This is a genomic window from Reticulibacter mediterranei (genome assembly GCF_016587455.1).
The window spans coordinates 4,724,190-4,781,860 of sequence record NZ_BNJK01000001.1; the positions used below are offsets into that span (position 1 = coordinate 4,724,190).

General features: G+C 52.0%; 47 protein-coding genes and 1 tRNA gene (2 of these 48 cut by a window edge). 24 read left to right on the forward strand and 24 right to left on the reverse strand.

Annotation, left to right across the window (positions count from 1 at the left end):
- From K3T83_RS20350 to K3T83_RS20360, 3 genes are all read left to right on the forward strand, one after another.
- Window positions 1–240, forward strand: partial view of a response regulator transcription factor gene (locus K3T83_RS20350; protein WP_220204776.1) — the 3' portion only. The gene continues 561 nt to the left of window position 1, outside the view; only the last 240 of its 801 coding nucleotides appear in the window; the start codon falls outside the window, past its left edge; the stop codon is at window positions 238–240.
- Window positions 241–516: 276 nt separating this feature from the next.
- Window positions 517–1,164, forward strand: coding sequence for a PadR family transcriptional regulator (locus tag K3T83_RS20355; RefSeq protein WP_220204777.1), 648 nt, complete (start codon window positions 517–519; stop codon window positions 1,162–1,164).
- Between the two features lie 24 nt (window positions 1,165–1,188).
- A complete protein-coding gene (locus tag K3T83_RS20360) occupies window positions 1,189–1,926 on the forward strand; it encodes an N-acyl homoserine lactonase family protein (protein ID WP_220204778.1) in 738 nt (245 codons plus the stop codon).
- 106 nt (window positions 1,927–2,032) lie between these two features.
- On the opposite strand, the gene K3T83_RS20365 is transcribed toward K3T83_RS20360, so the two are convergent.
- Window positions 2,033–3,268, reverse strand: a complete 1,236-nt coding sequence (locus K3T83_RS20365; RefSeq protein WP_220204779.1) for an acyl-CoA dehydrogenase family protein — start codon at window positions 3,266–3,268, stop codon at window positions 2,033–2,035.
- Window positions 3,269–3,387: 119 nt separating this feature from the next.
- Here K3T83_RS20365 and K3T83_RS20370 point away from each other — a divergent pair, with 119 nt between their 5' ends.
- Complete coding sequence (locus K3T83_RS20370) at window positions 3,388–4,335, forward strand: LysR family transcriptional regulator (RefSeq protein WP_220204780.1); 948 nt, start codon at window positions 3,388–3,390, stop codon at window positions 4,333–4,335.
- A 140-nt stretch (window positions 4,336–4,475) separates the two neighbouring features.
- On the opposite strand, the gene K3T83_RS20375 is transcribed toward K3T83_RS20370, so the two are convergent.
- Together K3T83_RS20375 and K3T83_RS20380 are read right to left on the reverse strand one after the other, a co-directional pair.
- A complete protein-coding gene (locus K3T83_RS20375; RefSeq protein WP_220204781.1) occupies window positions 4,476–5,963 on the reverse strand; it encodes a pyridoxal phosphate-dependent decarboxylase family protein in 1,488 nt (495 codons plus the stop codon).
- Window positions 5,964–6,169: 206 nt separating this feature from the next.
- Complete coding sequence (locus tag K3T83_RS20380; RefSeq protein ID WP_220204782.1) at window positions 6,170–6,445, reverse strand: hypothetical protein; 276 nt, start codon at window positions 6,443–6,445, stop codon at window positions 6,170–6,172.
- Window positions 6,446–6,994: 549 nt separating this feature from the next.
- Between K3T83_RS20380 and K3T83_RS20385 the strand changes: the two genes are divergently transcribed.
- Window positions 6,995–9,403: an ATP-dependent helicase gene (locus tag K3T83_RS20385; RefSeq protein WP_220204783.1), complete on the forward strand. Its 2,409-nt coding sequence runs from the start codon at window positions 6,995–6,997 to the stop codon at window positions 9,401–9,403.
- Between the two features lie 62 nt (window positions 9,404–9,465).
- Here the strand turns inward: K3T83_RS20385 and K3T83_RS20390 are convergent, their stop codons facing one another.
- Genes K3T83_RS20390 through K3T83_RS20405 form a run of 4 tightly spaced genes read right to left on the reverse strand, consistent with a single transcriptional unit; the run spans window position 9,466 to window position 12,600 of the window.
- Window positions 9,466–10,323, reverse strand: a complete 858-nt coding sequence (locus K3T83_RS20390) for a class I SAM-dependent methyltransferase (RefSeq protein WP_220204784.1) — start codon at window positions 10,321–10,323, stop codon at window positions 9,466–9,468.
- 29 nt (window positions 10,324–10,352) lie between these two features.
- Entirely contained in the window at window positions 10,353–10,556 is a 204-nt protein-coding gene (locus tag K3T83_RS20395; protein ID WP_220204785.1) for a hypothetical protein, read from the reverse strand.
- Window positions 10,556–11,818 carry an MFS transporter gene (locus K3T83_RS20400; RefSeq protein ID WP_220204786.1) on the reverse strand — a complete coding sequence of 421 codons (1,263 nt, stop codon included), beginning with the start codon at window positions 11,816–11,818 and terminating at the stop codon, window positions 10,556–10,558. The genes K3T83_RS20395 and K3T83_RS20400 overlap by 1 nt, the downstream gene beginning before the upstream one ends.
- A 20-nt stretch (window positions 11,819–11,838) precedes the next feature.
- Window positions 11,839–12,600: an SIR2 family NAD-dependent protein deacylase gene (locus K3T83_RS20405; protein WP_236064942.1), complete on the reverse strand. Its 762-nt coding sequence runs from the start codon at window positions 12,598–12,600 to the stop codon at window positions 11,839–11,841.
- 547 nt (window positions 12,601–13,147) lie between these two features.
- On the opposite strand from K3T83_RS20405, the gene K3T83_RS20410 reads away from it, so the two are divergent.
- Window positions 13,148–17,221, forward strand: a complete 4,074-nt coding sequence (locus tag K3T83_RS20410) for a glycosyltransferase (protein ID WP_220204787.1) — start codon at window positions 13,148–13,150, stop codon at window positions 17,219–17,221.
- Between the two features lie 155 nt (window positions 17,222–17,376).
- Window positions 17,377–18,909 (forward strand): glycosyltransferase family 39 protein, encoded by a 1,533-nt coding sequence (locus K3T83_RS20415; protein ID WP_220204788.1) that lies wholly within the window; start codon window positions 17,377–17,379, stop codon window positions 18,907–18,909.
- Here K3T83_RS20415 and K3T83_RS20420 read toward each other — a convergent pair whose 3' ends face one another.
- Window positions 18,910–20,205: an NCS2 family permease gene (locus K3T83_RS20420; protein ID WP_220204789.1), complete on the reverse strand. Its 1,296-nt coding sequence runs from the start codon at window positions 20,203–20,205 to the stop codon at window positions 18,910–18,912. It abuts the gene before it with no gap.
- Window positions 20,206–20,846: 641 nt separating this feature from the next.
- On the opposite strand from K3T83_RS20420, the gene K3T83_RS20425 reads away from it, so the two are divergent.
- Window positions 20,847–21,629 (forward strand): hypothetical protein, encoded by a 783-nt coding sequence (locus K3T83_RS20425; RefSeq protein ID WP_220204790.1) that lies wholly within the window; start codon window positions 20,847–20,849, stop codon window positions 21,627–21,629.
- A gap of 86 nt (window positions 21,630–21,715) precedes the next feature.
- On the opposite strand, the gene K3T83_RS20430 is transcribed toward K3T83_RS20425, so the two are convergent.
- The 3 genes from K3T83_RS20430 to K3T83_RS20440 all read right to left on the reverse strand — a co-directional run bounded on the left by K3T83_RS20430 (window position 21,716) and on the right by K3T83_RS20440 (window position 25,758).
- The gene (locus tag K3T83_RS20430) at window positions 21,716–23,311 is read right to left on the reverse strand and encodes an ABC transporter ATP-binding protein (RefSeq protein WP_220204791.1); all 1,596 of its coding nucleotides are present in this window, start codon (window positions 23,309–23,311) and stop codon (window positions 21,716–21,718) included.
- A gap of 120 nt (window positions 23,312–23,431) precedes the next feature.
- A complete protein-coding gene (locus tag K3T83_RS20435) occupies window positions 23,432–24,379 on the reverse strand; it encodes an ABC transporter permease (protein WP_236064943.1) in 948 nt (315 codons plus the stop codon).
- Between the two features lie 2 nt (window positions 24,380–24,381).
- Window positions 24,382–25,758 (reverse strand): ABC transporter permease, encoded by a 1,377-nt coding sequence (locus K3T83_RS20440; RefSeq protein ID WP_220204792.1) that lies wholly within the window; start codon window positions 25,756–25,758, stop codon window positions 24,382–24,384.
- A gap of 253 nt (window positions 25,759–26,011) precedes the next feature.
- Between K3T83_RS20440 and K3T83_RS57935 the strand changes: the two genes are divergently transcribed.
- Together K3T83_RS57935 and K3T83_RS20450 are read left to right on the forward strand one after the other, a co-directional pair.
- On the forward strand, window positions 26,012–26,221 hold the full coding sequence (locus tag K3T83_RS57935) for a type II toxin-antitoxin system HicA family toxin (protein WP_220204793.1): 210 nt from the start codon (window positions 26,012–26,014) through the stop codon (window positions 26,219–26,221).
- Window positions 26,218–26,424: a type II toxin-antitoxin system HicB family antitoxin gene (locus tag K3T83_RS20450; RefSeq protein WP_220204794.1), complete on the forward strand. Its 207-nt coding sequence runs from the start codon at window positions 26,218–26,220 to the stop codon at window positions 26,422–26,424. Before K3T83_RS57935 ends, K3T83_RS20450 begins: the two co-directional genes overlap by 4 nt.
- Before the next feature lie 73 nt (window positions 26,425–26,497).
- On the opposite strand, the gene K3T83_RS20455 is transcribed toward K3T83_RS20450, so the two are convergent.
- On the reverse strand, window positions 26,498–27,472 hold the full coding sequence (locus K3T83_RS20455; RefSeq protein WP_220204795.1) for a YncE family protein: 975 nt from the start codon (window positions 27,470–27,472) through the stop codon (window positions 26,498–26,500).
- 121 nt (window positions 27,473–27,593) lie between these two features.
- Window positions 27,594–27,905: a hypothetical protein gene (locus tag K3T83_RS20460; RefSeq protein WP_220204796.1), complete on the reverse strand. Its 312-nt coding sequence runs from the start codon at window positions 27,903–27,905 to the stop codon at window positions 27,594–27,596.
- Window positions 27,906–28,108: 203 nt separating this feature from the next.
- On the opposite strand from K3T83_RS20460, the gene K3T83_RS20465 reads away from it, so the two are divergent.
- The 7 genes from K3T83_RS20465 (at window position 28,109) to K3T83_RS20495 (ending at window position 34,771) form a co-directional block, all read left to right on the forward strand.
- Complete coding sequence (locus K3T83_RS20465; RefSeq protein ID WP_220204797.1) at window positions 28,109–29,437, forward strand: GAF domain-containing sensor histidine kinase; 1,329 nt, start codon at window positions 28,109–28,111, stop codon at window positions 29,435–29,437.
- Window positions 29,352–30,035 carry a response regulator gene (locus K3T83_RS20470; RefSeq protein WP_220204798.1) on the forward strand — a complete coding sequence of 228 codons (684 nt, stop codon included), beginning with the start codon at window positions 29,352–29,354 and terminating at the stop codon, window positions 30,033–30,035. Before K3T83_RS20465 ends, K3T83_RS20470 begins: the two co-directional genes overlap by 86 nt.
- Window positions 30,036–30,399: 364 nt before the next feature.
- A complete protein-coding gene (locus tag K3T83_RS20475; RefSeq protein ID WP_220204799.1) occupies window positions 30,400–30,732 on the forward strand; it encodes a hypothetical protein in 333 nt (110 codons plus the stop codon).
- Window positions 30,733–30,866: 134 nt separating this feature from the next.
- Window positions 30,867–32,873, forward strand: a complete 2,007-nt coding sequence (locus tag K3T83_RS20480) for an NAD(P)/FAD-dependent oxidoreductase (protein ID WP_220204800.1) — start codon at window positions 30,867–30,869, stop codon at window positions 32,871–32,873.
- Complete coding sequence (locus K3T83_RS20485; RefSeq protein WP_220204801.1) at window positions 32,874–33,164, forward strand: 4Fe-4S dicluster domain-containing protein; 291 nt, start codon at window positions 32,874–32,876, stop codon at window positions 33,162–33,164. It abuts the gene before it with no gap.
- A 14-nt stretch (window positions 33,165–33,178) separates the two neighbouring features.
- Complete coding sequence (locus tag K3T83_RS20490) at window positions 33,179–34,144, forward strand: YrzE family protein (RefSeq protein WP_220204802.1); 966 nt, start codon at window positions 33,179–33,181, stop codon at window positions 34,142–34,144.
- A gap of 252 nt (window positions 34,145–34,396) precedes the next feature.
- Entirely contained in the window at window positions 34,397–34,771 is a 375-nt protein-coding gene (locus K3T83_RS20495) for a hypothetical protein (RefSeq protein WP_220204803.1), read from the forward strand.
- Window positions 34,772–34,837: 66 nt separating this feature from the next.
- On the opposite strand, the gene K3T83_RS20500 is transcribed toward K3T83_RS20495, so the two are convergent.
- Both K3T83_RS20500 and K3T83_RS20505 read right to left on the reverse strand, forming a co-directional pair.
- Entirely contained in the window at window positions 34,838–35,629 is a 792-nt protein-coding gene (locus tag K3T83_RS20500; RefSeq protein WP_220204804.1) for a hypothetical protein, read from the reverse strand.
- A gap of 315 nt (window positions 35,630–35,944) precedes the next feature.
- Window positions 35,945–36,703 (reverse strand): RNA polymerase sigma factor, encoded by a 759-nt coding sequence (locus K3T83_RS20505; protein WP_220204805.1) that lies wholly within the window; start codon window positions 36,701–36,703, stop codon window positions 35,945–35,947.
- 321 nt (window positions 36,704–37,024) lie between these two features.
- Here K3T83_RS20505 and K3T83_RS20510 point away from each other — a divergent pair, with 321 nt between their 5' ends.
- From K3T83_RS20510 to K3T83_RS20520, 3 genes are all read left to right on the forward strand, one after another.
- Window positions 37,025–40,717 carry an ATP-binding protein gene (locus K3T83_RS20510; protein WP_220204806.1) on the forward strand — a complete coding sequence of 1,231 codons (3,693 nt, stop codon included), beginning with the start codon at window positions 37,025–37,027 and terminating at the stop codon, window positions 40,715–40,717.
- Window positions 40,718–40,792: 75 nt separating this feature from the next.
- Window positions 40,793–41,449, forward strand: coding sequence for a sensor histidine kinase (locus tag K3T83_RS20515; RefSeq protein WP_220204807.1), 657 nt, complete (start codon window positions 40,793–40,795; stop codon window positions 41,447–41,449).
- Window positions 41,450–41,543: 94 nt separating this feature from the next.
- Window positions 41,544–42,407: a PHP domain-containing protein gene (locus K3T83_RS20520; protein ID WP_236064944.1), complete on the forward strand. Its 864-nt coding sequence runs from the start codon at window positions 41,544–41,546 to the stop codon at window positions 42,405–42,407.
- An 86-nt stretch (window positions 42,408–42,493) separates the two neighbouring features.
- On the opposite strand, the gene K3T83_RS20525 is transcribed toward K3T83_RS20520, so the two are convergent.
- The 4 genes from K3T83_RS20525 to K3T83_RS20540 all read right to left on the reverse strand — a co-directional run bounded on the left by K3T83_RS20525 (window position 42,494) and on the right by K3T83_RS20540 (window position 48,129).
- On the reverse strand, window positions 42,494–44,800 hold the full coding sequence (locus K3T83_RS20525) for a transglycosylase domain-containing protein (protein WP_220204808.1): 2,307 nt from the start codon (window positions 44,798–44,800) through the stop codon (window positions 42,494–42,496).
- A gap of 394 nt (window positions 44,801–45,194) precedes the next feature.
- Window positions 45,195–45,926 (reverse strand): bifunctional 2-polyprenyl-6-hydroxyphenol methylase/3-demethylubiquinol 3-O-methyltransferase UbiG, encoded by a 732-nt coding sequence (gene ubiG, locus K3T83_RS20530; RefSeq protein WP_220204809.1) that lies wholly within the window; start codon window positions 45,924–45,926, stop codon window positions 45,195–45,197.
- Window positions 45,927–46,115: 189 nt separating this feature from the next.
- Window positions 46,116–47,123: an LLM class flavin-dependent oxidoreductase gene (locus K3T83_RS20535; protein ID WP_220204810.1), complete on the reverse strand. Its 1,008-nt coding sequence runs from the start codon at window positions 47,121–47,123 to the stop codon at window positions 46,116–46,118.
- Window positions 47,124–47,202: 79 nt separating this feature from the next.
- Window positions 47,203–48,129, reverse strand: a complete 927-nt coding sequence (locus K3T83_RS20540) for a helix-turn-helix transcriptional regulator (protein WP_220204811.1) — start codon at window positions 48,127–48,129, stop codon at window positions 47,203–47,205.
- A 267-nt stretch (window positions 48,130–48,396) separates the two neighbouring features.
- On the opposite strand from K3T83_RS20540, the gene ffh reads away from it, so the two are divergent.
- The 3 genes from ffh to K3T83_RS20555 all read left to right on the forward strand — a co-directional run bounded on the left by ffh (window position 48,397) and on the right by K3T83_RS20555 (window position 52,444).
- The gene (ffh, locus tag K3T83_RS20545) at window positions 48,397–49,863 is read left to right on the forward strand and encodes a signal recognition particle protein (RefSeq protein ID WP_373324604.1); all 1,467 of its coding nucleotides are present in this window, start codon (window positions 48,397–48,399) and stop codon (window positions 49,861–49,863) included.
- Window positions 49,864–50,051: 188 nt separating this feature from the next.
- Window positions 50,052–51,119 (forward strand): DUF6585 family protein, encoded by a 1,068-nt coding sequence (locus tag K3T83_RS20550; protein WP_220204813.1) that lies wholly within the window; start codon window positions 50,052–50,054, stop codon window positions 51,117–51,119.
- A 380-nt stretch (window positions 51,120–51,499) separates the two neighbouring features.
- On the forward strand, window positions 51,500–52,444 hold the full coding sequence (locus K3T83_RS20555; protein WP_220204814.1) for a DUF6585 family protein: 945 nt from the start codon (window positions 51,500–51,502) through the stop codon (window positions 52,442–52,444).
- Between the two features lie 54 nt (window positions 52,445–52,498).
- Here the strand turns inward: K3T83_RS20555 and K3T83_RS20560 are convergent, their stop codons facing one another.
- The 4 genes from K3T83_RS20560 to K3T83_RS20575 form a co-directional block, all read right to left on the reverse strand.
- Window positions 52,499–53,974, reverse strand: a complete 1,476-nt coding sequence (locus K3T83_RS20560; RefSeq protein ID WP_220204815.1) for a DUF3536 domain-containing protein — start codon at window positions 53,972–53,974, stop codon at window positions 52,499–52,501.
- 310 nt (window positions 53,975–54,284) lie between these two features.
- Entirely contained in the window at window positions 54,285–54,830 is a 546-nt protein-coding gene (locus K3T83_RS20565; RefSeq protein WP_220204816.1) for an HNH endonuclease, read from the reverse strand.
- Window positions 54,831–54,937: 107 nt separating this feature from the next.
- Complete coding sequence (locus tag K3T83_RS20570; protein ID WP_220204817.1) at window positions 54,938–55,126, reverse strand: hypothetical protein; 189 nt, start codon at window positions 55,124–55,126, stop codon at window positions 54,938–54,940.
- A 99-nt stretch (window positions 55,127–55,225) separates the two neighbouring features.
- Window positions 55,226–55,302: transfer RNA gene (locus tag K3T83_RS20575), tRNA-Pro, on the reverse strand.
- A 523-nt stretch (window positions 55,303–55,825) separates the two neighbouring features.
- Between K3T83_RS20575 and K3T83_RS20580 the strand changes: the two genes are divergently transcribed.
- The gene (locus tag K3T83_RS20580) at window positions 55,826–56,989 is read left to right on the forward strand and encodes a multicopper oxidase family protein (RefSeq protein ID WP_220204818.1); all 1,164 of its coding nucleotides are present in this window, start codon (window positions 55,826–55,828) and stop codon (window positions 56,987–56,989) included.
- Window positions 56,990–57,093: 104 nt separating this feature from the next.
- On the opposite strand, the gene K3T83_RS20585 is transcribed toward K3T83_RS20580, so the two are convergent.
- Window positions 57,094–57,671: the 3' portion of an NAD(P)/FAD-dependent oxidoreductase gene (locus K3T83_RS20585; protein WP_220204819.1), read on the reverse strand. Its footprint extends 694 nt past the window's final position; 578 of the gene's 1,272 nt are visible here — the last part of the coding sequence; its start codon lies beyond the right edge, outside the window; the stop codon is at window positions 57,094–57,096.

The window sequence follows — 57,671 nt, forward strand, 5'->3', positions numbered from 1 at the left end:
CTCTCTCATGTGGCCGGTGAACATGTAACCGATCTTCTTTCGGAAAAAGAGATTGAAATTATTCGCTATCTGTCTGTCGGTATGAGCAATAAAGAAATTGCCGAAAAACTCGCCTATTCTGAAAAAACTGTCAAAAATTATCTTACCGTTATTTTTCAGAAGCTCCATCTGCGCGACCGCACCCAGGTTGCCATCTTTGCCTTGCGTCATGGCCTGTTGCTTGACGAAGAATTCTGCTAGATTGTTTCTCTCCTCCTTACTGCACTGTGACACAGCTTTCCTTCCCATTCAGGGGGAAGCTGTGCCTTTTTTGTGTGGCTTTCTTCTTGACAAATATATCAAACTGATATAATAATAGTTATATCAGTTTGATATAAAAATTGAGAGAGATAGGAAGAATAACGACCAGCTACAGTGCTATGAGCAACCATGCCTTTTCGTCTGCCTGCTTTTTGCTTGCCTATGTTGTGGGTTTGATATAATGGCAGGGAATGTCAGTACAGATGGAGGCATGCGATGTCTAGAGAGCGCATTGAGAACGAAGTGACCGGGAATGGTGGAGTGAGAGTTGCCGAAGGAGGAGCGCGCAAGCAGCAGACGTATCAATTGTTTGTGTTGGGCCAGTTGATGGATAAGTCGCTGCATGGGTATATGCTGCGCGATTTCCTCTGCAATGTCCTGGGGCCGTTCCGTCAGATCAGTTGGGGGGCGCTCTATCCACTCATTCGTCAGTTGGAGCGTGATGGGTTGATCGCATTGGATATAGAGGGTGATGCGAGGCAGTGCAATACGGAGGCGAGTGGTCGGCAGCGCAAACGCTATCGCATCACTGACGCGGGGAGAGAGCGTTTTCTCGCAATGATGCTTGAGCCTGATGAGTATACGGTCGATACTCCTGAACTCTTTCTGATCAAGTTGATCCATTTTAAATATGTTTCATCCGAGCAACAGCTCGCCATTTTGCAACATTACCTCGGCTATTTGCGCATGGTCGAAAACTATACGCAAATGCAGCAGAGGCGCAAAGAGAACCACCAGGAGAGCTACAAAGATATAGATTTCACGCATATCTTGCGAGGTATATCCTTGCGTCTGCATGGTGTTCAGGCGGAGCTGCAATGGGTGGAGCAGGAAATTGCTCGCGTGGCTGATGATGCCGGGTGAGCCTCTTGAGAAAAGGAGAACGTGATGACGACGACAAATCAAGGACCGAAGCGTCTCTATTTAATGCAACTGGCGACGATGGGGCCGGGAGTACCTGTCCCTGCCTACCTGATTCAAACCGGCGATGGCATCAACGTCCTGGTGGATACCGGTTTCCCGGCTAGCATGATTGGCACAACTAGCGGACCTGGCGGGAGAACGATTGTTATGAACGAGAGCGATTATCTCGTCAACCAACTTGCCGCGCTTGGTCTCAAACCGGGTGATATCAATTACCTGATTTGCACGCATTTTGATATGGATCATGCGAGCAGCCACAACCTCTTTCCTGATGCCGAACTAATAGTGCAACGACAGCATTACGAAGTGGCGAAGGGCGGCCACGAACGCTTTGCACGTAATCGCGAGTATTGGGATGCGCCCAACCTGCACTATCGTCTGGTGGATGGCGATACGGAGCTGTTGCCGGGCATAGAATTGATCGAGACCAGTGGACACGTCCCAGGCCATCAATCGGTCCTGGTGCGCCTTCCAGAAACCGGCCCCGTCCTGCTCGCCATTGATGCCGCCCCTGTTCAAGAAAATCTAGATGTGGAGAAGCGGAAGAAGGGTCCAATGGATATGGACGAAGCAGGGGTTATTGCCAGCACCCGTAAACTTGTCGATCTGGCGAAGCGCGAGGGCGTTACCCTGATTGTTCATGGACACGACGCGAACCAGTGGCAGAACGGAATCAAAAAAGCTCCTGAATTTTACGCTTAAATAACCCCTATATTCGTAGTTGCGCGATTTACCGCGCTGAGTCGCTTTCACCTGAATTGTGAGACACCAGCGCGGTAAATCGCGCAACTACGAATATGGGTGTATATTACGCCTCTTTTTCTAGATTTTTGGGCGATGGATAAGCCGGACCTTTACTCTGAGGGGGGACCGGCATGGTGAACTCGCCAGTGAGGTCGTAGTCACCAATCGTAGTCAGCTTGGCCATGATCGGGTCATGCAGCGAAAATGTGCGAGCATTGCGCCAGAAACGATCGAGCCTATAGGTATTTGAGGTGCTGCGTGCGCCCGTCAGCTCAAACAACTCGCTCGTCGTTTTGACTGCGGCATCGATACATGTAGCTTGAACACGCATACTGCCTATGAGTAGTGGAGTAAAATCGGCACCTTCTTCCATCTGTTCCAGTTGTCGGCTCACTTCGCGCTGGAGTGCGTGGGCGGCCGCAAGGCGGCTTGAAAATTCTCCGATACGCAAACGGATAATGGGATCAGTTTTGGGATCTTCCCATCCAGGAGTGATGGAACGTTTGGAGGTGCGCACATAATCGAGTATGGCATCGTAGCCGCCTTCCCCGTTGCCCAGCGTAATACTGGCATACATCAAAAACATCAATGTCAAAAACAAAGGAGTAAAACCTGTAATAGGCATATGCCAGCCATCAGGGACAAACACATCTTTATAGGTAATCGTCTGGCTGACCGTCGCGCGTTGTCCCATATTATCCCAATCATGATGCAGCGTCACTCCGGGAGCATCCAGACGTACCAGCCCTGCATATAGACCTTGCTCTCCTTCAAGAGTATGCATGACATGAGCATAGTGCGCTCTACCACTCCCTGTATTGAAAGTTTTGGTTCCGTTGATGATGATGCCACCATCTACCTTGCGTGAGATGACGGAACTACCAGTTCCGGTATCAGCATGAGAGCCGATAAAGCGGATATCCTCTTCAAGAGCTTCTCGTGCCAGTTGTTGTTGTGTCTCTTTGGGTAGGGCGCTGTGCTCGTGAAACAGCAGGCGCAACCCGGCTATTTGGGTTACAAAAATCATGCCAGTACTACCTTCGCCTGCACAAAGATGAGTAGCAATTTCGACAAGGGCTTCACTATTGGAGTTCATCTTTCTGTCCCAGAGACCACCATATTCCACAGGAATGCTCAGCCGGTACAATCCTGCTTGCCATATCTGTTGAAGATTCTCTGTAGGGTCTTCTCCTCGTGCATCAATCTCTGCCGACGTTTGTGCAAACTTCTTGCGCAGTGCTTGCGCACGCTGAATCATCTCCTGAATTCCTGTTGTTTGTATAGCATGATGTGTTATCATCAGTAAATCCTTTCTATTCTATGAAGAGAAGTAATTCTTCTTGTTGTTGCCGCTTCTTGACTATAGCAGTATACTGATGCCATGTCCAATATATGTTGTTTATCCTGGTAAGAAGTTTGATGTATAACCAGAAGATAGAGTTGCGTCACTTACGCTATTTCGCGGCAGTTGCTCAGGAGCTTCATTTCAGCCGTGCCGCTGAAAAATTGCTGATTGCGCAGCCGGCGTTAAGCCAGCAAATACGGCAATTGGAGCGGATAGTGGGGGCGCGTCTCTTCGAGCGCAATCGTCATAGCGTGACATTGACGAATGCAGGGCAGGTGTTTCTGAAAGAGATTCTCCCGATTTTGGAGCAGGTGGAGAATGCCATCAAGTCCGCGCAAGAAGCGCATCAAGGATTGGTGGGGAAGCTCTCTGTTGGCTATTTTCGTCACGCGCCAGGGGCGGATACCTTTCTGCCTGATGTTATGGCGCTCTACCGCCAGCGCTTTCCTGCCGTCGATATCGGTCTGAAAGAGATGCATCTGCAAGAACAACACAATGCACTTGATGCTCAGCTAATCCAGATCGCATATACGATAGGCATAAAGGATCAGGATATGGCAACGGAATTTGACATAGAGGTTATTCAGCAACTTCCAATTGTGGTTGTATGTACGTCACAACATCGCTTTGCATCACAGCCATTTGTTCTGCTTCGTGATCTTGTTGATGAACCTTTTATCTGTTCCTCGCATTCGAGCGCGGGTGTTCTCTATGAACAGATGATTCGGCTTTGTGGCTTCAAGCCTCATATTGTCCAGGAAGTCGCTGATATTCCGATGATCCTCGGACTGGTAGCTGCTAATGTTGGTATTGGCTTGTTTCCTATTTCGCCGATGCTTCTGCACCGTCAAGACGTTGTGATCTGTCCTCTTGCCGATATTGATATCACCTTTGAAGCATTCCTGATGTGGAGAAAGCAGGAGACCTCTCCTCTGGTCGAGGCATTTCGAGACCTCGCACGCGAGGTCTGGAGCCAGCAAGAAAAGAAGGTGAAAGAAAGCAAAGAGATGCAGGTAGGGTGATGCCGAATATGGCAGGGGTGATGGCTTGTCCTCGCCCTGGTTCATCATACATACAATAGGGGCAAGACAGACGAGGACAAGCCATCACCCCTGCCATATTCGGGTGGTGCGCTCCCCATCTCATTTTATGGTGGCAGCAATTATATCTCTTTGACCAGATCCTCTTGCAGTTCGGTCCAGAGATCCCTGATATCCTTCTCGCTGGTGCGCAGGTTGCCAATCGCGACACGAATTGTGAAGCGCCGATGCAGCTTTGTGTGGGAGAGCAGGAAGCGACCAGTAGCGTTGATGCGGTTCATCAGCCGTTCGTTGAGAGCGTTCAATTGTTCCTCGTCGTCCATGCCTTGTGGATGGGCGCGCAGACAGACCAAGCTAAACTGTGTCGGAGTCATGCGCTCGAAGTTGGGCGATGCATCGAGCCAGCCTGACAGTAATTGCGCGAGGCGGCAATGTTCGCGGATGCGTGCCGCGAGTCCCTCGTGCCCGAAGTAGCGCAATATCATCCACAGTTTGAGCGAGCGGAAGCGGCGGCCCAACGCGTTGCCATAGTCCATCAGGTTTGGCGTCTCGTCGCCCAGGCTCTCGTTTGTACGCAGGAATTCGGGGATCAGGCTAAAGGCTGCTTTCATCACTTCTGGCTTGCGAGTGTAGAGTACGCTACAATCCATCGGTGTAAAGAGCCACTTGTGCGGATTGACGATGAGCGAATCGGCTCGTTCGCAGCCCTCCATAATCCCGCGCATTTCGGGAGCTATCGCCGCCATACCGCCATATGCTGCATCGACATGGAGCCAGAGGTGGTGGCGTTCGCAGATATCGGCGATCTGTGGCACGGGATCAATGCTGGTGGTGGAGGTCGTGCCAACCGTTGCAACGACGGCAAACGGGAGCCAGCCAGCCGCCAGATCTTCCTCTATTGTGCGTTCCAACTCAGTAACATCCATACGAAACTGGTTGTCTGTGCCGATCTTGCGCAGTCCCTCCTGTCCAACACCCAGCACGATTGCGGCCTTATCTGCTGCTGAATGAGCTTCCTGAGAGCAATAGAGGCGCAGGCGTGGCACATCGCTCCGTCCCCCTATCCCTTTCTGGCGAATATAGAGTTTGGGAATGGCTTCGCGCGCGGCTGCCAGGGCGTAGAGAATGCCGGTGGAGGCCGTGTCGTTGATGACGCCAAACATGGGATGTGGCAGGCCGAGCAGTTGTCGTAACCAGTCCAGTGTGATCTGTTCCAGTTCGGTGGCGGCTGGCGAGGTGCGCCAGAGCATCGCATTTGTATTAAGCGCCGCCGTTAGCATTTCGCCCAGGATGCCGGGACCGGAGCCAGTGTTGCTAAAATAAGCCATGAAGCCGGGCGCGTTCCAGTGTGTTATGCCGGGCATCAGTTGTTTGTCGAAATCTGCGAGAATCTGCTGCATCGATTCCGGTTCTTCGGGCGGCTTTGCTGGCAGCACGTGGCGAATATCTCCCGGTGCAAGTTGCGATAACACGGGATATTGCGCGGCGTTGCTAAGATAGTCGGCGATCCAATCCACGGCCTTGTGACCGTAGCGACGAAACGCCTCCGGGTCCATATCACCCGTTGCTGTGGGCTGCTGTGCGGCATCCAGCGGTGTTTGCTCTTCCATCTATCGGGATCTCCTCATAGTGAAATGTGTCGATATGGTGTTCCTGAGTACAGGATAGCATAATTGTCGAGCGAAGTATCGTGGTTGTTGGGGGGGGTGAAGTGAAAAATATCAATATGAAGCTTGCAGGGAACGTCAGGTTACATACTGGTTGCTTCATGACGCCACAAGCGTGAAAGCTATTTAAAGTGTCAGGAAGCAGGTATTTATTGATTTAGCAGGATAATCTCAGCATCTTCGCGTGTTTGGGCAGTGAAGAGTTTGACGATCAAGCGTTGAATTGTGTGATGGTCCTGAATATGCTCCGTTTGTTTTTTTGCCAGGCTTGCCAGATCTGGAAAACGGGCCTCCACAGCATGGAGCAAGGTCTCGCGCGATTCTCGAAGCATTTCCTTTGCTGCCTCTTCCCGTCCTTTTTCACGACCCTGCTCAATGCCCTGTTCGATACCTTGTTCAATGCCTTGATTCAGCCCTTTTTGCAAAATGTACTTATAAAACAGACTCTAAAACAGACTCGCCTTGCCATCATCGGATCTACACGCTTCTGGAATTCGATGTGCAGCAAAGCCTCTCGTCCGTCAATACTAATTTTATACAATACATCCGCGTTGCGCGTTTTTGTCGTCGTTTTCAATTCCAACGGCGCTTTCTCAAGCAGTGTTGCCCCTGGCATCAGCCATTGTACAAAGTCTTGAGAACTAGCCGCAAACAAGCGTTTGAAAGTATCATCCTATTGGGGAGCCATCTTCTCTTATTTCTCCTCCCTCGCGACATATATAAATATTATACTTTTTGATAGAAATCAAATTTATATTTACATTTTTAAATATAAATAAGGATCTGAAATGCATGAGATTAAAAATAAGAAATGAGATTACTCTATAGACCTGCTAGTCCCTGATGGTCCCCTTCTTCCTGCATCTGTGATACAATAGCGTGGGCTTGAATGACGTTATAGCCGCATGCTCGTGAGACGCCGTTCCTCGTGTTGCCTGTAGACAGATCGTATTTCTTCTTTGATATGGAGCGTGATGATGTTGGAACAGATAGATTTACTGGCTGGATTGAACGAACCACAGAAGCAAGCCGTAACAACGACGCAGGGGCCAGTCCTGATCCTGGCGGGACCGGGTAGCGGCAAGACACGCGTCATCACTCATCGTATTGCCTATCTCGTTCAACATGAGGAGATCCTGCCGCGACACATTCTCGCCGTGACCTTCACCAATAAAGCGGCGAAAGAGATGCGTGAGCGGCTAGAAAAGCTCGTCGGTATCAGTGCATCGAAAGAGATGATGATCGGCACCTTCCACGCCATTTGCGCCCGTGTGCTGCGGATGGAGGGTGATTCTCTTATGCCCTGGGGATTGAACCGCTCGTTTGTGATCTTCGATACCGACGATCAGGCTTCCCTGGTGAAGCAGGCGGTCAAAGAACTGAACCTTGATGAGAAGCTCTATCGGCCCTCGCTGATGCACGCACACATCTCACGCGCCAAAAACGATATGCTCAGTCCCGACCAGATGGCGGAACGGGCCGCGAAGTATAGCGAAGAGGTAGCGGCGCGCGTCTATAAAGTCTATCAAAAGCTCTTGCGCCACAATAACGGCGTTGATTTCGACGATCTCTTGATGCTTACCGAACAACTCTGGCGACACGAACCGGAGATCTTGCGGCGTTACCAGAGGCGCTGGCCCTACATCCATGTTGACGAGTTTCAGGACTGCAATTTGCCACAATATAAGCTCATCCGCCTGCTGGGATATGGCTATGGCGAGCAGCATGATGGCACGGGCAACGTTTGCGTGGTGGGCGACGACGACCAGATGATCTACACCTGGCGTGGTGCCAGTGCGGAGAACGTGGTGCGCTTCGAGCGCGATTTTCCTCGGACAAAGATCATCTTGCTGGAACAGAACTATCGCTCCACTCAGACCATTCTCGATGCGGCTCAGGGCGTTGTGCGCCAGAATCGGCAGCGCAAAGATAAGAAGCTCTGGACTGCGCTGGGCAAAGGCGAGAAGATTGTTATTCACGAAGCCTTTAATGAAGAGCAGGAGGGGCTGTATACCGCCCATGAAATCGTGCGTCTGCTGGCGCGAGGTGATATCGAGAAGCGCGGCGATGTTGCGGTGATGTATCGCACCAATGCACAATCGCGAGCGCTGGAAGAGCAATTCCTGCGGTTAAACATTCCTTATAAGGTCATCGGGAGCCGCAAGTTCTATGAGCGCAAAGAAATCAAGGACATGATCGCCTATTTGCGCCTGCTTGCCAACCCACATGACGATCTGAGCCTGCAACGCATCATCAACGTGCCGAACCGCAAGATCGGACCGAAGACCTTTGGCGAGTTGCAACAATGGGCGAACAAACAGAATGTGTCGCTCTATACCGCGCTACAACGTATTCAGGAGCATCCCACGCTGAGCAAGGCGGCCAGAAACTCACTCGAAAACTTTGGCAAATTGCTGCACGATCTTCAACAAGCAATTGAAGAGCTTCCCTTGCCAGATTTGCTGGATCGCATCGCTGAGCGCAGTGGCTATGGCCCAGAGCTGCGCGCCAATCCTGACGAAGAACTGGATCGCTGGGCCAACGTGCTGGAACTGCGCCGGGTTGCGGAAGATTATTCGGAGATTGAGACGCCGGTGGCGCTCGAACTCTTTCTGGAAAATGTCGCGCTGGTCGGAGGCGCTGACACCACGCAAAGCGGCGAAGATGGCACGCTTGTTACAGAAGAGAATAGAGATGCGGTGACGCTGATTACGCTGCACGCCGCAAAGGGGCTGGAGTTTCCGGTCGTCTTTATTGTTGGTATGGACGAGGGATCGTTGCCTCATTCGCGCTCGGTCAGCAAGCCGGAGCAGGTGGAAGAGGAGCGGCGTCTGGCTTATGTTGGTTTCACGCGAGCGATGCAGCGTTTGTATCTGGTGCGCGCTCGTCGCCGTTCTCTCTTTGGAGAGACGCAATACACGGAGCCGTCGCGCTTCCTGAGCGATATTCCACCTCATCTACGAGCCACGCCTGGAGGTGGTCAAAAAAGCACAACAAATACGCGCACAACCAGCAGTCGTCGCCCTGATTGGGATGATGATTTCAATCAAGATCCTTATGGGGAGAGTACCGGGCGCGTCTTCGGCAGCGGTGCGCCGCCAAAAAGCAGCACCTCTCGTTGGTCTTCGCCATCGTCCCGAACAGGTTCGTATTCGTCGCCAGCAGTCCCTCCCTCATCGAGAGGGATGAACCAGCCACCCGAAAGGTCGAAAGCGATGCAACAATTCAAACCTGGGGATCGCGTGCGTCACGGCACATTTGGCGATGGGTTTGTGCTGAAAAGCGAGATGGAGCAGGGCACCGAGTTTGTCGAGGTGCAGTTTCAGGGCAAGCATGGTAAGAAGCGGCTGAGCCTGGATTTCGCGAAGTTGGAAAAGCTGTAAACGTGTGAATATTGAATGAAGAGCGTAGGGGAAATCCTACGCTCTTTTTGTTGCAGTCCAGTTCAGGGTTTGGTTCCCCAGGCTGTATAGTGGAAACACTGGCCGCGATAGTCATCGGAGAGCATCTCGATACTAGCCTGAGTGTGCAACCGTTGCATCTCTTCTTCGGTGGTAACACCACTTTTTACCAGGAATGGGATCAGCAGCCTCCAGGTAGTATCACTGTGTTGCCGCCACATTTCAGCGTCAGGAGTCCATGAGGACACGTCGGGAGTGTGTGCTCTGCCTCCGATGTTTTGAAAGCCAGATTCGTGTAACAGACTGCCGAGATAGAGTGTGAGGCCGATGATGTGACCAGTACGAGAGAAGCTGCGCCCACTGATAAACAGCGCCTTTGCAAAGATGTCCCAAAACTTTTCAAGGGCAGGACTGTTGCTATTGGTGCGCTCCAATTCTGTGAGCCGAAGCGTGCCGCCTGGTCGTAGGATACGTTTGCATTCTTGTAGCAGGGGAGGCCAGCCCTTCGGAGCGAGAGAACTGAAGAGGAAGCGAGCATTGACGAGATCGAATGAGGCATCGGGAAAGTCCAGGGGTTGCAAGATGTTCATGGTTTGAAACTGGACGTTTTCAAGCCTGCGTACTTTGGCATGCGCTTTGACGTATTGCAGCAACGAATCGTTGTTGTCCACGCCTGTTACAGAGATCTCAGGATACTGGCGGGCAATATCCATTGCCCAGCCGCCGGAGCCGCAGCCCAGGTCGAGGACATCATTGATGCCGGAGAGGTCGTTGTTGCGCTCGACGAGAACTCCCCCCATCGAGCGCGTCAAAAGGGCATCTATATTGAAGAGCCACGCTATCTGGGGGTTGCTCTCTGCGATGATAAATGTGTTATCGGGCTGTTGGGCGTCTTGAGTCATGTCGGCCTCCTTGCATTATGCAAAAGGTTTTACAATGTGTGTTGGAGCGCCAGCCAGCGCTCGATCAATGGTGTAAACGTGTGTGGTGAGAAAAACTGACGGACTCGTTGGTTGCCTTGCAAATAATACTCTTCATATAACCACAAATCATGGGTGCGTATCCAGCTATAGACATTTGCTGTAATATCCAGTTCTTTCGAAGAAAGCGGTAGCTCCCGACGATATGCCTGCATCAGGCAGTGAGTTTCTCCTCCAAAGCGATCTCGCTTTTTGCGGCTGTCTTGAGCTTGCGCGCAATGCCCCACCAGAAGCAGCCCATTGTCAGCGCGAGGACAGCGGTATAGGGCAAAAGCGACCAGATCCCGCTATATTGTGCCAGCGTGCCAGCAAACCAGGGGAAGATTGCGATCCCTAGCGTACTCAGGCCAATCAGGAAGCCAATCGTGTTGGCAACCACACGAGCCGGAACCAGATTCGGCACCAGGGCGACGGTTGTGGGATAGATCGGACCGATGCTGAAACCGATCAGCCCAAAGCCCAGCGCATCCGCTGCCACACCTGGCACTGTTGTCAGGATGAGCAGGCCGAGCAGCGTGCCGCCAAGCGCGAGATACATCATACCAGAGATACTGATGTGCAGCCGTTTCGCCAGATCACTGAAAATAAAGCGCCCCAGCGTCAAACCCATCCAGTACCCGCTGACAATCCAGCCCGCGAGCAGTTCTGGCTCCTGCCGCTGCTCCAGCAGGAAGCTGTAGGCCCAGTTGCCTATGCTGGTCTCAACGCCACAGTAGACGAAGAGATAGAACGTCGCCAGCCAGACGATAGGCAGCTTGAGCGCGGCCAGCAGACTGCTTTCGGCTGATGTGGTCAGTTGTTGGGCCTTTTGTCCTTCCATTGCTTCTCCCGACTCTTCAGCGGTAATTACAGGTGGCTGGTGAAAGAAAAATATGAAGCCAACCAGCAACAGGAGCGTTACGGCGGCCCAGACAAGGAACGTCGCACTCCAATCCCATTGGGCGTTGAGCAGGAAGCTTGCCACGACAGGACCGATTAAGGCTCCAACGCCGAAGAAGGCATGGAGATAGTTCAGGTAGGAAGTATTATTCTTAGGAAGTGCGGCGATGAACATGTTCAAGCCTGCCTCGATGACGGCAACTCCAATGCCCATGAAAATGCGGGTGAGCAGCACCAGTGCGAATGGTGGCTTGATGAACAGGATCAGGTTGCCAGCGAGAAAAGCAGCAGTGCCAAGAATGAGATACCAGCGCAACCCTAACTTCTGAGTGAGAAAGCCGCTACAGAGCGCGGATAGAAAATATCCGGTGGCGCTGGCGAAAAACAGCAGGCCCACCACCGATTTGTTAATGCGATAGAAATCGCTCAAGCCTGGCAGCAGGACGCCCCAGGCACCTGAGAGCAGACCGACGAGCAGCAGACCAAAAAACGCCATCCCGATCTGGAGGCGTAGTAGAGATTGTTTCTGTGTACCCACGTTGTTTCCCTTGTTGCTCTTTACTCAGGCCAGGCAGCATGTACCAGAGCAGGAAGTACGATGCCTGCGCGACCGTTGATATGGTAGAGAGGAGGAGCTTCCAGCGGTTTCACATCCAGATTGAGAATGACAACGGTTGCGCCAAAGCGTTGAGCAACGCGTGCAAGCGAGGCGGCAGGCTCGACAGTGCCAGATGTGCCTATTGCGAAAAATACGTCAGCATGTACTGCTGCTTCGACCGCCGTTTGAAATGCCTGTGCGGGAAGGGACTCCCCAAACCAGACAACATCGGGACGCAACATGCCACCGCAACGCGGACAGCGTGGCGGAACTTCCTCGCTCTCTTCCCGGTTCTCCACCACCACATTCTCATCAAAACATTTTGTACGCCTGATATTCCCATGCAGTTCTATAACGCGCTGGCTTCCGGCCTGTTGATGCAGGCTATCGACGTTTTGCGTGACCAACATAAACTCAGGAATATGCTGCTCGATTGTCACCAGCGCTCGATGACCTGCATTTGGCGTCGCCTGAGATACCAGTTCGCGCCTCCACGCATACCATTCCCAGACCAGACGCGGATTGCGCCGAAACGCCTGGGGTGTGGCGAGATCTTCAGGCCGATATTTCTCCCAGAGGCCCGTCATGGGATCGCGAAACGTGGGCAGACCACTCTCTGCCGAGATGCCTGCGCCCGTCAACACTGTGACGCGTTGTGCCGTTCGCAAGGTTTTCACCAACTCTGGTGGAACTATCTGGGAAAAAGCATTGTGCATGTCCATGATCAACTCCGTCCGAACTTCGTCTGAGCGTTCGTATCCATGCTGAACTCTATTGTACCCCGATGGGATGCGGCTCTTCAATATCGCTATGTGATGATAGGTATGCCAGCAATCGAAATATGATAAATTCAAAAATATAAATGTATTATGTCTTGTGCAGCTTATAATGTATAATTTTATTGGAGATTGTCATAGGTATTTTGTCTATAAATTTCACTTAATTGGACATTTACTTGATATTTTTTGCTTTGTCTAATATACTTCCTAATGTTGATGTGATAATCGTATCTTGCACGTCAACTTCATGGAGCTTCTTCGGCTCTTCTCATCAGAGTAAAGAGGACTGGCTAGGTTAGGTCGTGGATGTTTTGTCGCTGATGGATGATCAAGCACACATGCTTTTCCACGCTCACTACTCAGACTCTCCAGGAAAAGGCTTTGGACATATATTCTATATTGTGACACAAAAAATAGGCTTTTTTAAATAGGTGATGTAGGGTTGTTTATGTTGAGTATCAGGCTCACTTCTTAGAAGGAAAGCTGTTGTATGACCACTGAAAGTAGTCCGTACGAGTTGAAGGATGTGGATATATCCGGTCCGACCCAATCTTTGAAAACTATCGTTGTAGCGCGTGAACAAAAAAATATACAGAAGTGGATAGGGAAGAAAGAGCAAGCAACTGCACAGAACGATTACTCCGATGCGTATGACCTGAGCATTGTGGTGCCAACGCGCAATGAACGAGAGAACGTCTGCCCTTTATTAGAAGCGCTTCACACTGCTTTGGATGACCTGTCTGTGGAGGTCATTTTTGTTGATGATAGTGATGATGATACCCCAGCGATAATCAATGCCGCCGCATCCGCTTTGAACTCATCTCTGTTTCATATTCATTTGGAGCATCGTTTACCGGGCAAGGCTCGTGCAGGTGGATTGGCAACCGCCGTTGTCTATGGGCTGAATATCGCCCAGGCTCACTATGTCGCGGTGATCGATGCTGATCTCCAGCATCCTCCCGAACAGCTCCGAAAGTTTTATGAGCAGGCGGGCGCTCATAATGTTGACCTGGCATTAGCAAGTCGCTATATCCCAGGTGGCAGCTATCGGGGCCTGGATGGGACGGGACGCCGCCTGATTTCGATTGGTATGAAATGGGTTGCGCGGCTGCTCTTTCCTGAACGCCTGTGGCGTATTTCTGATCCGCTGGGCGGCTTTTTTCTCTTGCGCCGCTCACTGTTATCCGGTGCCTCACTGCGTCCCGTTGGTTATAAAATTCTGCTAGAGATCCTGTTGCGTTGTCAGTGGCGGGATGCGCTTGAGATACCATATCATTTTCGGGCGCGTATACACGGACGCAGCAAGGCCGACATGAGCCAGGGCCTTATGGCTCTGCAACACATGTTGCGGCTGTGGATTGAGATACCATCGGCGGGGCGTATCTGGAAGATCGGCCTGTTGATACTTTTAAGTCTGTTCGTGATGCTGTTCTCGTTTGCCGTCCAGACACTTGTTTCGTCTCTCTGGGGCTATCTCGTTCTTATTGTTTTTGCTGCAATAGCTGCCCCGATATTCTTGCTCTTGAATCGCTTCGTCTTTCCCTCACAGGGTAAGGTCGTGCCTGTTCAGCGTTCTGTCGAGCTGGAACCAGTAGATGAAAAAACGGTATTGCTCCCCATTCGCACCACTCCAAACGAGGAGATTTCAGACCGGAGAGTCGAGATTGCGGAGGCGGCGACCGCCTCGCTGCAAACGATCGAAATATCAGAAGCTACAACTACGCTGATGCGAGCTATGGGGACTTCGGACCAGAGCGAGGCTCCTACTATCGTGCATCCATCTGTAAAGCTCAGCCAGATCGCGACCAGAAAATTGAGCACTGTCATACTTCCTAAGAAAAAGCAGGACTGTGTACTGCCTCGGAAGCAGAAGCCAACGAAAAAACTGGAAGCGGTTGTTGCGGTGGTGACGGTGGCGCTCGCTGTTGCCTGGATTTCCTATACCCTCCCCGGCGCGTTGCTGGTCGTTGCCGCCCTGTGCATCGGTGCTGCGATTGTTTTCACGAAAGATGTGCGGCGCGATCATATGGTGACGATGCTGCTGGCGATTGCGGTTGGCGTATCCAGCGTAGACTATTTGAGCTGGCGTTTTGCTGTGACGAACTGGCAGGGCTGGTGGATGTCGGTCCCGCTGCTACTGGCCGAGACGCTGGGAGCGATTCATGCACTTGGCTTTCAAATTACCATCTGGCCCTGGCCGACCGCAAAAATTGGGAACGGCGATGATCCAACGCGTCACCCGGTTTTCATCTTCATTCCAACTGTGAATGAGGGGGCTGCGATCATCAGATCAACGTTGGAAGGAGTCATTGCAGCCCGCGATACCTATCTGGCGCGCTATCCTCATGGAGAGGTCACAATTGTTGTCTGCAATGATGGTCGGGTAGCAAATGCGCAGAACTGGGAAGAGATAGACATGCTGGCAAAAGAACTGGGCGTGTGTTGCGTGACGCGAACAGTGGGTGGTGGCGCAAAAGCTGGCAATATCGAGAATGCACGTCAACAACTCGGCGCAACTGGCGATACCTTCCTGGTGATTTTTGATGCCGATCAGATCGCGCGGCCCGATTTCTTGCTCAAAACGATTCCCCCATTTCGCGATTCGCGCATGGGCTGGGTGCAGACTGGACAATATTATGGCAACCTTGACAATCCTGTCTCGCGCTGGGCGGATGACCAGCAATCCATGTTTTATAACTTGTTGTGTCCGGGCAAGGCGGCGCTCAATGCTGCATTCATTTGTGGGACAAACGTTGTGATTCGGGCCGCAGCGCTCGATGAGATTGGTGGTCTGCCGCAGGATTCGGTGACTGAAGATTTTGCTGCTTCGATTGCTTTGCATCCTACATGGCGCAGCATCTATCTCACGGATGTTCTCGCCGTTGGCCTGGGACCGCTCGATATGCCATCATATCTGAAGCAACAGAGCCGTTGGGCAATCGGAACGCTCAGCGTGTTTCGTACGCACTGGCGCGAAATCTTGCTCCCCAGGAAAAACGGTTTGAAGATGGCACAACGGCTCCAGTACTTCCTGGCCTGCACATACTATCTCTGCGGTCTGCGCGATTTGATCTACCTCATCAGCCCGCTGCTCTTCATCTTTACTGGTGTCCCTGCTGTGCACGGCTCGACGCTGGAGGCTTTTCTCTCGCATTTCGTTCCCTATTGTGTGCTGAGCTTCACGGCGCTGTGGTATGCCTCGCGCGGTATTACAGGATTGCGCGGCATTATTATTGGCTTCGGTTGCTTTCCCGCTTTGCTTGAGAGCCTGCTTACCGTCATTTTGAAGCGCAAGGTTGGTTTTGCTGTCACAGCGAAGAGGCGCGACGGCAAGCGCTCGTTCGGCTACCTGACCGTCTATTGCTTCTGCTTCCTACTGTGTATCGCCTGCTTGCTCTGGGCAACGCAGGTGAAAGGTCATGAACAGACATCGCTTTTTATTAGCGTCTTGTGGGTGGTTTATTCGATGGTGATGCTGGGGAGCTTTCTCTGGCTCAATTATCTGGATATTCGCTTTAATATCGCCGCGCAAAAGGTTGGGGCAATCAGCGAGAGCGTTGCCTATCAGCTCTATCCGGCGAAGCTGTTGACGCGCAAACGTGGGCTGAACCCTGTCTGGAACCTGGGGCTGGCAGCGCTGGTTGCCTACCCTGTTTTGATGCACGGCTCGCTCACGATGCTTTTTGCAATGCCCTCCGCGCCGTTTGTGATCGGGCAGGAGCGACAGACCGCCCCTTACTTCGGCATTTCGCTGCCTGTGCAACTCTTGAAAAATTGGCCGCCAGTATTGGAGCACGACCTGCATACCCACTTTACCATCGTGGGGCGCACGCAGGATATTCACGATCAGTTTGACACGGCCTGGGCTAACGAGCTAGCGGCAGAGCATGCTCGTCCCTGGATCACGCTACAGTTTGGCGTCTTTGGTCAGAAACAGAAGCCGCCGCTCGATGCCAATTTGCCGGCGATTATCAATGGGTTGCACGATCAGGAGATTAGAGCGTGGGCCGAAGCGATCCGCAGCTATGGCCTGCCTGTCTATCTCACGATTTTGCAGCATGCCGATCGCAACTGGTCGCTGTCATCTGGTGTTGCCAATGGTGGTATCCCGCAGGATGTCCCGGCGGCCTGGCTGCATATGCAATCCATTTTCCGCGAGGAGGGCGCGAATAACGTTGCCTGGGTCTGGGCCGCAGCCGATCCTCTCCACGATCAGCCATATGCGCCTCCTCCATCGACTATTGATGCTGTACTGCAAAGCTTTATTAATTATCCCGGCACGCAATGGGGCGACTCCGATCTGGTATTGCACAATCTGGCGATGCGCTATCCGGGGAAGCCAGTCATTGTGGAGGCCAGCGCGAATGGTCCGGCTGCGCAAAAGGCCGCGTGGCTGATCAAACTGGGGCAGACGGTGAATAACTATCCGCAGGTGCATGCTCTGCTCTATCACGAGGGCGGACCGGCACTCAATGCCACGAAAGCGCAAATTACAAGCTGGTCTCTCGCCTCTGATCCCGCATCCATCAATGCGATGCGTGAGGTAGTGAGCAATTTGCGATAAAGAATGTGCTGACACATTGAGGCGAGCCTGATCCGAATATGGCAGGGGCGACGGCTTGTCCTCGCCCGGCTTCCCAGCCGTCGCCCCTGCCATATTCGGCCTTCCCGGAGGAGTGCGTAGATGCGCCAATTATATACATGTATTAAGGAAAATATATGCAAATACCTTCAAAGCCGCCGCTGGTGGCAACAAAAAAAATCACGCTCAAACGTTCCCTGATCAACGTTACCTTGTCTCGCTGGTCGCTGCCCTTGATTCTGGCGTTTCAGGCTATGCTGGCCTGGACGCTATTGCAGAATACCGCCTTTCAAGACGAGGGGCTGTATATCTACGCCGGGCGGCAGATCTTACAAAACTGGTTCTGGCATCAGCCCCTCTATGATCGCTATAGCTACTATTTTTCGGGGTATCCCTATGTCTATCCGATTATAGCCGGGGCAATCGACATGTGGGGCGGGCTTGAGGTCACGCGGCTCTTTAGCTTGTTTTGTATGCTGATTGTCACCTCCTGTGGCTACTATGTCACCAACAGGCTGTTCAACCAGAAAAGCGCTGTTTTTGCGGCTCTCTTCTTTGTCTGTCAGGGACCAGTCCTGTTTTTGAGTCGTCTCGCGACCTATGATCCTCTGTGCCTCTGTCTCTTAGCGTTGGGAACGGCTCTGGCAGTTCGAGTCAGTCTGGTGCGGCGACCCTGGCTGGCTCTGTGCCTGGGACCAATTCTGGTGCTGGCATTTGGAGCGAAATATGCGGCACTGCTCTTTATACCCTGTGTTCTCGCCACGCTTGTCCTCTCAACCCTGCTCAAAGGGGGATGGATCGCTATGCTGGTGCGAACGGGTATGGCGCTCTTCTCGCTGGCTGTGGCGGGAACGCTGGCATCTCTGGGCGTGATCCATTTCGATCCTAATATGCTCCATGCGCTTGCGGCCACCACGACGAACCGCCTTGTCATCCAGGCATACTCGCGCGCTGGTTTATTAGAACATGTCGTACAGATGGCCGGTCTAGCGTATGCCATTGGGCTTGTAGCCCTGGTCTTTGCGCGAAAAAAGCAGGCGTTGATCGTTCTGCTGTTTTTGGGAGCATCGCTGCTTGTGCCTGCTTATCACATTTACAAAGCGGAGTTGATCTCGCTGGATAAGCACCTGGGATTTAGCATGTTCTTTATGATGCCTGCTGCGGGCTATGCTCTGGCGTCGCTCTCCGGGTTTCGTCGCGTCACCTCGCCCGGGCGCTACTGGCTCTCCGGCGTGGCGATCTGTCTGGTGCTGTTCATGATCGGGACGCGGGAGGCATTGGATATGTATGCGATCTGGCCCCCAACCGATCAGCTGGCCTATGTGTTTAATACGCAGGTGCGCCCCGGTGGTGGTCACTATCTGGCAGAACAGTTCGAGTCGTCGCGCTACAACTTGCGCAACGATACCTATACGTGGCAGTGGACTGGCCTCGATTTTTTTGAGTATAAAGATAAGCAAGGACGCTACTATGCAGGCAACGACGCGTATGTGAAGGCTGTTGATGATGGCTATTTCGACCTGATTCAGTTGAACTATGGCTATAATCTTCAGACCTCGCTCTTGATCGCTAAAGCCATTGGGCAGAGCAAGAAATACGATCTCATCGAGAAGATACCCTACCGCGACTATTACGGGACTGGCTTCTACTGGATATGGCGCAAACGTTGATCAGTGTGGCAAAAAGATCAGATTGAACAGGAACAGGACGCCAAAGATGTAGACCAGGGGATGGACTTTGCCTCCCTGCCCGGTCACAAGCTTGAGTATGGGGAAGAAGATGAAGCCCAGAGCAATCCCGGTGGCGATACTGGATGTCAGCGGCATGCTCAAGATCACCAGGAAGGCTGGAAACGCTTCGTCGAACTGATCCCAGTTGATATAACGCACGTTACTTGCCATCAATGCGCCAACAATAATCAGCGCCGGACCCGTGATAGCTGCCTCGCTTGCGATCGCGCTGATGATGGGATAGAAAAAAGCGGAGATGGTAAAAAGAATGGCAACCACGAGTGCTGTCAGGCCGGTGCGCCCTCCTACTGCGACGCCGGCGGTTGATTCAATGTAGGCCGAAGTTGGACTGGTGCCGAAGATGGAGCCAATGAGCGTGGCAAGCGAATCTGCCAGGAGTGCTTGTTCGGCTCTTGGCAGTTTACCGTCTTCCATCAGTCCCGCTTGCTCTGCAACTCCCAGCACGGTGCCAGTCGTGTCGAATAAGGTCACGAGCAGAAATGAGAAAATTGCCGCGTACAGCCCGTAATGGATGATATCGCCGATAGCCGTGACCGGGTTGTAGACGACTAGCCCGACTGGTAACGTTGGCAGAGAGATAACACCCTTCAATGTAAATTGTCCAGCGAGCAGAGCCAGGATGCCCGTAATCAGCATGCCGATAAAGAGTGCGCCGTAGACGCGCCGTGCCATCAAGATTGTTGTGATCACTAAACCTGCAAGCGTTAAAAGTGCCGTTGGAGTGAGCAAATTTCCCAGCGCAACCAGATTGTCGGATTGGCTTTGCACAAGGCCGGTGAGCCGTAAACCGATGAAGGCGATAAAGAAGCCGATCCCGGCAGCGATGGCATGTCTCAAATTGATGGGGATAGCCTCGATAAGTTTCGTACGAAGCGGAGTCAGTGAGAGCAGGACGAAAAGGATGGCGGCGAGAAAAACAGCTGAGAATGCAACCTGATAAGTTATTTTTTGTGCTTGCACGACGGAGTACGTGAAGTAGGCATTCAGGCCCATTCCAGGTGCAATTGCAATAGGATAGTTGGCAAAAAGGGCCATAATTAGCGTGCCGATGACCGTTGCAATGATTGTAGCCGTAAATGCCTGGGCGAACGGAACTTTTGCCGCCGAAAGCACCAGCGGATTTACCACCATGATATAGGCCATAGTGAGGAAGGTTGTCACACCCGCAATACATTCGGTTTTTCGGGACGGCTTATATCCTTTGACTGTGAACACGCTGACCCTCTCCCTGATTGCTGCAATGATACTCTGATCAAAAGCCTGATATTTTCTCTTTTCGCTTGATGGTGTTTCAACTATATGCACGCTTTTTTCTTGTCGGTGGTTACAAGAAGGACTGAGAGCCAGGAGATATGATGCCTTTGTTGTGGTTATTGCTTTATTTCTTGAGTGTTCTCTGAACATTATTTAAAATTCTACGTAGCATACTTCTTCTTATTTTCATTGACAAAAACAATATTTTTCTGTTAAGCTTATCGTTGTGTCAACTGACTGAATTTGGTTGCTGTAAAGATACTAATTCGTGTTACCCAATCAGGCGAATAGATGAATGACCTCATGATAGCTGCAAACAACATTGAAGTTCCTCATAGATCGACAGCCGTTTCGCCGCCTGGCCGAAAACATCTGTCGAAGTAAGCAAGAGTTTGATAATCTGCGAGTAATAGCGTTATTTTTAGTAGAGTTTTGCACGGTGTCGCGTATAGCAAAAAACTGTAGCAAGGAAGTGGGTTGTAACCACTTTAGGTGCTTGCGCGAGAACTATAATATAGAGATAGAATCTGCTATGTACATTCATATGCAGTCATTTGCACACTTTTGCCATCTCTCCGGTGAGGGGCAGTGAAGGAGTCTGTATGCAAGAAGCGATACAGGAAGCAGCACCCAATTCGGGAAAAATAGCGCTTCGTTATGGTCTTATCTTTGGTCTTAGTCTGGCGGCAGTTGAAACTGTCATTCTGATTGTCAATTCGTCCATCAATAATGCCAGCGCAAACTCTGGCAGTACAGCGGCCAATGCCGCTCTTGGAGGTGCGCTGATTCTCAGTGGCATTGGCTTCTTGTTGGGGCTGGCCGCGTATTTTGTGGCTGGGATTATGGCCGCGAAAAAGACGGGGAAAGTTGCGACGGGGACGCTGGCCGGCTTATGGACAGGATTGTTTTACGGCGTGATTGGCTTTATTGTCAGCATGGTAATCTTTTTTACCATCACATTGCCCAGAATTGAGGCTCTCACGTCAACATCGGCCAATTATGATGCATTCAGGGCCGGGTTGATTGGTGGAGGTGTTGGCTTCGCTGTCTTTGGTATTGCTCTGGCTGTGGGAATTGGCTCGGGTATGGGCGCGCTGGGTGGATTGATCGGTAAGAATTCATCGAGGGTCGCTCCTGCGCAGACGATGTATCCACCTTATCCGCCGCAGCCCTATCCTGATCCGGCACAGCCTTACAATGCTCAGGGGCAGCCTTATCCCACGCCGCCGTCCTATCCAGGCCAGCCCTATCCAGGCCAACCAGTGCCTCAGCCTCCGTATCCGCCGCAGCCACCATATGCGAATCAACCGTATCCACCATCGTATCCATATCCTCCCGAAGGGAGCCAGCCGGCACCGCCCGACCAACCGTACCATCCGTATTAACCCTTTCCTAAACAAGAGAAAAGCGCTCTTTATCGCATTTGTGATAAAGAGCGCTTTTCTTGAAATTTTATAACAAAAAAGATTTGTTATTTCTCACTGTGTTCCGGGTGTCCACCTGTCATCAGGATACCTAGCTGCTCCTCGGTGGCATCAGGCCCGACGATATCGACGATGTTCCCCTCGTACATCACGGCGATGCGGTCTGAGAGCGAGCGGATCTCGTCCAGTTCGGCGGAGATCAGCAGCACGGCTTTGCCTGCGTCGCGCTGTTCGATGAGGCGGCGATGGATAAACTCGATAGCGCCGATATCGACGCCGCGCGTGGGTTGAGATGCCACCAGCGCCTCTGGATTGCAGGCCAGCTCGCGTGCAATAATCACTTTTTGCTGGTTGCCGCCTGAGAGCGCCCTGACAGGCACCTCAATTGATGGTGTGCGTACATCAAAGTCAGTGACCAGTCGTTTTGCCCAACTACTGATTTTATTGAGCAACAGCACCACCTGGCTCCACGAGAACTCGGGCCAGCGCTGGCGACCAAGTATGCTGTTGTCTTCAATCGATTCGGGTAGCACCAGCCCACTGCCGCGCCGATCTTCTGGGATGTGTGCCAGTCCCATTTTGCGCTTCTCACGCGCACTCAATCCAGTGATATCGGTGTTTACTTCCTGTTTGCCATCCCTGACCTTTGCAATGGTGATGGTGCCGCTGGTGAGATGACGCATGCCAGTTACAGCTTCGACCAGTTCTGTTTGCCCATTGCCCTCAACGCCAGCGATGCCCAGGATCTCGCCCGCATGTACATCGAAGCTCGCCCCATGCAATACTTCCAGGCCCAGGTCCGAGTCTGCATGCACGTTTTCGACGTGTAGCACGACCGGGCCGGGTTCGGCAGGCTTTTTGTTGACGCGTAGTAGTACCTCGCGGCCAACCATTAGGCGTGCAATCTCTTTCTGGTTTGTCTCGCGTGTGACCAGCGTGCCAGCATTTTTCCCGCGCCTCAGCACTGTGATGTTATCGGTGAGGTCCAGCACTTCACGCAATTTATGCGTGATGAAGATCACGGTTTTGCCCTGCGCAACTAGGCCGCGAATGACGCCGAAGAGTTCGTAGGTTTCCTGGGGCGTCAGCACTCCGGTTGGTTCGTCCATGATGAGGATATCGGCCCCGCGCGCGAGTACCTTCAGGATCTCGACGCGCTGCTGCAAGCCAACGGAGAGATCTTCGATGCGCGCATCGGGATCGATGGGTAGGCCGTATTGTTCGCTCAAGGCGCGAATATCGGTTCGCGCCTTTTTCAGATTGAGTCCTCCACCCAGGCCGCCCGGCTCGCGTCCCAGAATAATATTTTCTGCCACCGTGAGCGGTGGGATCAGCATAAAGTGCTGGTGGACCATACCAATGCCGAGGTGCATGGCATCGCGCGGTCCACCAATATGGGCTGGTTGTCCATTAATCAGGATCTCGCCGCTATCGGGATGGATCAGCCCATAGAGAATGTTCATCAGGGTTGATTTGCCTGCTCCATTCTCGCCAACCAGCGCGTGAATCTCGCCCTTGCGTACCTGCAAGTTCACATGGTCGTTGGCGATGACGCCGGGCCAGGCCTTACAGATCTCGCGCATCTCAACGGCAAACGGCGAGGATCGCTCCTCAACCGGCCTGACAAGTGTACTTTCCTGCATCGTGTTCTCTCTCCTCTCTCTGCTCAAACACCCTTTGCATGCTCATGTATAGTGTAGATAGGATGAGTTGCTTCGCGGCTACGTTTCTGTCTGCTTTGCTCGGTAGGTTTGCAACAACAATTACTCGGTGCCCGGCTCATACGGGACGCCATCGGCTGCCGGAGCAACCGTCCTACCGACCAGCCCGACCAGGGCAACTAGTGTCAGAAGATATGGCAGGGTACTCAAGAGGTTGGGATCGATGCCGCTATCTTGCAGGCGACCGCTGAGTGCCTCACCCAGACCGAAGATCAGGCAGGCTCCAGCGGCACCCAATGGAATATATTTGCCGAAGACGACCGCTGCCAGGGCAATAAAGCCAGCACCCGCCGTCATGTTCGAGTTGAAGATACCAGCAATCCCGAGCGAGAGAAAGGAGCCAGCCAGCCCGGAGAGGACGCCACTGGCAATCACACAGGCATAGCGAACCGCGCGCACATTGACTCCCGCCGTATCAGCCGCCTGTGGGTGTTCGCCGACCGCACGGATACGCAGGCCAATATTGGTGCGGAAGAGCAGCAATTGAATCCCGATAAGAATCAGGACGGCCAGATAAAAGATGACGTTTTGTTGAAAAAGGACCGGACCGATAAAAGGGATGCTTGAGAGCGGCCCCAGTGCAACATTAGGCAGGCGCAAGTTGTTGGAGAGCGATGGCACACCCTGTCCGGAGGTTTGAATGAAGAGCAGGTAGTTGGTCAGGCCCAGTGCCGCAATGTTGATGGCGACTCCGCTGACGATCTGATCCGCTTTGAAATTGATGGAGACGACGGCATGGACGAGGGCGATAAGCGCTCCGGCGATAAGCGCTCCCAGGATGCCCAGCGTGACGCTATTAGTGGCTTTGGCCGTCATGACGGCTGCATATGCCCCGACCAGCATCATACCTTCCATCGCGATATTAGTAACGCCGCTCCGTTCGGAGAGAACGCCTCCAAGAGCAGGTAACAGTAACAAGGCCGCGAATTGAAGGGTAGCTGCCCACAAATCGCTGGAGGACAGTACCCGCAGTAACACTTGAAAAAACACGATTAGCCCTCCTCGATCCGATCAGAACGACGCTCATGAGCGGTTGTTTCTTCCTCTGTAGCATTGGCTGCCAGCATGTTATCGGACGTATCGATATGCTCATTGTTGGTGTTTTCCACAACCTCGCCATTGGTGGGTGGCAGCGTCGCAACAGTTGCACCAGTAATGTTAGGAACCAGGCTGGGACGACGGCCATTCGCGGTCCATCGGGAAAACGAGCGCTGGATGGCAGGCAAGAACTCTGCTGCGATACTGAAGAGCACCAGGGCTTGCAGGATATAGACGAGATCACCAGGGATATTGGCGGCCAACTGCATATTGTTGCCACCCTGACGTAGCCCTCCAAAGAGCAGGGAGGCCAGCAATACGCCGATAGAGGTTGTGCGTCCCAGCAAAGAGACACCGATGGCGTCGAAGCCAGTAGGATCGATGCTAAAGGTTGAGCCAATCAACTGGTAGGGAGGCTGCCCCATAAGGTGGAGCGAGCCAGCCAGCCCCGAGAGCGCACCAGCAATCGCCATTGCGAAAAACAAGTTGCGCTTCGTCGAAATGCCCGCATATCTTGCTGCTTTCGGATTTTGCCCGATGACGCGCAGTTCGTAGCCAAAGGTGGTGCGCGAGGTGATGAACCAGTAGACAACGAGTGCCAACAGCGCGAGGAGCAGGCTCACATCGGTCAGATAGCTCTGAGGGTTCTCGATCTGCGGGAGAAACGTACCCAGTGTTTGGTTATAAACAACGGCTAGAGGGGGAAGCTGTGCTTGCGGAGGAAGCGAGGGGGTCTGCGTTGCCTGATTAGGCGCTTTAAATGGCACATCGATGAGATAATCGGTGACATAGAAAGCGATCCAGTTGAGCATAATCGTAGTCACGACCTCATGCGCCCCTCGCCATGCTTTGAGAATGCCCACGATGCCACCCCAGATGGCTCCAGCGATCATGCTGCCGATAATCATGAATGGAACGAGCAGCACGCCGGGCAGATGAGAGAACGTGAAGGCGATAATACCGGCAGTCATAGCACCAACTGCAAGTTGTCCTTCTGCTCCAATATTGAAGAGTCCAGCACGATAGGCGATGGAGACCGATAGGCCGGTGAGGATCAGCGGACCGACCTTGACCAGCGTATAGGACAGGCTGTAAGGATCACCAAAGGAGCCGACAAATAGTGATTGATAGGCGTTGATGACCGTTGCAAGGCGATCTCCACTTGGAGACGTGATGAAAATAACGATGCTGCCCGCAATGATCGCCAGAACAACGGCAAAGAGCGGGCGAGCGAGCGAGGCCCCAAGATTACGAAGCCAGGCTAAGATTTTTGTGGTAGGAGCAGGAGTGCTATGTTCAACTGTCCTGCTTGGCACTGGTGGCACGGCCATTGAGCTTCCTCCTGAGCAGGAGGCGGCGATAAGAAGCCGCCATTTTTCGACAAGACGTGATATTCCTATCATAGCAGAAACATAGGAGCACAGCAATGAGCGGAGTGAGCGGATTGTAGTGGGGATGTAATCAATTATGGCGAGCCAAATCTGTTTTTGGAATGCTCAATACAATGTATCTGGAGATACTAATAATTAACGCCAGTTGGCAATCTCTTATGGTACTATATAGCAAGGCAGGTCATAAATAGAAATGCCACCAAAGGTCAGGCAACTGAAAGCAGCGCTCACCAAAGCAGGATTTTCTTCCCGGCCAGGGAAAGGCAGTCATACAGTATGGGAACATCCATTTCTACCTAGAGTCAAAATTACATTAGCTGGCAAAGATGGAGATGATGCCCGGCATTATCTTGTTGACGAGGTGCAGAAAGCATTAGACCAATTGGAAAGGAAGGGAAGATGAATCAGAGACATTATTCGATGATCATCCAGTGGGATAGTCGAGATAACATTTTTGTGGTAAGAGTCCCTGAGTTGCCTGGATGTGTGACACACGGCGATACTTACGAAGAGGCCGTCAAACAGGGCCAGGATGCCATTGAAAGTTGGATTATGGCAGCTATTGCAGATAATGAGCCGGTCCCGCAGCCAAATGTTGCCGCATAATAGCTAGCGAAATGTAAAGAGCATAGAAGCAATAAATTTTGCCTCTATGCTCTTTTTGCGTAACCAGTAACGATTACACAGTCTGCGCTTTGAACGATGTGATCTTCACTGTGACGTCGCTCGGCACCTGGGCGCGAACGCCGCACTGGCCGGTTGGCAGCGAGCTATTGGTTGCGCTCGCCATCCAGCCGCTCGGCTCACTTGAACCCGTTTTCCAGACGTTGGCTGAGAGCGTCGTACCCACTGCGCGGAAGTGGATAGTATACGATGTGTTGGTCGAGGCCGCGAAGGAGACCGATTTGAGTGTGGTCGTGGTGCCGTTCACTTTGGATTGGAGAACCAGGTTGGTCCCATTAATATAAGCTTTGTACCAATTATTGGTATCTTTCCAGCGCAAAGCTGCACCAAGGTTGGCATTGTTGAAGCTGCTGATCGTGCCGCTCAAGACGACTTCGGAATCTCCGGCGGAAGCTCCCAATACAGCATTATAGGCGGTATTGCCGTTGATGGAGAAGACACCGGTATTGGTGGCATCGCTGCCCCATTTTTGTCCATCGGAGGCGGTTCCCCAACCAGTTTGATTGCCGCGCTGGAAGGTATCCTGCCCTATGATGGTGCCGCCAGGGGTCGTGGGAACCGTCGCGGTTGGCGTGGTGCCGCCGCTGGTGCTGGCGCGACCGAGACCATATCGGGTTGAAGTGGCGACAGGTACACCGTTCGAGAAATCAACCTCAAGGAATTTGCGGCTATCGAACAATGCTGGCAAATTGATAACGCTTTGGCGTGTGGATGTATCGATTACATCGCCAGAGTCGCCCACGAAGACATAATGCCCATCCAGGCTATGCAAAATCCAGCCCTCTTTCTGGCAGTCGAAGCTACAATTGGCCTCGTTGCCGGCCATGGAGCGTAGTTGGATGTCGGCCACCTGCTTTGGCGCGGTTGTGGGTAGACCGCTCACATCGAAGACGTGAACATAGCTGTTGCCGCTATCGATAACATAGACCTCTTTCTCGTTGGGCGAGAGCGAGATGCCGTGAGCAGGCACCGCCGCTGAAGAGGTGAAGCCACTGATGGGAACGCTATAGAGCCGCTGGCCGGTTGTGATATCGCTTACCTCGAAGCCCAGATAACCTGAAGCGGTCGTGAAGGCAAGCGTCTCTTTCTCATTAATGGTAAAGGGCCGAACGCCAGCCTGAACGCCGCGCGTCAGTGATCGTGGGCAAGCTGACGTACTTTAGCTGCGTGAAACCATTGTCCATGTTATAGATATATAAACCACCATCAGGGACTATATAGAGGTAGTGCTGTGTCCCGGCAGCACTGACCATCATTTTGCCAAGAAAAAAACGGGTATCGACATAACGAGCACCAGGAATAATGCCACATAGGTTTTCCTGGAACTTCTCAAAAGAGACATGAAGCTTTTTACCCCCTGCATAGAAATTTATAGCCGTTGTATGGATGTTCCATGCATGCACATATTTAAACTCATTGCAGATTATTTAGTAACTGTAGAAGTAAGTTTGAAGATAATCTGGCTAACAGAGCATAACTGGCTAATGAGGCATTTCTACAAGTCAGCCTGTTGTGGACACCTGTTGAGGCGAGTGATATACTCTGGATAACGAGAATTACGACATTTTATACTGTACCTGTTGCAGCCACACGAACTCACACAACCATGCAAACACAACCCGAAGATCAACCGCTGGAAACGCCATCTCTCTTGCATAGAAATCGCGATCTGGCCGTGCTTTATGATATTGCCGGTTATTTGAATCGCATTGTCGATGTACATGAGGCGCTACAAGGAGTGCTGGTACGCGTCACCGATTTGTTGGGATTGCGTACGGGCTGGGTCTGGTTGCTTGACGAAAGGCACCATCCCTATCTGGCTGCTGCCCTGGCTCTGCCGCCTTATCTGGCCGACCATCCAGAGCGCATGGCTGGCTCTTGCGTCTGCCTGGATACGTTTTTGAGCGGTGATTCGTCTGGAGCATACAATATCGACGTGTTGCGTTGTAGCCGCCTGAAAAATGCCGAACGTGATAGTGATCCCTCCGCGCTGGGCCTGCGCTTTCATGCCAGCATTCCGATTTATGCCGGTACGACTCCGATTGGCGTCTTCAATGTCGCCAGCGAGGATTGGCGCGAGTTGCAGGCGGAGGAGCTACAACTGTTGCATATTATTGCGGATCAGATCGGACTGGCAATTCAGCGCGCGCGCCTCTCAGCAGAGCATACGCGCGCCGCGACCCGGCTTGCCACGACAGAGGAGCGCAATCGACTGGCGCGCGAGATTCACGATACGCTGGCTCAGGGATTGGCGGCGATTACCTTGCAGCTTGAGACGGCTGACGCCCTCGCCCAGCAGCGCCCACAGCGAGCGCAGGAGGCGATTCAGCGCGCATTGAGCCTGGCACGCAATAATCTGGATGAGGCCCGGCGCTCAGTAATGGATCTGCGTGCGGCTCCTTTGCAAGAGCATACTTTGCCAGAAGCGCTGGCCGAACTGGTGGCGAGTGGTCCCGCTGATTATCAGCCATCGGAAACGAAGAGCAAGCAGCCGCGTGTGCAATTTACCTGTTCTCAGGCCACGACTATTCCGGTGTTACCAGCACAGCTTGAAGTTGGCCTCTATCGCATTGCACAGGAAGCACTTACCAATGCCTATCGATACGCTGACGCTCAACACATCGAGGTCACGCTGACGTTTGCTGAGGAGCAGGTCTGTCTCACGGTGCAGGATGATGGAAAAGGATTTGACCCGGAGAGCGTCGTCACGTCAGGGGGCGCGGGACATTTTGGGCTGACCGGGATGAGCGAGCGTGTCCGACTCTTACATGGCACGATTTGTATTCAAAGTGAACCAGGGGCGGGAACATGTATCGATGTCGCTGTCCCCTTCTCAGGGAAAGAAAGGCATGTGGATTATGGTACGCATTGTGCTTGCCGACGATCATCCAATTGTACGCGAGGGCCTGCGAGCGGTGCTGGAGACGCAACCTGATTTTGAGGTGATTGCTGAATGTGCCAGCGGCGATGAAGTGTTGCGCAAAGTGGCTGAGCTGCAACCGGACGTTATTTTGCTTGATCTGGAAATGCCCGTCATGGATGGCGTTGAGGCGATACGCCATTTGCGCCGCCTCCCGCATCCGCCGCGTATCATCGTATTTACAGCATTTGATAACGACGAACGTATTATCTATGCGATTCAGGCCGGGGCAAACGGCTATCTGCTGAAAGGGGCACCGCGCGATGAGATCTTTCATGCCATTCGCCTGACAATGGAGGGTGGCTCTTTGCTCCAGCCAGTTGTAGCCTCCAAGCTTTTGCGGCATGTTGGTGGTCGTCCACCTGTCGGCGAAGCGGGTTCTCGTCAAACCGGGCAGATGGCGCATATCGAGGAATTGACGGAACGTGAGCTAGAAGTGTTGCGCTTGCTTGCTCAGGGCATGCCGAATAAAGAGATTGCGGCCCATCTGGTGATCAGTGAGCGTACGGCCAAATTTCATGTTAGTTCAATTATGAGCAAACTGGGTGCCACTAATCGCACGGAAGCAGTAGCTCTAGCGGCGCAACATGGTTTGATTACCTTGCGTGCATAATCTGTATAGCGGCAATTCCTCGCGATTGTCGCTAGAAAATGTGCTTTGTTAGATGAATTGCGGCTAGCCATAAGGAATGGTCGCACCATGCGAATGAAGCTTGCTTGTATCTCTATTTCCCCCTTAAGAAAGCTCCCCTTCTTGCCTCGGCCTGGCTTGAGTAGTGTAACGAAGCTATCACAGCCATAAGACATTCAGGCTACTTTTCATATGGAACAGCCTGAAAACGAAACAGTCTGATATACAATAGCATATGTAATAAGTGCAGATCTGAATGTACTTTTTCAGTCCGGGTAAGCGTTGAGATGCTTGAAGAGTCATGCTCGCGCTTTGACGCATATCATATTTCTGGGGAATGATCACAATGGCTTTTACACGCATGGTTGCGGCCTTCTATGTATTTTTACTGATAGGTGTTCTTGCGCTGGCAGGGATTGCAGGAGTTGCCTGGTTTGGTCCTGCGTTGGGACATGGGACAAACGTCATGCATACCAGTGGCAAGGTTGTTGCAGTCGGTCCTGGCAAGAATTTTGTGCTACTGGAAACGAAGACCGGAACGAAGAAAGCTTTTACATGCGGCACTGACTGTCGAGCGTCGGCGCGACATTTGCAGCGACATCTCAAGGAAGGAGCCAACACTGATGTCTATTATGTGCTGGGGGCGAATCAGGTGTTGGTTGCAAAGGATGCAGATTAGTAAATCTCTCATCATGAAAACGTGTTATTGGATGGGGCAGTGGGTCTCAAGGAACACGTGAATGGATAGCCCCCTCATGACTCTCCCTGAAAGGTGACAGGCAAATTTATGGTAGGAAGGTGCGTAGGTCGGATATGAGTAGCCAGGATAAAGCGGTAGTCCCTGCACAAGATCACAAGCTGTCGATGGACCGTGCAGATATTGTCGTTGTTGGCAATGGAATTGCGGGCCTGACGGCCGCGATAGAGGCACGCCGCCTTGCTCCTGAGAAGCGCATTGTGATTGTCACGGAGCAAGTACACCCTACTATTAATACCCCCGCGTTGAAGCAGTTTGCAGTAGCCAAGCTAGAGCGTGAACAATTGTTGGCATATCCCGCGGGAACCGAGCGCCGAGAGCGTATCCACGTGGTCAATGCTCGAGTTGAGGCAATTCATGCCAACAGTAAATATGTGACATTGAGTGGGAAACGCGCTTTTGGCTATGGCTCACTTTTGCTTGCCACCGGCGGCAACCCTATGGGGATCGATGAAAAAGTGCCGGGACGCAATTTTGATGGCGTTCTGACGTTGCATCGTCTGCACGATTACCTTGATTTGCGGCGGCGTTTGCCCGAAGTTAGCGAAGTCGTCGTGGTTGGTGGAGGAGTGCATGCCATTGAGACGGTGATGGGCCTGCTCTATTGGGGCATTCGCACGCACTGGTTGATTCGCAGCTCCATTATGAAGGGGATGCTGGATGATGCGGCGGCTGATATGGTGCTAGAAAGCGTGCGCAAGGCCGGGGCCATCGTACATAGCGGGACCGAGGTGGCCGGTGTTGTTGGGCGGATAGGTTCTATTGCCGGCGTTATCACCAATCATCAAGAATTAATCCCCTGTCAGTTGCTCTTGACCTGTACAGGAACAACGGCTGTGACCGGTTTGGCGACGCAGTGTAGCGCGTCAATGAAGCATGATAAGAAGGGCATATATGTGGATGACCAGTTGAGGACCAGTGTGCGCGATGTGTATGCCGCTGGCGATGTTGCCTCGCTCAAGAATCCACAGACCGGGAAGTATGAGCCGCGCGCCGTCTGGTATGCAGCGGTTTCGCAGGGAAGAATAGCGGGCGCAATGCTGGCCGGCTACGACCAACTGGGGCTGCAACCATTTGGCGTCCCCTGGCATGCCACCCACGTTGGCGAACTATCTATGCTGACGGTTGGTAGCCCCTTGCTCGAAGGCAACGAGGTGATGACGCTGACCGATAAGAGCCAGGGCAATTATCGCCGTCTGTCGATTGTTGATGATCGCCTGGTGGGATATCTGGCGCTCGGCAACGGCACCCAGCCCGATAGCCTGGCGATCAAGCGGATCATTGATGAAAAACGCTCCATACGGCACGTGACGAAAGCGCTGCTGAAGGGCGATTTTGATGCGCGCCAGTATCTATCGCAGATGGGATCCCGTGCTGCTCAAGGCATTATTACAACGGGGAAATTGCCTGATCCGCACGTGCCTCTGCCTGATCCGGTCTCGCTGCTGCCTTTGCCCGAACCAACGCAAGCATTGCAGCCAACTCCAGCTGTCGAATCAATGCCCGGCATTGCAGCTCTTCCGGCAGCTTCGGCATCGAAGAGCAGGCAGATCGAGGCTCCACGAAGCAGCAGGCGCGAGATGCCAGAGACGGAGCCGTTGAAACGGCCAGAGAAGACAGTAAGGCGTGAAGAGCAGGAGATGATCTGGGAGGAGGAAGTCAGCGCCTTTAGCGGGAATCTTCCGCGCATTTCGTCTGAAGAGGTCAGAGCTTACAAGAGCAGAGCAGCATCGCCCCAGCCAGAAGAACGTTTCACCGAAGAAATTAGCCCCTTTACTGGCAATTTGCCTGTGCTGAACAGTACAGATGATGAATTCGACCCCTTTACAGAGAATCGAGCGAGGTCTCGTCCCCGCGCTCTGGCGCGAGAGGTTGAGTCTACCTTGATACCTGTTCCCTCTTCGGATTGGGAGCCGCAAGGTCGGCAGAGCAGTTCCTATAAGGAACAAAAGTCATCACAACAGCGAGGTGAAACGCAGGAGCAAGTCCCGTCGCAATCTTCGCGAGGACTTTTGTCGTATGCTCGTAAGGAAAACATCAAGAGAGTGGAGAGGAGGCGCTAGATGGTCAAAGTGAACCCTGTGCTTTTACATAAAACCGGATCGCAGGTTCGCCAGGAGATTCGTGCCTGCATTGGCTGTAGCGAATGCATCCAGGCATGTCCCGCAGTGGCCGAACCGATAACGATAGATATGTTGAATCGAGAGACCGTGTCGGGTGAAATTTCGGGGCCGGTCGCTCGTTTCGCGCGTTCGTGCTACCAGTGTGGCGCGTGCGTTCCTCCCTGCCCGGTGGGATTACATCGCGAGGCGATGATGATGTGGCTCAAAGTACGCCTGTTGAGCACTGAATGAGAGGAATTGAGGTCATGCAATATTCTGATGAAGAAGAAAGAGGGTATCCCTGGTTCTTTTTTCATGCCAGTCAGCCCTGGGTACGTAGTACGCTTATATCGCTGGTAATTCTTGCCGCCTGTGTAGGTTTTTTTATATGGGCGACGCGTGTCAGCGATGATCAGGGAGGCGATAGCTTTGCTGGCCTTGTTCTCGCCATCGTGGGAACGACTTTCATGATTATGGCATCTGTCGGTTTTACTCTGCGCAGACAGGCCCGCAAGCGCCATGTGGGACAACTCAACGCGCTCTTGAACTGGCATGTTTGCTTCGGCGTGATTGCGCTGATCGTGCTGTTCCTGCATTCGTTCGGAAACTTTAACCCACGCTCTGGCACCTATGCCCTTTATGGCATGATTGCGCTCGTCATCTGTGGCGCTATTGGACGCCTGCTTGATCGTATGATGCCTCGTATGATTGCACAACAGGCCCGCAAAGCCCTCACTGTTCAGGGTGAAGATCGCATGGAATCCATTTCGCGCAAATTGGAGTCTATCGTGGTCCATAATAGACAGGAGCTACGGGCCTTTGAGCCGACTCCAAGCAGGGGCAGAACCGTCAACGCGCCCCAAGCTTCGGCACAGCAGGGACTTTTGCAGGATTCGTGGGATATGGCCTTTATCTCGTTGGATGAAACTCCGCAGGAGTTGCGGCGCGATAACAGCCAGTATCGCTTTGTGCCCGATCAGAGAAGCTCGTTAACTCGGCCTGGTGCGCTTTATCCCGGTGCCGATGAGCATATAGGAGCAATTAAGGAAATACAGCATGCGCTCAGGCAGGAGACGCTGTTTCGCTATATTATTCGCTTCTGGCGCGTTTTCCATATCGCTCTGGCTATCGTGACGGTGGGCCTGACGCTGTGGCATATTGAATATGCGCTCGTCCTGGTCTTTCCGGCGATCCAGAAGTTTGGCTTCGGCTATCTGCTGCCCTGGCCCTGATACTTTGCTAGATATCCTCCCCTGGACCCCTGGTGTACCGCACACACACCGGGGGTCCATTTGTTCCTCTGAGAACAGCATTTCAGTTCACCAGTACCTTTTCGTCTTTCCCTGAAGAAAAGAATATTCCTGGGTAATATTGATATCGTATAGACCAGCATGCACTTTACAACGAATAGTGCATGCTATACGTATTATAAATGTGCATGGATCGCTGAAGAGAGAGATCAGAGGAAGATGAAGGAGGGTATCATGCCGATGTTACAACAATCAACGCGATCATCTGAGCCGCAACCGCTGGTTCAGCCCCGGCGACGCGACGTTTTTTTACATGGCGTAAAAACTTTTCGTTTACTGGGTGCGCTGATGCGTGAGTCGCGCATTCCGATTATACGCAAAGTTCTTTTCTTAGGCTCGATTGCAGCTTTACTGGTTATACTCATTTTTCCCGATATTCTTGATTCGACCATCTTAGGAACGCTGTTGCCACTGGTGGGAGTTGTCCTGGGCGTACCGATCGATGCTGGTATGGATTGGATCGCGTTCTCACTGGTGATTGTAAACCTGCTGCGTTTCTTCCCGGCTGAACTGGTTTCCGAACACTACCGTAACATTTTTGAACGATAGCTCCTTCAACGTCGCGCACACCTGCTGAGGAGAGAGGCAGGTGTGCATTTGTTTGTGTGGGGTCTTTTATCCAGGTTTCCCATCCAGATGGATTTTATCGTTGGAAGTGACGGGTCGGAAGCCTTTTCCATCGTTGATAAAGACGGAGAGTTGATCCTGGCTGGGCAGGTGAATGTGAATAATCATATCTGTGCGCTTGTCATCGTTGACATCTTTAAATTCAACGGTGATGGGTGCGAGGTCGCCGCCATCGCCTGCGATATAGACGGGTGCGACGTAGCTCACGGATTTAGCGGGATCTCCTGCTTTAAATTCGATCACAATCGCCTGACGATTCAGGTTGACGGCGATAAAGTGGCTGGGATGTTCGGGACTGTCGCCATGTCCCACAACGGCATCCGTTTGAAAAGTGCGGGGATTGCCATAAATCACGTCGTTATAGCGTTGGATACCCCAGGCCAGGAATGTAGAACCGATCAGCCAGAGGGCCAGCATTGCCAGCATGCCAACTCCCAGCGGCAGTAGCCAATGCACATTCTTCTGCGCCTTTTTCTTAGGCGGTGGTGGGGGTGCTGGCTTCTCGAAGGTGCGTGTCTGGCGCGCAAGATCTCGTGTGCGTTGGCGACGAGGAACAGCAGGAGGCGGAGGAGATTGTGGACCGGTCGTACGTTGTTGTAGATATGGTACAACACTTGTTGGAGTACGTGGATTGTCTGCCATCCCTACATCAAATGCATATTCATCGGTTTGAGATCCCGCACCTGTCTTGCCAGTTTTTTGCGCTATCGGCAAATTCAGCGGCTCTGCTTCTCCTGTACTCCTGGTTGCACGCCGCCTCTGTTGAGACTGCTCACCCATGCGGCAAGGCTCTCCCTTTCTCCAGGTGCAAGAACATCTTCCTGCGATCCATTGCTACCCGTATAGAAAAAAACGAAAAACAAGGAAGCTGTGCATCCGCACTGCATCGAAAGCTATCATACTATCCGAACGGTATCATTGTCAAATAGAACGTTTCTTCCTGTCTCTTTTTGTCTGATTCTTTCTCTTTTTGTTCGATATTTTGAGGCATTGCAACAAGCAATAGGAAAAGTAAGATAAAAGAGAAGAGGGAGAACGAGCGACTCTATCTGCGTTTTCCCTCTTCTGGATGTGATAAAAATGATGGAAATGCTGTTAATCTGAGTTATCGATACCGTGTTGGGCAAGCAAATATTTCATTTTTTGCAAGCCCAGGCGCATTCGTCCTTTGACGGTTCCTAGAGGCAGATGCCAGTGTTCGGCGATCTCAGCGTGGGTATAGCCGCCGAAATAGCCAAGCTCGATAACCTGACGTTGCTCCTGGGGAAGCTGGGCCAGGATGTTGTGCAGTAGCGCGCTACGTTCTTCCTGCCAGACAACCTCCCATATTTCAGTTTTCTTTGTGAGCGTGGTTGACTCTGGCGTACAGGTAGATGCTGGTTCGTTGACGTTTTCTAATGATGTATATTGATGATCGCGGTGGGCTGCTGCTCGCACGCAGTCGATGGCTCGATGATGAACGATAGCCTGGAGCCAGCTGCGTACACAGCCATATTGTTCTTGATAAGAAGCAGCCTTCCTCCATATGGAAAGAAATGCGTCCTGCACGATATCCTCAGCAGTAGAGCAGTCGTGGACGATGCGATATGCCAGAGCATAGGCGTACTTGGCATATCGTTCATACAGTACCTCCATTGCCATGCTCCCGCCTGTGGAAATCTCCAATAACAGATTCTCATCGCTGACATGCTCCCAGCCCCTCACCGGGTATGTCTGGGTCGGCTGATGATGAATGGGTATTGATCGTTGTCTACATTGTGGAGGATTGCTTTGTTGGGCTGCGTTGCCCGGAAAGAAATGCGCCCACCCGGTTGTCGGAGAGAGCGGTGGTGAAATAGCAAAGGCACGGGTCATAAATCTGATACCTCCATCTGGCTGATCTTTTTTCTGGTTAGTGCAAGTGTACTGATTGGCTATTACCTCTTTGTTACCGCTGGATTACCGCTACTTCGCTCAATTATCTGTACAAAAGTTTTTCATATATTCGTCATATTGACATATAGGTAATTAATATGGATAATTAAAAACGGATACCCGTAGAAAGGCATCACATTTACGCAACAGCAGTGAAATTTCTGAAAAGAAGCACTGTCTGATTTGTTGTGATATACGTGCATGGGGAGTTGATGAGGCTGATTGGTGAGGCTGTAAGTACGCCTGATTGCGAGGTTGAAGATGATAGAAGCTCCTGCATCCCTTGAAGTGGTGACTCTTGGTCGCTTTGCTGTACGTCGTCACCATGATCTGCTGAGCGGAGGGAACTGGAATCGGCGTAAGGTTGTAGACCTCTTCAAGCTTTTGATTACGGCGGAGCAACACCGGTTGCATCGCGAGCAAATTCAAGAGATCCTCTGGCCCTCAGCAGCTGATGAGCAGGCCGCAAGCTCTTTTGGCAAGACGCTCTATCTGTTGCGGCGCGCGCTAGAACCAGAACTTGCCAGGGGTGCCACCTCCACCTATTTGGGCCTCGATCACGATGTTTTGCATCTCATCCCTGAGAGTATTGGTATCGATGCAGATCGTTTTGAAAGTGCCGTTAAACAATTACAGATTGTAGTACGCAACCACTCTATAGAGAATGGCAACTCATCACCGGATGATCTCAGCCTGTTAAACGAGTTCGATCGTGTGCTGAACCTCTATCTAGGAGATTATCTGCCTGAAGATCTCTATGAGGATTGGAGTCTACGGCGGCGAGATCGCCTGCGTCGAATGCACTCCTGGCTTTTAGAGCATGCTGCTATGCTGGCGGTGGCCTGCAAGATGGGGCAACGCGCCTCCGAATATCTCCAGGCGTTGCTTGAGCATGATGCCACCGATGAGCAGACGCATCGTTTGCTCATGCTTGTCTATGCTCGTATGGGCAGGAGGAATGAGGCGCTGTATCAGTTTCACCTCTTGCAAGAGACGTTAAGAGATGAACTACGTGCTCAACCTTTGCCAGAAACTCTTGATCTCTATCACGCTATTCAGGCCGGACACATTATCTCTGATCTGGCCCCTACGCTGAGTCTTCCTCCTGAGAGAACATTCGATATGATGGGAGCAGGCCACCTCTTTCCACCTGTTGAAGATGTGGTGGGGCAGCCCCTTTCAGAAGAAAAGAGGCCGCTGGCGACCGAAGGTGTGGTTGAGGAGATGAGGGAAGATTGTTCGCTTTTGGAGATCCCTGACTCTGATCTGTTGCAGGGCGTGCTGGTCGAGCGAGAGGAAGAAATGCAGCGCTTACAACGGTTATATGCTCACGTGCGCAACGGCAGCGGTGGGAGTACCGTTATTTATGGCGAGCCGGGTATTGGCAAGACGCGGCTTGCCCGTGAATTTATGCGCTGGGTTGAGGCGCAACGAGCGGGTGTGGTCTTCTGGGGAGGCTGCTATGAGATGGCGGGTTCGCTTCCCTATCATCCCTTCATCGAGGCGCTCACGGCTTTTGTACACGCGAGCAGCGATGAAGAGTTGCATCATCTCTTCTTATCCTCTCCTCAAAAAAGTATGGCGACGCACGCTGAGCAGCAACAGGAAGCTGTGGCGGGAACGTATGCCAATCATCTTGCCCGAATCGTGCCCGAATTGCGCTATAGGTTGCCCTCGCTGGTCCCAACGGAGCTGGGCGAGCCAGAGATGGAGCGTAGCAACCTTTTTGCGGCTGTCTCTCACTTTTTCAATATGCTGGCGATGGAGCGCCCTGTCGTTATTATTCTGGATGATCTGCAATGGGCGGATACAGCGACAATCCAACTGCTCAGCTATTTGATGCTCGCCCCTGTTCCCTCTCTTTCGTCTGCCGCGCGGCCGCTCTATGTACTGCTCTATCGCTCGAACGAGGTGCATGAAAGCCATGCTTTGAGAGGGCTGCTGGCCTCGCTTGCCCGTTTTCGTAAGATGGAGGAGTTGCGCCTGAAGCGGTTGAGCGAGGAGGCAGTCAAGCAACTCCTCGTCGAGCTTGCCGGACCCGACATCAGCGCCGTTTTTGTCAACGAGATTTATAAGCATACTGAGGGCAACCCCTTCTTCCTCGGCGAAACGCTGATCTCTCTATTGCATGAAGGCAAAGTGAAAAAAATGAATGGTCAATGGCAGACGATGGTGAGCCTGGACGAACTGGCTCTACCCCAGAGCATTCGCCTGTTGATAGAGCGGCGGCTCCTGCATCTCTCTCCTGAATGCCGCACGACGCTGGCCCTGGCCGCTGTGCTGGGTCGGCAATTTAGCTCCCAACTGTTGTGTACGGCTCGTAAGCTTAGTGAGGATAGCGTGGCCGAGCATATGGATGATGCCATTCGCCTGCATATTCTCTTTCCGCTTGCTGTGTCGAAAGGCCAGTCCTCGCACAAAGTGAGCCGGATGGAGGCTGATCTGGCTTTTACGCATGATAAGATCCGCGAGGTGCTATATCAATGGCTCAATCCTCTGCGCAGACGAACGATGCATCGCCAGGTTGCTCAGGCTATTGAGCTGCACGCCTCCTCGCTTAATACCTATGCTAGCTCGCTGGCGTATCACTATCAGCTGGCAGAAGATTACACAAGGGCTGTAGATTATTTTCTGCAAGCGGCCCGGCATGCATCTGAGGTATATGCGTTTGCTTATGCGGCTGAGTATATGGAGAAGGCGCTGGAATTGTTGATTGGTGATGAAGATCGTCAGAAGAGAGCAGAGTTGTTACAGCATTTAGCAGAAGAGGCGTATCTGTATATTGGGCGGCCCGATAAAGCGATTGAAGCGGGGTCAGCTTCCTGTGTGCTCTGGCGTTCACTGGGCGATCTTGAAAAAGAGGCCGAGACGCGGCTGGATGTGGCTTTTGCTTTCCACTGGCAGGGCCGTGAGGTGGAGGCGATCGAGTCGATCCAACATGCGCTGGAATGTTTGCAAAAGCTGCCCGAGTCGATCCGTTTGCACTCCAAAGCGCATGCTCAGTGGGGCATGGCAGCAGTCAATATTGGCGATACTCTCGTGGCTCGTGAGCAACTGCAACTGGCCGAACAATTACATGAGCAGTTAGGCGGCCACGATCCTTTTATCTCAGTGGTGACGCTGTGGTCCTGGAGCTGGTATTGCTGGCTGACCGGGAGCCTTCAGGATATGCTTTCCTATGCTTTACGTGCAGCTCAGGCCTGTCGCGAGACCTATAATCTGGGCTGGGAGCCGATGGCGACCTATTCGGCTGCCTGGGCATATATGCAGCTTGGACAGACTGAGGAGGGCCAGCAGATGGCTATCGAAACCCTCGAAAAAGCCAAGCGACATAATGCCGTCGGTGCCCAGGGCTGGGCCTATCTTGTGCTTTCTTTTACGTCCATGCAGCGTGGCCGCTGGGAGGAGTCACCGCGCTACGCAGAGAAGGCGATGGAGATAGCTCATATGCTCTCCGATCAGGATCTTCAGGCACGCGTGCTGTGGAGCCGCTCGATCTGTTCATGGTATCAGCATGATTGGGATCATGCCATCAGCACTATCTGCGAGGCCATTGCGACCTTGCAACAGGAGCGGGCTGTCTCGATGGTCTATCCCTATTTGCAAGCTCAGGCCGCCGTTGCCTATCTCTCAGCAGACTATCATGAACGCGCTCAACAATATCTCGATGAGGCCCGGCAGATCGCTCACGAACGCGGCTATCAACAGCTTATTGTGATTTGCAAGCAGATCCAGGCCGGTATCTGGCAGAAACAGGGCCGCTTCGAGGAGGCCGAGCAACTCTTCTCGCAAGCGCTAGATGAGGCGCAACAGCGTCATGATCCCTTGCAATATCGTCTGGCGTTAGCAGCATTCGGGCGGTTTTATCTCGCCCGTAATCGGGAAGGCGATTCAGCACGGGGCCAGGCGCTCATTGAGCATGCCAGAACATTCTTCACGGGCATTGCATCATAACTCCAGGCAGCCACTTTTTCTCTTCGCTATGCTAAAAACAACAATAGTATTGCACATGCTAAGGGAAGATTATCTATGCTCACGAACAAACAACTCGCGGTGGCCATTCAAGATGCCGTCGAACTGGAACGTAGTCGAATTGCCTGTGACCTGCACGATGGGGTGGCCCAGCAGCTTGCGCTCGCCCTTCTGAAGCTCGAATATCTCCAACATCTCCTCAATGCTGAGTCTAATCAACTGGCTCTGACAGAAATACAAAAAACGATCACCATCATTCAGGGTAGCCTGGTGGAGTTACGCCACTGTATCACTTCCGCTGTACCACTCCAATTAACACGCTATGGCCTATCCTCTGCCATGCACAATCTCTTAGAGGAATATTGCAGCGAGGGTTTGCAGATCGCTTACGAGTGCGATGATCTGCTTGATATTCCGATCTCGCTGGAGGTCTGCATTTATCGCTTTGTACAGGAAGCGCTCAATAATATTCGTAAACATGCTCGCGCAACTCGGGCAACTATTCGTTTGCACTCGGCGACTGAGGCGCTGGAGATCGTGGTAGAGGATAATGGTTGTGGCCTACCCGACAACCTTCACACTCAAGGCGCAGGTTTACAGATAATGCACGCGCGCGTTCAAAGCCTGGGGGGATCGTGGCAGATCAGAAGCCAGCCTGGACAGGGAACAACTATTCAGGTCAGCTTTCCTCATAGCCACATTGCGGAATGCTAAATTTTCATTGAAGAAGTTGAATATGATACTATCAAAGAGCAATGTTCTGTTCTCTTAGCTTTTCCCTTAGCATTTTTCGATAAAGGAGCAAACTTTGACACCTCTAACGCATGATTTGAAACTTTCCCCTGATGCACCGATAGACTTGCACATGCACACTACGTACAGCGATGGGCGCTGGCCTGCTCAACAGTTAATAGATTATCTGGTCGCCGAGGGCTTTGCGCTGGTTGCGGTAACTGATCATGACCGTGTTGATACGGTGGCTGGTATCCAGGTGTTGGCAGCGGAAAAGCAATTGCCTGTGCTGGCAGGTGTGGAGGTCAGTACGGAGTGGAATGGGAAGATGGGCCACGTCCTGTGCTATGGTTTTAATCCAGAACAGAACGATCTTTATCCTCTTACTCAGAAGGTGGTCCGCCTTCAGTTAGAGAATACCCATGAGGTGCATGCAGAGTTGCAGCGCCAGGGCTATGAGTTTCCACGTCAGCAGGAAGTGCTGGCACAGAACGGCGGCAAGTTGTCTCGTCCTATCGATAACGCCACCTTGTTGGTCCAGCATGGCTATGCGCCCAACACCCAGGCGGCGCTCGCAATGATTACTAAAGCCGGATTCCGCTCGATTGTGGCGGATATGGCAGAGACAGTGGAGGCGGCTCATAAAAGTGGTGCCGTGAGCCTGATCGCTCATCCAGGGCGGCGCGAGAGAGGCTTCACATTTTACGAACCATCTTTGCTCGACCAGTTACGCGCCGAAATACCGATTGATGGCATTGAGGTTTATCATCCTTATCATAGCTCGGAGACGATTCGGATTTTCGAGGAATATGTGCAAAAAAATCATCTGCTGTATAGCACTGGCTCTGATTCACATAGCCTGCCAGGGCGCATGCCTATCAAACATCGTGCTGAGATCAGTCGCCTGTTGCTTGAGCAACTTGGTATTTCAATTCATTGATGCGATTCAGCAACCCTCCAAATGTTTCATAACACCATAAAAGGATGCAAGTCAATGTAACTTGCATCCTTTTATAGTGTAAAAAGCTATTTAGTAGCTTTGTACCAATCGGTCGTTGTCAGTCCCGGATATGATACCGTCTTTTTAACAATGCCGCTGGGTGGAGGCGGGAACGGAGCGATTGGATTCCCTTTTTCCGCCAGGAGAATGCTATCGTGCCAGATGGGGGCCGCACCATCGACGCCGGTAACATCCTTCATCGCCTCATTATCATTGTTGCCAGCCCAGACGCCGACCACATAGTTTGTGGTGTAACCAACCGTCCAGTTGTCGCGGAAATCGTTGGAGGTGCCGGTTTTCACGGCTGCCGGACGGATCGGACCGGGCTTGCCTGCGTAACATTGCTGTTGTGTGGTGCTGTAGAGGTAAAGCACGCTGCATTTACCAAATTCAAAGGTACGCGAGGTGTTGTCGCTTAATACGTCTGTGATCATAAATGCCGCTTGCTTGCTCAAGACACGCTGCCCGATGGGCTGGAAGTGGAAAATGGTTTTGCCGGTCGTGTCCTTCACGGTATCGATGGCATGAGGAGGAATGCGGATGCCTCCGGTCGCGAAGGTGCCAAACGCGGCGGTCATATCCAGCAGGTGAACGCTCAATGAGCCAAGCACGAGGGTATAGTTGGGCGTCCCTTCGTACTTTGTGATGCCCATGTCTGTTGCCGTTTTCATAGCGGGATCGATGCCAGTTTGCATCAACAGCTTGACGGCTGGGATGTTGAAAGAGTTTTGCAAGGCGTAGCGGTATGTAATCAGGCCATGAAACGACTGATCGTAGTTCTGGGGCGTATAAGATGGCAGGCCGCAGCACATTTGAATTGTGAGCGGTCCATCAAGAACCGGCGTGCCTGGGCTGATACCGTGATCGAAAGCGGTGGCATAGATGAAGGGCTTGAAGGCTGAACCCGGTTGGCGGAAGCCCTGTGAGGCCACATCGAACGCTCCATCGTTTGGATTGTTGGGATCAATATTGCCCTGTAACGTGCGGATCGCGCCGTTGCGATGATCGATAATTACCACCGCTGCGTTCGACATATTATGCACCTTTGCCATCTTCGCAATATGGTTCTGCGCAATTTTCAATACCTGGTTCTGCAATTGCTGGTCAAGCGTGGTTGAGACAATCAGGCCGGAACGCGAGAGGTCTTTGACTTTGACATGCAACTCCTGGGCCAGTTCGTTGAGCGCGTAATGGACGAAGTGGGGGGCGGCAGTATTTTTGATGGTGCCACGCTTCAGGAAGTTTGGCTGTTTCACTTCGTCTATAGCTTTTGCTCGCTCAGCTGCTGTGATATAGCCTTGCAGGTACATCTGCTTCAGCACTTCTTCCACACGTGCCTGAGCCGCCTTTGGATGCAGGTAGGGATCGCGTGCAATAGGTGAACTAGGAATACCTGCCAGCATCGCGGCCTGGGCTATATCTAATTGTTGGGCCGCCGTTTGCGTGGCCGTATCGTGGAGGTTGAAGTAGGTGAAAGCCGCTGCGTTGGCTCCATAGGCCTGCTCTCCATAATAGATGGTGTTGAGATACATTTCCAGTATCTGCTCTTTGGTGTAGTGCCTCGTGACATCGGGAGCCAGGATAATCTCCTGGAGCTTACGGGTTGCAGTGACTTGATCGCCCACGATAGCATTTTTAATGAGCTGCTGGGTGATGGTGCTGGCACCTGATACCACCTGCTTGGTGGTGAGATCAGACAGAGCCGCACGAACAATGCCGGTAATGTCATAGCCTGGATTGTTCCAGAAGTTTTGATCTTCAATGGCAATTTCTGCGTTTTGGAGGTGTTTTGAGATTTTCGAGAGCGGAACTGTTGTTTGCAGTCCTTGATCGATGGCCTGGTAGATCAGTGTACCTTTTGAATCATAGAGCTTGACATTATCTTTTGGTAAAATATCTTGTAGCGTCGTGACATCTTGCCCGTAGCGCTGCTGGGTTGCGCCGTTCAATGCTGTATACGCGACCAGTACGCTCGCAAGGACGACGAGGGCGGCGAGCGTACTGAGTGCGATAGGCATAATGCCCCATCTGGTTCCTTTTTGATCGGTTTGCAGATAGCGCATGTTGCTTAGACGCAGATTCTTGCGCTTGAGATGACGCTTGAAGTGCCACCCCTGGGGATGCTCCCTATGGTGAGTTGCTTCATAATAGACTCCGCGTACAGGTTCCGGGGGAATATCGTTGAGCCGCTGGGCGGCGGCTGCACGGCTATTTGCTGGCAATTTAGCAGGAGTAATCGTTCGGTGCGTGGCTTTTTGTTCGTCCGCACTTGTTGAGACTACAGGGATCTCTTTCTCATTTGATGACCGTGGCGCGTGCTGTTCGGTCTTCATCCCTCACCTCTCTTTTCTTCCATATTTTCATAATTCTTACACGATGGAACGGGATTGTTCGCTGATATTGCTTTCGTTGAAATGGGACAATGATACTCAGATCATTCGCTCTACTTATAGAAGTATCATGGCTTGTAAACTCATCAATATGTTAAGAAAGTATCGGTTTACTACATATATACGGGGACGGTTTCCCTGCTGGGAAGTGTGCGGTTTGCCGCCTTGTCATATCTCATCAAATGACACTAGAAGCCCGAACACTGCCATATCCTATCTACACGCCCCTATATAGTAACGCGGGGAATCTGAGGATGGTAACGAAGTAGGAGTAAGAAATTATATATAAAATAGACTCATCTGATTGAAGCTATAAGCGCGACTACATAAATAGTGGCTATTCGGACTTCTTGAGCGCGTATCCTACGTAGGAGACGCCCTTAAACCAGCCCGGGCCGAGCGTGAGGCGGCCTCTAGTGAGGCGCGGCATGAAGCCGGACATCTCTTGCACCTCTAAGCGATGAGCGCCGAGGACGTGGCGCAGTTCACGAGGCTTGATGAAGTGGTGGTAGTCGTGCAGGCCCGGCACCAGTCCGCTTTTACGGAAGAAGCGCTCACCGATCCAGATGAGTGCCAGACGCGAGAGGAATGTACGGTTGATGGTATCGAAGATGAAGATGCCGCCCGGTGCTAGCACGCGGGAGATCTCTTTGATGGTGGAGTTGAGATCCTGAACATGTTCCAGTACATCCAGTGATACGATAACGGAGAAGCTGCCATCTGCATATGGTAGTGTTTCGGCATAGCCCTGTTGAAAATGGACATTTTGCCCCAGGTTGCTGCGTTTAATATGCTCTCGTGCTGACTCCAGTGCTGCTGCTGAGGGATCGATGCCTTCAGCTATTGCTCCACGTCGCGCCAGATGTTCGCAGATCAGACCGCCACCGCAGCCAACCTCTAAGATCTCCTGTTGCCGTAGCGCGTGTTGACCAAAGGTGCGGTTGATGCATGATTCAATATAGTCGATGCGCTCGTTGGTGATCTGGAAGAGGAGACAGCTCTGGTCCCACCAGTTATAGGATGAAAAGATATCTTCCTGGCTCTGCTTCTGCTGTACCGGCTTGAACATGCACGCGTACCTCGTTCATGCAAAAATTTTGTCGGCTGTGACCTCAGAAATAGTCTGTTTGTTTCTCCATTGCTATAGCCATAACCAGCCTCCTTTGATCAACACTTACCACGTACTATCCATAATACCATATGAACCTCTAAATACAAGCATCCTTGCTGTTCTGTCCTGCTTCCATGCAGCATCAGATTATAGTGTGTCCTTTTCAGCTTTTATTGTTGGCATAACCTGTTTTGCGAAAAGTTGGAGCGTTTCTGTATCATGGCGGAAAAACGAGCTGATAAAGTATTGAACTCCCGCCGAGGCAAGCGCCCGGTAAGAGGTGATGACCTCCTGTGGCGTGCCTGCAATCATACTTGATGCAAACATCTTGAGATACCCCTGTGGCAGACCATCAAGCTTTGCCTGTAGCGCTTCGTGTGTCTCAGCCAGGATAAGCGGCATTGTCAGATGGCTACGCAGAACCGAGTCATACGGACGATTTTCGGCCTCGCAATGTTGATGCAACACAGCGTATTTGCGCACTATATCATCGACCTGATAAGCTCCTCCCATAACGGCGTGTGCGCCAAAGTTTGCGATATCGGCGTAGCGTGCCACCTGCCGGAGCGTCACTTTCTCGCCTCCACCAGCGATTAAAAGCGGAATGTGGGGTTGTTGTACCGGACCACCGGGCAGGGGTGCCTGTTGCGTTTGCAAGCGTGTGCCCTGATAGGTGAAATCCTCGCTTTGCCACAGGCTCGTAATGGTTTGCACAGCCTCCTCTAGTGCCTGTTGACGTGCTTTTGTGCTGAGCAATGGAACTCCGAGCAGCTCGAACTCCTGTGGCAAGTCTCCAATGCCGACGCCTAGAATGATGCGTCCATTGCTCAGGCGGTCCACGTCGGCAGCCAGACGCGCGAGCAGGGCCGGACTGCGATAGAAAATGCAATTGACCAGCGTTCCCAGACGGAGCTTGCTGGTTGCCTGAGCTGCGATGGTCAGGGTGGTCCAGCAGTCTTGATATAGGAATGGATGGTCGCTGGCCCAGTACGAATCGAAGCCAAGACCTTCCGCCATCTGCACCCAATCGCCCAGTTGGAGCCAATCGTTGCCCTGATCTATAATCATGCCACCGAAGCGAATCGTATGCTGCCCCTCAGCAACCCAGGGATGTGTAATCCGTGTAGAATGCTCATGCTCATGACTGTTTTTCATGTCGTCCTCCTTCAAGGTGCCAACTTAGTTGTTATTTCTGAGAGAAGTCTAACAGGGGAATGATGACAGCCCTATGTCACTATTCGCCGTAGCGGTTTGCAATCTCCTGCGCCATCTGTCGGACCAGGGTGCGCAACGTTTCGGGGGCAAGTATTTCAGCGTCGGAGCCAAAACTAAGGAGCAGACGAGCGAGCCAGTCGTTTTCAGCAGGCGGCCAGCGGAAACAGAGCAGCGCTTGTTCATTATCCAACGGTTTGATTGCCTCGCTAAAATAGGGGTTGCGCTCCATCATGAGGATGCCACGCGCAGTGAGTTTGATGCGAACCTCAGGGTGTGAGGGATGTTTGTAGGGGAGCCTGGATGGTAGAGGGCCATTGTGCTCTGGTGGGTTGGTTACATATACAGCAGTAAAGCGATCAACACGATAAGTTCGTTCCTCCTGATGATCCTGTGAGTAGGCGTCGCAATACCAGAAGCCTCCCGACGAATAGACATGGCGCGGCAGGATCGTTTGCTGAGAGGTTCTTTGTGCCGAATGATAGGTAACACAAAACCATTGCTCAAGGCGTGCCCCTTCGAGGAGTTGTTCTATAAACGGTGTGGTATAGCTGCGATTCGGGATATTGAGATGAAGCGTCTGCAATATCTGCTCCGTCTCAGGCTTGTGCTGGTCGGGGATCAACGCCTGAATCTTGGCGAGCAGAGATTCGCGCTCCTGTTGAAAAGGTGTTTGAGCGAGTTCGGAGATGCTGCTGAGTGCCAGGCGTAGCAGCACAGTTTCATGGAAAGTTAACTGGAGAGGCGTTAAAGAGTAGTTCGGCATCAGGCTATAGCCACCGTTTACGCCAACTTCGGTGACAATAGGAATGCCCATTTCACAGAGCGCCTCGATATCGCGAAACGCCGTCCGTTTGGACACTTCAAAACGACGAGCAATCTCGCCAGCCGTACGCCTGCCTCCCTGGAGCAGCAAAATAATAGCTGTTAGACGATCAATACGATTCACTTTTTTGGCTCCATCTCAAAACTTTCTTTAAAAAAACATTTTTCATTGATGAGGATAAACTCTATGGCTGGTTCTGTCAAAATAATCATCCTTTAATTACAGCTAATAAAAAGATTAAATATTTTTTGAGCTATATTACTATGCATCTTATAGGCTAATCTATCCATTTCATAAGATACCCCAACAAAAGTTACAGTAAAGTGGTATAATGGTGTCCAATATTGGCATCATTTGCTTTGGCGGAGAGAGGAAAAATCTTGTATGGCAATGTTTGAAAGTTTATCAAAGCGTCTTGAAGGTATATTCAGTAATCTTAGTGGGCAGGGCAAGCTGACCGAGGATGATGTGAATGCCGCACTGCGCGAGGTGCGCATCGCACTGATTGAGGCCGATGTCAACCTCAAAGTGGCCCGGCAGTTTGTTGAGCGCGTGAAGCAGAAGGCTATCGGCGCAGATGTGATGGGCAGCCTCTCCCCGGCGCAGCAGGTTCTCTCGATTGTAAACGAGGAATTGATCGAGGTTCTGGGCGGAACCGACGACAAGAATAAACTTGATCTAAGTGGCGCTCCCCCCAACGTTATCATGCTGGTTGGTTTACAAGGTGCCGGTAAAACAACGACCGCCGCGAAACTGGCAAACTACTTGCGCAAGCAAGGCTCTCGCCCTCTGATGGTGGCCGCCGATATGTATCGTCCCGCCGCCGTCAAGCAGCTGCAAACGCTCGGCAAACAGTTAACTGTTCCGGTCTACTCCGAACCGATGGGGGCCAATCCCGTTGATATCTGTGCGAATTCGATAGCTTATGCGCGTGAGCAGGCTTGCAACGTCGTTATTCTCGATACCGCTGGTCGTCTCAATATCGATGAGCGCATGATGAACGAGATCATCACGATTCGCAACCGCATTCAACCGCGCGAGGTGCTGCTGGTGGCCGACGCTATGACCGGTCAGGAAGCTGTACGCGTGGCACAGGACTTTAATCAAGCGGTTTCGCTCACTGGTATGATCCTCACCAAGATGGACGGCGATGCGCGAGGTGGTGCCGCGCTCTCCATTCGCTCTGTAACGGGCGTTCCGGTCAAATTTATGACGGTGGGCGAAAAAATGGATGCCCTCGAACCGTTCTATCCCGATCGTTTGGCCTCGCGTATCCTGGGTATGGGCGATGTGCTTTCGCTGATTGAGCGTGCGCAGGAGACGATTGACCAGGAAGAGGCGATGAAGGCCCAGGCCAAGCTGCAACAGGGCAAGTTTGACCTGGAAGATTTCCTCAGTGCGATGCGCCAGTTGAAACGCATGGGGCCGCTGCGTCAGGTGATGGAGATGTTGCCGGGCATGAACAAGCTCATGGACATGCCAGAGATGGAAGAGGCACTCGAAGGCGATCAACTGAAATATGTTGAGGCCATCATTCTTTCGATGACGCGCGACGAGCGGCGCAACCCGGATATTATCAATGGCAGCCGCCGCAGACGTATCGCTCGTGGTAGCGGCACTGGTGTTGAAGAGGTCAATCAACTGCTGAAACAATTTGCCGAGATGCGCACGATGATTCGTCAGGTCAGCAGTGGCAAAGGCCCCTGGGCACAGATGGCACGCCAGTTTGGAGGCGGTGCAGGTCTGCCCGGTGGCGCTGGTGTCCCGGCTCTGTCACGTCCCGGCGGCGGCAAAAAGACCGGCAAAGCTGCTCGTAAGGAAAAACGCAAACAGAAGGCGCGGGGTGGCAGGAGATAATTGGACTTGCCTGAAATAACTTCGCAGATAAAGGAGTAGAGGCCGGCCTCCACTCCTTTATCTGCGAAGTTATTTCAGGCTTGCATTTTTGGCAAATTTGTTGCCTAATAGATGTATCTGCTCTATGTCGTTTGTCGGATCGGGCGGGTGGGCCGCTACCGCTTATCGATACAAGTGTGGAGCATCGAATGCGTCAGGTGTCATCGCAACTTCAACAGGAACCTCCGCATGTGTTGCGTGCTGCGGCTACATATCAACTTGGTCCGCTGCAACGTATCTATGAACCGGGGCGTGAAGCCTACCTCTATCGTGTCATCAGTCTGTTCAGCATGATCGTTGGCTGCCTGATTCTCCTCTTCTTCTTCCTCGCTTATGAGAGCCTGTTTAGCGGCTGGCAGCTCTGGCAGGCAGTTCTGGTTCCGCTGATTGGCGTGATCTGGCTCTTGCTGGCAGCATGGATCTTTCTAACACCTTATATTCATCCGCGCCTACGCATCTTTGTGTATCGCAACGGACTGATCTATGCAAAAGGGAAGGCTGAGGTGCTGCGGTGGGATCAGATGGAGCGTGTCTGGAAAGATCTTGAGGTGGAGCGCAAAGGCTCCCTCTCAGTTCGGGCTTATACGGTGCGGCGTAGCGATGATACGCTGTTCGTCTTTACTGGAGAGCTAAAAGATGTTGAAGCGCTAGGCAGGTTGATTGAGGTAGAGATCACGAGGCGTCTCCTACCTCGTGCTCTGACTGCGTATCATGCAGGTGGGCCAGTAGTATTCGATGAGGTCGTGGTCAGTAGCTATGGCATTGGGGTGAGGCCTGGACGCAAATTGCTGCTGTGGGACGAATTTGATCGCATCAGCGTGGACGAGACGAAGCTTGCGCTTTATAAAAAGGGCGTGAAGGCTGCCTGGGTCGTCATCAAAATCGCAAGCATACCCAATGCGGGCATCTTGAAAGAGCTTATTCCCCATGTTCAGCGCGAAATACGATTAAAGCATATCCCTTGCGTCCTTGCCTATAACGCTGGCAAAATACAGACATTTGGAGCATTGTATGTGAGCAAGCGGGGCATTACAGTCAATAATGGAAGATGGCTGCTGCCCTGGAGCGAGATAGCTTGCGTGGGTGTCGGTGAGCATGAAGTGATGATTCGACGTAAAAGCAGGCAACCGGAATGGTATACTCTCCCCCTGTGGCAAGTGAGCGATCCAGCTGAGTTAAAAGCGCTAATCGATTATATTATGCGTGAAAAAGCCTGATCTATTGCCAATTGCCCCTGGTACTTTGGTCACGGTTTATAAGATGTATGGTTGTCATTCTCTAATGACCCTTTTACAATAACTAATGATCGGCATATGCGGCGAAAGAGCAAGCATGGCGTTGTTTGGAGCGGGGCGCGTTGCTCTTTTGTGATCTACTTCATTTTTCGGCTGTGAAAACGATTATAGTCTGATCAAATCACACCGGGTAATATCCATACTATACATGCTCTATCTTTAGCATTCTGCAAGTTCATCGCTCTTGCCTCTTCAGTATAACCACAAACGATGGATCGCTTCATTGCTTTACAGGAAGAAGAGAGTCATGCTTGCATGCAGGCTAGAGACAAGTTATTAATCCTATGTAAGGAGACGTAGCAATGTCACAATATCCCCCAGCACCACAATATCCACAGTCAGGATCACAGTATCCCGCTTATCAGCAACCGCCGCAATATGCGCCGAACGCTTATCAGCAGCCTCCAGCGGCCCCGCAATATGCGCCGAACGCTTATCAGCAGCCGCCGGCTGCACCACCAATGGCACCTGCGGTGGGACCAGCGGGGGCGACGCCACCTGATATCTTGCAGCAGGCGGCTACATATCAGCTGGGCAATCCGTTGCAGGTCTATAAGCCTGCATTCAGCCCGCCAGCTGCGATCGGCATTGCTGTTGGCGTTTCGATACTTGACCTTGTTGTCCTGGTCGCTCTTCTCGCGGCGAGCGGGCGCTTACTCATTTATCTTCTGGTGATCCCGATCCTGATGATTATATTTGCAGTTCGCGCCGTTATGTATGGTAATAAAATTGTCTATACCTTTAACGGAGGGATAATTCAGGCTACTGGTCAGCAGCAGCGAGATGTGGTGCGCTGGGATCAGGTCGAGGCCGTCTGGCAGAGGGTCATCAGAACGCGCTATTACTACTTCTTTTCTAGAATGAGCTATAAGTACACGGTGCGGCGCAATGATGGCACTACTTTCACGTTTAATAATGTGCTCAAAAACGTCGGTGAACTGGGGCAGGTGATCCAGCAGGAGGTAACGCGCCAGCATGCACCCAGAGCGCTTGCTGCCTATAACTCGGGTGCCCCGGTCGTCTTTGGTCCGTTCACGCTGAACATGCAGGGGATCAGCAATGGTCGAGAGCTGTTGCCCTGGAACATGGTCAGAGGAATCAAGATCGATCGCGGCGTTGTGACAATTATGAAAGAGGGTCAGATGTTGCGCTGGGGATCGGCCAGCGTCGAGAATGTCCCCAACTATCGTGTCTTTGTGAGCGTCGCGAATCAGGCATTGCGAGGTTTTGGGAAAGCAGTGGAGTAAATACTTGGAGGCAAGAACATGCTTGCCTCCAATATATTAACGTTTATGAATGCGTTACGATAATGGCGGTAGCAGTTCAGGTGCGACCGGAGGCAATTGCCTGTAGAGATCTGCTCCGGTGACTACTGTCCGCCAACTTTTCGCCGCTTGAAGATCCTCAAGAAAACTGTGCTGTAAATCGACGCCAAGAGCCTGCCACATCAGGCTAATGGCGCGTCGAGCGAAGGCAATATCGTTGCGTGGCTCGATGCGGTCCAGGTCTTCAAAGAAGAAGCCGCAACTGGTAAAGCTGTATTGCAGGTAGTACTGCGCTTCGAGTAACTGTATTGTTCGCTGAGCAAGTTGTGTGTCATCGGGAACGCGCTGCTGTTTGCCGTGACGCCTCCAGAAGCTCTCAGCGCTCTCCCACCCATTGCGCAAGGGGAGGTAGTCGTTGCGAGCTGCCCAGGGATCGTTCAGCGCTTCTTCCGCATGGCGCTCAAACAACTGATGGCTCTGTTCGGCAAGGTTGACCAGAGCCTGATGTAAGAACTTTTTCCAACTGCCATCGCCCTCGGTGCATTCGCAGCCGGTACTCCAGCGGGCCACGCCATGTGCGCAACTCCACGCGCTGGGAACGCGCAATCGCACCTCGCGATGCGCCGGGTGCAAGAGCATATAGCGCTCTAATGAACAGACGGTAAAGCCATATTCAGGTGCTCCGTGACGGATCAGGTACGACAGAAACTTATCGCGCCAGGGCTTATGGTGTCCATACAATTCGCCATCGGTCGCAATCACGATGATCTGTGGCTCCCCTGTTTCGCTTTTGCTCTGCACAACATGATTGGGCAGATAGGAGGCCGCGAAGACATCGGCATTGCTGGTGGTGGTCCAATCAAAGGAGACGCCGCCGGACAGAGGCGCGTTATAGAAGAAAACGGTGATGCTGCGCCCATCTTTTAGCGGCAGGATATATGGTTCGGTCGGGTCGATAGCCTCGGCCGCCTGCCAGGGGGCGAGAACCGTATAGGTAATGCCACATTGGGCCAGGATATCCAGACTCTCCAGGTCAACCGCCGTTTCTGCCAACCACATGCCATGTGCATCATGACCGTAACGATGACGGAAATCTTGCAATCCCCAGAGAATTTGCGTCCACTTGTCACGCGTCGTCGCCAGGGGAAGGATCGTGTGATTGTACGCCTGGGCCAGCGCATTGCCAACGCCATAGCGCGCGCGATGAAGCTGGTCGGCCCGGAGAATCCCCTGATAGACATCGGGATAAGCTTTTTCCAACCAGGCAGCGAGCGTTGGCCCCATATCATAACTGATCGCCTCAAAATTGCCTTCTTCTACATTGGGACGATAACATTCTGAGGTAATTTTTTCATTAAAGTTAGCAAAAGGGGTAGCACCTGGTTCAATAGGAAGGATGTGGGTAAAAGGATCTTCACGCGGTGGCTGATAAAAGTGTCCATGCAAGCAAAGATATGTTGTCCCTGCCGATGGACGGATAGAAAGGTCAGACGATAATGTTTGTTCGATCATGCAACCACCTTTTCCTGGTAGACAGCAAAAACAGCGCCGCGATACCAGAACGAAGTACGATAAGGACGAATCTCATCTATATATAATAACGCATTGGCACCAGATTTTATTACACAGGAGCCAGAGATAGGAAGGACGTAGCTTATAGTCGGACTCGGCCTCTTTAGTTATCGAGGGAACACCTCCTTTTATTACGTTTGGGAGCTTGCTACAGTTTATCTACTACAGCTTATTCTACTAGAGAATACGTATGAGGAGGGGCGAATGGATGCAATCGTGGAAGTGAGCAGCACCTCCACGATTGTCCAGGTTATGCACTCATAATTTGAGCGTGTCCGCCGTGAGCGCTCATGATAAATTCTTCATAAGCTTCGCGCAATTTGGGGTAGCGAAGCAGGAAGAAGCCAGCATACTCTTGCGTCAGAGGATGTGGTTGACGTAACAAGCGCATGTTTACCTCTTTGAGCAAGCGGTTGCCTTTCTTGCCATTGCAGGGTTTGCAGCAAGCTACGAGATTCTCCCAGGTGCTTTGTCCTCCGCGCGAGCGAGGAATGATATGATCGAGGGTCAGTTCGCGGGTGCGTTTGCCGCAATACTGGCAGGTTTCCTCATCGCGCAACAGGATATTGGAGCGCGTGGCTTGCAGGGCAACCCTGGGTACGCGAACATTGGCAAGCAACTGCACAATTACCGGGCGTTCAAGCTCAAGACGGCGAGCCGTGATGCTTTCCTCGATCAAAGTGCGGACCCGTTCATCGACGAAGGTGACTTTCTGTTTAGAAAGAAGCACGATGAGACGGCGTTCAGGGATGACCGAGAGAGGCTGTAATGAGGAATTCAATACAAGAACTGGCATGAAAGTGTCCTTTCCCCTCTGTCAAAGCCGGTAACAGGTGCAGACAGCGAGGAAGAGGAGAGAGAATACAAGGAGCGGAAACGCTCGTTTCTCCCGCTTCTCTGCTTCTACCGCCGCCTGCGACGAACACGTGAGTAAGGATCGTGGAGATATCTTGCATGCCCAGGGGAGGCAGGCCACGAGGAGCCAGCAGGAAGATCTCCATAGACCAGCAGCCGCTTTCCTGGTAAGACAGTACTGGTAAATGGAAGTATCAGATGATGTTCTTGTTGTAAGAGCATCCGACGTTCCTGCATTCGATAACTCCTGGCCTGTAAAAAATGATAGGGTTTCAAACTCAGATGAGATATTCAGCTTTTGGCTGATGTTATCATTATCCTGTCTGATTCCCGTCCTGGTCGGGGTGAGAGGACTTGAACCTCCGACCTCAGCGTCCCGAACGCTGCGCGCTAGCCACCTGCGCTACACCCCGATTGATACCATGCAATGTCTCTTTACAAACGCAAATGCGTTGCAATTGTCCCTACGACGACCACTTGCACTTACTCGTTTGAGCCAGCCAGAGAACGCTCTTCTCTTGATTGAGAGACGCCATCTGTTGGAGCGTAACCACGCTCTACTGTTCTCACGCCTAGTATAGCATAACCAACCAATGTTTGACAATAGGTGTGCAGGGATTTCAGGCAAGTTTTTTGAAATTTCCTCGTTTTGTGACCCTCTTCACAATTCTCAAAATGGATCAGATTAAAGTCCAAAAACCCCGGTGTAGAAACGTTTACCACATACAAGTATTTCTATATGCTTTGCGTCTGATTTGTAAACATTTGGCGCTATACAGATCAGACCTTATGGGTTATATTGCATTATTAAGCATAGCCACTATGATCAACTTTTCTATTGGAGACTTCAGGGAGGACGGAATATGGCTTTACTGGCCTTATTTCCAGTCTTGAATGGGAAAAACACTATGCATGCTGAAAAAAGAGGGGGTTATTATGATGAAGGGTGTACGACCAGAAAGGATTGTTGCAACACTCCTTATCGTTATTGCGTTACTGATCGTTGGTCTGATAGGTGTTTTTATTCGTGAGGGCGCGCTGGATGTCAACCAGACGCAGGCTCAGACAGCACCGATTACAGCTCCTGCTGTAAATGATGGAGCTGCCCCCGCCGCCGCTACTGGCAAAACACGGAATTTTACTTTATATGTACGCAGCACCTGGATTAAGACGCCAGATGGACAAAAGTTCTGGGCCTTTGGTTATACGGATGATCCAAAGGGGCCAGCCAAGATCCCTGGCCCCCCAATTATTGTCGATCAGGGAGACACGGTCAATATCACACTGAACAACGATCAAGATCCAACCAAAACAACGACGAATCCCGAAGGCGACGGACATACCATTCACCTGCATGGACTCGACCTGCCGCCTGCGATGGATGGTGATCCAATGACTGCTCCGGGAGGTCATTCTGTGTTGCCCGGTACAAAATATACTTATCACTTTGTGGCGCAATATGCCGGGACGTACTGGTATCATTGTCATGAAAGTGCGGCTGAGCATATTCAGATGGGTATGTATGGAGCACTGATTATTCGTCCAAAAGGGCAGGCCAATGTTGCATACTCCGGCACACCAAAATTTGATAAAGAATATACCTTTGTCTTGAGCGATATGGATAGCGATATGCACCAGAAGGACTACGATGCTCTGCATACAGGGGGCGGCGTTGATCCTAACTGGACGCAATATAAGCCCAATTACTTTTTTATCAATGGTAAATACTGGCCCGATACAATGGCAGACCCCAATGATAATGTTAACGCGACGGTGGGACAGACCGTGCTGGTGCGTTTGATCAATACCGGCTATGTCGTGCATTCAATTCATACACACGGGTTTCACTTCCTGGTGATTGGCTCTGATGGCCGTAAACTCGACTCACCGTATTATAAAGATACCATCTCAATTGGTCCGGCTGAGCGTTATGATATTATCATGAAACTGGGTATGGCTGGTCGTTTTATGTTCCACGATCATGCGGAGCAGATGAATACCAATAATGGTGAATATCCTGGCGGTATGCTGACGATGATTTCGGTGAACAATCCCGATGGTTCAAATCCTGTACCGATGAAGCAGATGATGGGCGGCTAAACATCTTCACTAATGACTTCAATCGCTCCTAAAGTTGTAGTCGAGCGATTTATCGCGGGGAAGCTTGTTGCACGATCCCCGCGATAAATCGCTCGACTACAACTTTACTTCTCTTTTTGTAATGCGCGTTGAACTACTTGTTCCGCCAGATCGAGCGAGTAGTTCTGACCGCGATCATGCGGGTATACCTGGAACATATTGGCGAGCCATAAGTTCTCAAGCGGCGTCTCAAGCGGAGGAATGTGATCGCGATAGTCGGTGGTCACGATGGGTTGAGCGTACGCTGCTTTGAATGTCCAACTTTCCTGTATCCAGGCAGGATCGAACGCAGGCACGATCCGTTTTAGCGCCGGGAAGTACTCGGCCATTACTTCTTCTTTGCTCATTGTAAAGAGTGGATCGTCCATTGGACGGTAGCTGCCAAGATAGAGCAGGTGGTGTCCACCATATTCGCTCGGTGAGCGGAAGTTGGTATGCTCAAAGAGGCCGGTGAAGGGATAGCCCCGGTCGCAAATGTTGATCCAGTAGCTATCGGTGACAGAACGATCCAGGGCCAGGATCAGGCAGTGCGCGCCATATGCCTGTCCCCATTCGTATTGTGCGCGATAGTCCTGGGGTAGCGCTGGTATGAGGCGGCAGGTGAGGTGCGTTGGGAAGGTTGAGATCACCTGATCGAAGCTCC

Coding starts and splice junctions, on each gene's coding strand:
- K3T83_RS20355 (WP_220204777.1), top strand. CDS start 517: ATGTCTAGAGAGCGCATTGAGAACGAAGTGACCGGGAATGGTGGAGTG.
- K3T83_RS20360 (WP_220204778.1), top strand. CDS start 1,189: ATGACGACGACAAATCAAGGACCGAAGCGTCTCTATTTAATGCAACTG.
- K3T83_RS20365 (WP_220204779.1), bottom strand. CDS start 3,268: ATGATAACACATCATGCTATACAAACAACAGGAATTCAGGAGATGATT.
- K3T83_RS20370 (WP_220204780.1), top strand. CDS start 3,388: ATGTATAACCAGAAGATAGAGTTGCGTCACTTACGCTATTTCGCGGCA.
- K3T83_RS20375 (WP_220204781.1), bottom strand. CDS start 5,963: ATGGAAGAGCAAACACCGCTGGATGCCGCACAGCAGCCCACAGCAACG.
- K3T83_RS20385 (WP_220204783.1), top strand. CDS start 6,995: ATGATGTTGGAACAGATAGATTTACTGGCTGGATTGAACGAACCACAG.
- K3T83_RS20390 (WP_220204784.1), bottom strand. CDS start 10,323: ATGACTCAAGACGCCCAACAGCCCGATAACACATTTATCATCGCAGAG.
- K3T83_RS20395 (WP_220204785.1), bottom strand. CDS start 10,556: ATGCAGGCATATCGTCGGGAGCTACCGCTTTCTTCGAAAGAACTGGAT.
- K3T83_RS20405 (WP_236064942.1), bottom strand. CDS start 12,600: ATGGACATGCACAATGCTTTTTCCCAGATAGTTCCACCAGAGTTGGTG.
- K3T83_RS20410 (WP_220204787.1), top strand. CDS start 13,148: ATGACCACTGAAAGTAGTCCGTACGAGTTGAAGGATGTGGATATATCC.
- K3T83_RS20415 (WP_220204788.1), top strand. CDS start 17,377: ATGCAAATACCTTCAAAGCCGCCGCTGGTGGCAACAAAAAAAATCACG.
- K3T83_RS20425 (WP_220204790.1), top strand. CDS start 20,847: ATGCAAGAAGCGATACAGGAAGCAGCACCCAATTCGGGAAAAATAGCG.
- K3T83_RS20430 (WP_220204791.1), bottom strand. CDS start 23,311: ATGCAGGAAAGTACACTTGTCAGGCCGGTTGAGGAGCGATCCTCGCCG.
- K3T83_RS20440 (WP_220204792.1), bottom strand. CDS start 25,758: ATGGCCGTGCCACCAGTGCCAAGCAGGACAGTTGAACATAGCACTCCT.
- K3T83_RS57935 (WP_220204793.1), top strand. CDS start 26,012: ATGCCACCAAAGGTCAGGCAACTGAAAGCAGCGCTCACCAAAGCAGGA.
- K3T83_RS20450 (WP_220204794.1), top strand. CDS start 26,218: ATGAATCAGAGACATTATTCGATGATCATCCAGTGGGATAGTCGAGAT.
- K3T83_RS20465 (WP_220204797.1), top strand. CDS start 28,109: ATGCAAACACAACCCGAAGATCAACCGCTGGAAACGCCATCTCTCTTG.
- K3T83_RS20470 (WP_220204798.1), top strand. CDS start 29,352: ATGTGGATTATGGTACGCATTGTGCTTGCCGACGATCATCCAATTGTA.
- K3T83_RS20475 (WP_220204799.1), top strand. CDS start 30,400: ATGGCTTTTACACGCATGGTTGCGGCCTTCTATGTATTTTTACTGATA.
- K3T83_RS20480 (WP_220204800.1), top strand. CDS start 30,867: ATGAGTAGCCAGGATAAAGCGGTAGTCCCTGCACAAGATCACAAGCTG.
- K3T83_RS20485 (WP_220204801.1), top strand. CDS start 32,874: ATGGTCAAAGTGAACCCTGTGCTTTTACATAAAACCGGATCGCAGGTT.
- K3T83_RS20490 (WP_220204802.1), top strand. CDS start 33,179: ATGCAATATTCTGATGAAGAAGAAAGAGGGTATCCCTGGTTCTTTTTT.
- K3T83_RS20495 (WP_220204803.1), top strand. CDS start 34,397: ATGCCGATGTTACAACAATCAACGCGATCATCTGAGCCGCAACCGCTG.
- K3T83_RS20500 (WP_220204804.1), bottom strand. CDS start 35,629: ATGGGTGAGCAGTCTCAACAGAGGCGGCGTGCAACCAGGAGTACAGGA.
- K3T83_RS20505 (WP_220204805.1), bottom strand. CDS start 36,703: ATGACCCGTGCCTTTGCTATTTCACCACCGCTCTCTCCGACAACCGGG.
- K3T83_RS20510 (WP_220204806.1), top strand. CDS start 37,025: ATGATAGAAGCTCCTGCATCCCTTGAAGTGGTGACTCTTGGTCGCTTT.
- K3T83_RS20515 (WP_220204807.1), top strand. CDS start 40,793: ATGCTCACGAACAAACAACTCGCGGTGGCCATTCAAGATGCCGTCGAA.
- K3T83_RS20525 (WP_220204808.1), bottom strand. CDS start 44,800: ATGAAGACCGAACAGCACGCGCCACGGTCATCAAATGAGAAAGAGATC.
- ubiG (WP_220204809.1), bottom strand. CDS start 45,926: ATGTTCAAGCCGGTACAGCAGAAGCAGAGCCAGGAAGATATCTTTTCA.
- K3T83_RS20535 (WP_220204810.1), bottom strand. CDS start 47,123: ATGAAAAACAGTCATGAGCATGAGCATTCTACACGGATTACACATCCC.
- ffh (WP_373324604.1), top strand. CDS start 48,397: ATGTTTGAAAGTTTATCAAAGCGTCTTGAAGGTATATTCAGTAATCTT.
- K3T83_RS20550 (WP_220204813.1), top strand. CDS start 50,052: ATGCGTCAGGTGTCATCGCAACTTCAACAGGAACCTCCGCATGTGTTG.
- K3T83_RS20555 (WP_220204814.1), top strand. CDS start 51,500: ATGTCACAATATCCCCCAGCACCACAATATCCACAGTCAGGATCACAG.
- K3T83_RS20560 (WP_220204815.1), bottom strand. CDS start 53,974: ATGATCGAACAAACATTATCGTCTGACCTTTCTATCCGTCCATCGGCA.
- K3T83_RS20565 (WP_220204816.1), bottom strand. CDS start 54,830: ATGCCAGTTCTTGTATTGAATTCCTCATTACAGCCTCTCTCGGTCATC.
- K3T83_RS20570 (WP_220204817.1), bottom strand. CDS start 55,126: ATGCAGGAACGTCGGATGCTCTTACAACAAGAACATCATCTGATACTT.
- K3T83_RS20580 (WP_220204818.1), top strand. CDS start 55,826: ATGATGAAGGGTGTACGACCAGAAAGGATTGTTGCAACACTCCTTATC.